The sequence below is a fragment of the Roseivirga spongicola genome (assembly GCF_001592965.1).
GTDB classification, from domain to species: domain Bacteria; phylum Bacteroidota; class Bacteroidia; order Cytophagales; family Cyclobacteriaceae; genus Roseivirga; species Roseivirga spongicola.
Genome location: NZ_LRPC01000001.1, coordinates 173,015 through 230,685, shown reverse-complemented (window position 1 = coordinate 230,685; position 57,671 = coordinate 173,015). Strand labels below are relative to the sequence as shown.

Below are 57,671 nucleotides of genomic sequence, written 5' to 3'. Positions count from 1 at the left end.
GAAATCTATATAGACCAAGATTCTTATGCAATAGTAAAGCTAGCTTACCGAGTAGAGCAAGACTATAGAAGGCATATTTGCAATCTTGGTGACATGAATATTCAACACTATGGCTATGAGGTAAATGTAGACTATAAAAGGAACCTTGACTCTAGGTGGCAAGTAGACCGTATTTTCAGAAAAGATGAGTTTATTTTTAAAGACACGGTTAGTCAACAAACTACTCCTTATGCTACTATTGCCGAAATGTATGTAACAGAGTCAAACTCTGCTATCCAATCCATTCTGCCCACAGAAAGTTTTCTTAATCATGATGCCAATTCGCTTTACGATTATGCCGTTGAGTACAATCCTGAATTCTGGAAGACTTACGAGCGAACCAACCCCATTGCAGCTATTGACTCGGAAATAAGAAGCCACATGGAAATGACGGACTCTCTTGAAAAGCAATTTGCAATAAAGCATATGAGAGATGAAAGCCTTAAGCCTCCTGTGGCTGAAGTTATACCAACTCAAATCACTTTGCATGGGAAGAACCTAGTAGATAATTATTCTTGGTTAAAGGATCGTAACCCAAAATCCAATTCAAAAATCATGGATTATATAAAAGCGGAGAATGTCTATACCGATAATTATTTGATTCCACTTAGAAAGAATATTAGGGAATTGTCGAATGAGATATTCAATAAAATGGATGTAGAGAGTAAAACAGATTCTGTCTTAGACTATGGGTATTGGTACTGGTCACTATATGAAGGATATAATGATCATAGAACCATTTATAGGAGAAAGAATGAATCTGGGGCTCCAAAAGAGGTGCTTTTGAATCTTACTTCAATAGCAGATAGTGCTGATTACTTTCAGTTCGGTTTTTATGATGTAAGCCCGAATAATCAATACTTGGCTTATGCAATAGATACGGTAGGCAATGGTTCACTTACTACATATATTACGGATTTGACTTCAGGTGAAGTTCTACAAGATTCTAGCAGCAATAGCTCTGATTTTATGTGGTCTGAAGATTCAAAAGGTTTTTTTTATTCAAGCAAAGACAAGAGTACTAATCGAAAACACTCCATTTTATATCATCGAATTGGAGATCAATTCTCTCAAGACACGACTTTTTTTCATGAGCCAGACCCAGCTAGGAATGTAGCGATATGGAAATCATTCAATAAGGAGTTCTTATTTGTATCAAGTAGATCTGCTACTAGTAGAGATTTATATATGGCTAGGAATAAAGTACCATATGATTTCAAACTAATTAGTGCTACAAAGGGGCGGGAAGTGCATTCTATTTCTCCTGTGGAGGATAAAATGTATGTGCTTACAAACCAAAATGCGCCAAACGGAAAGCTAATGGTTGCAGATACCACAAGCTTTAGCATTAAACACCTAATAGATGTTGAAGAGCCAGCGGAAGGGGTTGTTCTAGAAGACTATGCCGTGTTTCGCAACTTTTTTGTTTTTCTTAAGAGAGAACAGATGCATCAATATATTGAGGTTAGAAACAGGTTTACTGGCGATAAGTACAGAATAGAGTCAGACCATGATAAGCTTCGGGCCTATGCTCTGGGAAGAAATGTAAACATAGATACAGACACTCTTCGGTATTTTGAAACGGCTCCGAACTACAGTACTCAGCGCGTTCTGTTCAATATGAATAATAAAAAAAGTAAGAGCGAGACAGTTTCGAAAAGAAAGGGTTATGATTTGAGTAGTTTCTTTAGGGTGAAATTACTTTGGGTTCAAGCCAGAGATGGAGCTCAAATACCTGTCTCTATTGTCTATTTTGGATCAGATAAAATGAAGAATCTTGAAAATAGACCAGTTTTTATTGATGCCTACGGTGCGTATGGTTTAGGAAACCGCCTCACACATAATGCGTCTATTGAGCCCTTGATAGAAGAAGGGTTTATTTATGCATATGTTCATGTACGTGGTGGTGATGAGTTGGGGGATGACTGGTATGTACAAGGTAAGCAATTCAATAAAATGAACTCTTTCTATGATCTTATTGATGCTGTAGATTTTATGAAATACACGGGTATTGGGCACTCTCAGAGGTTTTTTGCCAATGGAGGAAGTGCAGGAGGACTATTGATGGCAGCTGTAATTAATGAGCGTCCTGAAATGTTTGCAGGTGCTTTTTTGGACGTTCCATTTCTCGATGTAATTAATACAATGCTCGATGAGTCACTGCCTTTAACAGTAGATGAGTTTGACGAATGGGGGAATCCTAGGAGAAAGAAAGATTTTAATTACATGCTCCAATACTCTCCTTATGAGAATATTAAGCCACAAGCTTATCCTAAACTTATGTTTCAAATAGGTTTAGAAGATAAAAATGTGGGGTTTTGGGAAGCAGCTAAAATGGTTGCAAAGCTACGTGCTACTAAAACTGACGATAATGTGTTACTCCTACAAACCAAACTTAGTGAAGGTCACAGTTTGTCAAGTTCTAGAATGCAAGGGGTACAAGCTTTAGCTCAAAAGTATTCCGTACTCTTCGAATGGCTTAGAGAAGTGAATTATGAAATCGCTAAAGAGCAAGAGCAACAAAAAAAGCGACCTTAAAGTCGCTTTTTTGTTAAATCTTTAGCAGATTCTTAATTAGAATCTCTCGAATTGGCTGAAGAAGAAGTTGCCCTCAATTTGAGCATTCTCATCTGAATCAGAACCGTGAACTGCGTTTTCACCAATAGATTTAGCATACAGTTTTCTGATGGTTCCTTCAGCTGCTTCTGCAGGGTTAGTAGCACCAATCAAAGTTCTGAAATCTGCAACGGCATTGTCTTTTTCAAGAATTGCAGCCACAATAGAACCAGATGACATGTACTCTACTAACTCACCATAAAATGGTCTTTCTTTATGTACTTCGTAAAACTTACCAGCCAAATCAGCAGAAAGTCTAGTGTACTTCATAGAAATGATTTTGAAGCCTGCATCTTCAATCATTTTCAAAATTGCTCCCATGTTGCCATCAGCTACAGCATCAGGCTTAATCATTGTAAATGTTCTGTTTCCTGCCATTTTTCTTTATTTAAAGTCGTTGCGTTTCAAAATTCGGTCGCAAAAATAGAAGATAATTTCGATTTACACTGTTCGCCTCCATTTCTTTTAAATTCTTAATAATCAGATAATCAAGGACTAGCATTGTTTAGTAAAACAATTCTTGTCAACTTTGCCCCTTCTTTCAAAGACCCGCAGGGTTGCTGATTGCATGCAAGAGATAGAACTACTTAAAGAAAAACTCGCTAAACCCTCCAGAATCGTCATTACTACTCACGATAAGCCAGATGCCGATGCATTAGGTTCGTCTTTAGGAATGGCCAATTTGCTTAAGAAGCTGGGACATGATATTACGGTTATTACTCCTTCTGATTATCCTGGTTTTTTACATTGGATGAAAGGCAATGATGAGGTAAAGATTTTTACAGATGAAACCCCACAAGATTGTCAGCAATGGGTAAATGATGCAGATATCATTTTCGCGTTAGACTTTTCTGTGCTAAGCAGAATTAATGAATTAGGAGAGATGGTTCGCCAAGCACCTGGCTACAAGGTAAATGTAGACCATCACCTAGACCCAGAAGACTTTGCCGATTTCCGTTATTGGAGTACCGAGGCGGCAGCTACTTGTGAGCTTTGCTATGAACTACTGGTAAGCCTTGGCTATGAAGAGCTCATAGATAAAGATATTGCCGAATGCCTGTACGCTGGTATTATGACAGATACTGGTGGATTCAGGCACCCCAATACCACAAAGAATGTGCATGAAGTGGTTGCTCAGTTAATCGAGAAAGGCGCAGATAACAGTCGGGTTTCCAAGAATATTTACGACAAAAACTCTCTAAACCGATTAAGGTTTATTGGCTATGCTTTGAGCGAAAATCTTAAAATCATACCTGAATATCAGGTGGCTTACTTTGCCATTACAGAAGAAGAGCTTGCTAGGTTTGAGTCAAAAACCGGAGACACGGAAGGACTCGTGAATTATGCACTTTCTATAGAAGGTGTAACACTAGCAGGGTTATTTAAAGAGTCTGAAGACAAGGTTAAGATCTCTCTGCGTTCTATTGGAGAGTTCCCTGCAAACGAGGTGGCTGCCAGATTTTTCAATGGCGGAGGTCATAGAAATGCAGCAGGAGGAAGAGTAGAAATGTCTCTAGAAGAGACTATGAAATTATTTAAAAGCATACTTCCTGAGTATGCCCAACAACTAGAAGAAGAATCAAAAAAAGTATGAGAAAAGTAAAAAGTGTAATGTTAGCTGGAGCGCTTCTGGCAACTGTTTTTGCCTGTGATTCCACTCCTGAATTCACTGAGCTAGAGTCTGGATTAAAGTACAGAAAGCTTAATGAAGGTAGCGATAAAAGAGCTGAAGAAGGAGAAATCATGAATGTGGTAATGACACACACCTTGGAAGATTCAGTGCTCTATGATTCTGGCAACGAACCTGGCTATTTTCTAAACCCTGCTTCGAGCTTACCTCCAAACCTTTCTGAGGTGTTTAAGCTTTGTGGCCCTGGAGATAGCGTTCAAATTAAAATGCCATTTGCAGAGTATGCTCAACTTACTGGTTTTCCTGTTACTGCAGAAGACAGCTCGAAAGTAGTAATGTGGAATTTCAAAGTTAATGAAATAGCTACTGAGCAGGCTTTTGTTGAAAAGTTTCAGGCTGAGCAGAAAGAGATAGATAAAGGTATTATAGAAGAGTACCTTGTTAACAATAATTTAGAAGCTAACTACACTGAAGAGGGTATTGCCGTTGTAACTTTGGAGTCTGGAAACGGTGAGTATCCTGAAAACGGTGACCTAGTTAAGGTAGATTACGCAGTAAGATTGTTAGATGGCACCTTGGTAGATACAAGTAATGAGCAATTAGCTCAAGAAAATAACGTGTATAATGCTCAAAGAGAATACAAGCCATACGAGTTTACTTTAGGTAACAGAGAAGTAATTCAAGGTTGGGATTTAGGAGTGCCGAAAGTAGATAAAGGAGGAAAAGCTAAGCTTTTAATACCTTCTCAGTATGCATACGGTGCTAGAAATACTGGTGGTCCCATCCCTCCAAACGCTGTGTTGGTATTTGATATTGAAGTAGTTGATTTTGAATAATGAATAAGATTAAGTTTTTGTTGGTGATAGTTCTCGCGGCTTTCATGGCCTGCGATTCCGAAGAGGTGTTTGATGAGCAAGAGCAGTTGGCCATCGACAGGCAACTTATTACCGAGTATTTAGCAGATAATAATATCACTGCCGAGCAGATTGGTGAGACAGGTATCTATTACGCTATTAGCCAGTCTGGTACTGGCGATAATGCGGAGTTTGCAAGCTCAGTGTATGCTGACTACCGAGGCTATCTTTTAGATGGAACTGAATTCGACTCTGGAACTATTGACTTTGTTGTGGGAGCAGGATCGGTAATTCAGGGATGGGAGCTTGGTTTTCAAGAGCTGAATAAAGGAGCTAGTGCTACGCTTTTTATTCCATCGAAATACGGGTACGGAAGCTCGCGCCAAGGGACGACAATACCAGCTAATTCAGTATTGTTGTTTGACGTTACTGTGGTAGATATTAGATAAGCTATTTTGGAATGAAGATTTGCTTCACCACAAACAACGCCCATAAACTTCAAGAAGTAAAGGAAATATTAGGGGATAGCATTGAGTTGCTATCCCTTTCTGATATTGGCTTTGAAGGAGATATTCCCGAAACTCATGAGACACTAGAGGAGAACTCTTTGGAGAAAGCGCAATACATCTTCCAGAAATATAGAATTCCTGTGTTTTCTGACGACTCTGGTTTGGAAGTAGTCGCACTAAATGGTAAGCCAGGCGTTCATACGGCTCATTATGCAGGCAGCAGAGATGCGGTCGCTAATATGTCTAAAGTACTTTCCGAACTCGAGGGACAGACTAACAATAGAGAGGCGAGATTCAGAGCCGTTATCACTTACATTGATTTGGAGGGTAAAGAACAACAGTTCGAAGGCATTGTAGACGGTCAAATAGCTCCTGAGATGTCTGGCGCAGAAGGTTTTGGCTACGACCCAATTTTTATCCCTCTAGGTTATGAAAAAACATTTGCCGAACTCTCTTCAGAAGTGAAGAATACTATTAGCCACAGAAAAAGAGCATTAGAAAAGCTCGTTCAATTCTTAAAAAGCACTACATAATTCATTTGCCTTTCTAAATTTGCACGATGGAAAAACCATACATCATTGGTATTACTGGTGGAAGCGGTTCGGGTAAAACCCTTTTTCTAAGCCAACTCAAGAAGAATTTTGATGCAAAGTCGGTTACTTGTCTAGCTCAAGACGATTACTATATGCCGCGCGAGTATCAACTGGTAGATAAAAATGGCCAGCACAATTTCGATAGACCTGAGTCTATAGATTACGAACATTTTGCGAGTGACCTGAAGGCGCTAAGCGAGGGTAAAGAAATTGAAAAGGAAGAATATACCTTCAATAATCCTAATGTGGAGCCTAAGAGAATCATCAGAAGACCTGCGCCAGTGATTTTAGTAGAGGGGATTTTCATTTTCCATTACAAAAAAATAGCGGAGCTGATAGATCTTAAGATTTTCATTGATGCTAAAGATTATATTAAGCTGCAGCGAAGGTTAAAGAGAGATAGAGAGGAGCGTGGCTATGATGCGGACGATGTGCTCTACAAATATGAAAACCACATTATGCCATCTTTTCAGAAGTATATTGCTCCGTATAAAGAAACGGCAGACCTTATTGTACCAAATAATACCAACTTTGATAGTGCTTTGAATGTGATTAAGGCACTCATTACATCGAAAATACCAGTGAAGAGCTGATTTTTTCACATCAATTGCTACATTTGTTGCGCATTATGAGAACCGAAAACAACCTAAAGAAGCTAAAACAAGGACTGGTGTTCTTGCTAGGGCTTTTTGTGGCTGTTTTTGTTGTTTCTCAGGAGGTTGTAAACGTGCATTGTGAGGAGATTGCAGATAAGCAAGAGCAATCAGATGCTGATAGTGATTCTTCTCAAGAAGACATAGTTTACGAATATACCTGCAACGCCCTACTACCTATAAGTGGTATTTCTATTGAGCCTTTTCAGGCAATTCTTTTAGCAGAAATAGAGTATGAGTCGCCAGAGGAGGTGCATCCGGTAACAGATGTGCCACTTAGTGATTCCCATTACTATAAGACCTTATTCCGTCAAATCATATCGCCTAACGCGCCCTAGTTAGCACCTTGTTTCGGAAACTGAGAACATAGGTTCTCCTCTATTTACTACCCTAATTATTGCTAAAAACACAATTACTAATATGAAAAATAAGAATACCATTGTCTTTTTGACAGTCATAATCACGGTTTTGTGCGTGTATTATTTGTCAATTACCTTCTTCTCTAGAGGTATTCAGGCCGATGCCATTGAATACGCTAAAGACGAAGCTGGAATTATTGACCAACAAAAGAAACAAGCTTATCTAGATTCTATCTGGATGGAGCCAGTACTTAACCTTTTAGGTGCTGAATTTACTTACAAAGACATCAAAGAGCAGGAGTTAAACCTTGGGCTTGACCTTCAAGGTGGAATGCATGTTACTTTGGAAGTTTCTCCAGTTGAGATCATCAAAGGTCTTTCTGGCAACAGCCAAAATGCCGATTTCCAAAGGGCTTTAGAACTTGCATCTGAGCGTCAGAGAAATAGCCAAGCTTCATACACTCAATTGTTTGAAGAGGCATGGAACGAAGTGGCTCCAGAGGGCAGGTTGAGCAGAGTGTTTGCTAATGCTGCCAACAGAGGTAGAATCAGCTTCGAGTCTTCTAACTCAGATGTAATGGAGCTTATCAACGAAGAAGTTGATCAAGCTATTGACAGAGCATTTCAAATCTTGAGAACTAGGGTAGACCGTTTCGGTACTTCTCAACCTAACATTCAGAGAATTCAGGGAACTGGTAGAATTCAAATTGAGCTTCCAGGGGTAGATAACCCTGCAAGGGTAAGAAAGCTTTTACAAGGAGTTGCAAAGCTCGAGTTTTGGGAGGTTTATTCTCCATCTGAAGTTAACCCAACGTTATCTGCAATCAATGATGAGCTATTAAGAATTGAAAGAGAGCAAAAAGGTACTAGCCTTAATACTGAGGCCACAGCTAACCCAAGCAATGATGAGTCTTCTAACTCATTGGAGGCTCAGATGTCTCAAAATGACAGTACGGCTTCAGATACTAATAGCTTAGATTCAGACTCAGGAGTTTCAAGCTTCTTCAGCCTAATGAGATCAGGGCCATACGAGGGTTTTTACTATAATTTAGCTGATACAGGTACTATCAACCGCGCGTTAAAGCATGAGAGAATTAAAAGGTTGATACCTGCGAATGTGTCTTTTAAGTGGTCTGTTAAGCCAGTTAAAGACACTGAGTTACTTCAGATGTATGCAATTAAGGCTACTAGAGGAGAGGCTCCTTTAACTGGTGAGGTTGTTACAGATGCTAGAGTGTCTTTAGATGACAGAGCACAACCTGCAGTAAGCATGAACATGAATACAGTAGGTGCAAAAAAATGGAAAAACCTTACTGCTCAGAATATTGGTAGAAGTGTGGCAGTTGTTTTGGATAACTACGTTTACACTGCTCCAACCGTACAGGTAGAAATTGCGAATGGTAGCTCTCAAATTTCAGGTAATTTTACTCAAGAAGAGGCTGACGATTTAGCGAATATCTTGAAGGCAGGTTCACTTCCTGCTCCAACCAGAATTGTAGAAGAAGCTGTTGTAGGTCCAACTCTAGGTAAAGAGGCACAAGCGCAGGGTGTTACTTCAATTGTAGCAGGTCTATTGATTGTAGTAGTGTTTATGATTTTCTACTACTCTAAAGGTGGTTTAGTAGCTAACGTTGCACTATTGTTCAACATCTTCTTCATTCTTGGAATTTTGGCTAACATTGGTTCAGCACTTACACTTCCTGGTATTGCTGGTATTGTATTGACCATTGGTATGTCGATTGATGCTAACGTACTAATCTTCGAAAGAATTAGAGAAGAGTTAAGAAACGGTGTTCCATTGCTTCAGGCTATTAATTCTGGTTATCAGAAAGCTTACAGCTCAATCATTGATGCTAACGTAACTACTTTATTAACAGGTATTATCTTGTTCTGGTTAGGTCAAGGCCCAATCAAAGGTTTCGCTATTACCCTAATCATCGGTATTATCTGTTCATTCTTCTCTGCAGTATTCATTACCAGAGTAATTGTTACTTGGATGACTAGAAAGGGTAACGAGAGCAATATTTCGTTCGAAACTCCTCTTTCTAAAGGTATGCTGAGCAATATTAACCTAGATTTCTTGGGTAAGAGAAGAATGGCTTACATGATCTCTTCTGTGATTATTGTAGTAGGTATTGCTGCACTTCTAACAAGCGGATTGAGACTTGGTGTAGACTTCAAGGGAGGTCGTTCTTATGTTGTTCAGTTCGATGAGCCAATGACTGCTTCTGATGTTAAAACTTCTCTTTCTAGTGGAGTATTTACTGATGATGGTGTTGAGGTGAAAACTTACGATGCAAGTAACATTTTGAAGATTACTACTTCATACAGAGTAGATGAAGAGTCTACCGAGGCAGATCAGGATGTTAAAGACGCATTAACAACTGGTTTGGCTGATGCTACAGGTAAACAGTTTATCGATGGAACGGTAGACTTACAAGATGGTCAGTTTACCATTATAGCATCTTCTAAAGTAGGAGCTACTATTGCCGATGATATTAAGAAATCTTCTTTCGAAGCCTTCGGTTTATCTATTCTTGCAATCTTCGTTTACATCCTCATCAGATTTAGAAGATGGCAGTTCTCACTGGGTGCCATTGTTGCCCTAATTCACGATGCAATCATCGTAATGTCAGCATTTGCCATTGCAGGTTGGTTCGGAATTTCATTTGAGATAGATCAGGTATTTATAGCAGCACTGTTAACCATTATTGGTTACTCGATAAACGATACCGTGGTTGTGTTTGACCGTATTCGTGAAACACTTCAGTTGAAAGGCTCTAAAGACCTTATCAATACCTTCAATATTTCAATTAACTCAACTGTTAGCCGTACGTTGATTACGTCTGCTACCACAATGATTGTAGTGTTGATTCTATTGATCTTTGGTGGTGAAGTATTGAGAGGTTTCTCATTCGCTTTGTTGATCGGTATTTTGGTGGGTACTTACTCATCTGTATTTATTGCTACTCCAACTGTAGTTGACTTAACTAAGAAGTCGCTTGGAGCTGCTGCCGATAAAGAGCAAGCTGCTGCAAGAGCTAAGGCTGCTGCAAAGGCAGAAGCATCTGCTCAGCAGGGATAATAGATTTCAGAGGCTAGACGTCAAATAGACACTAGATTTTAGAAAATAGAAAGGCCACTTCGCAAGGAGTGGCCTTTTCGTTTTTGTGTGATTGTCATTCCCGCGATCCCGATGGTCATTGGGAGAAATCTCCCTGATCTATTTCCTTCCGAACTTTCTAAAGGCTTGAATGATTTGATAGATAATAGTGACTATTAAGACTTTAGAGAAAAGAAGTAGGAGTTTTACTCCCCAGCGGACTTCCCCACCTTCTAACTCATAAATAAAATCCCATCTTTTCCAGATATAAGAAGTTGGATTAATAAAGTCGAAATATTGAGTGGCATAAAGCCCAAAGTCTTCTGAGTTCATTTGCCAAGGCCAAACAGCTACTACACCTTTTGTAGACCAGAGCAGAAGTACAAACAAAGGAATGGTGGTGACCAATAGTGCTAAGAATCCTCTTGTCCAACTTGTACCAAAGTTAGTGGTGTTTTTGTTGAACCAGAGTGTGAGTTTGTCCCAAAAGTTCTTATTCCAGTTGAGAATTGTATAATGTGCATTGAGTTCTTTGGCTTGATATATTATGGACTCTGTTTTGTTTCCTTGACGATTATATATCGTCTTAACTTGTTCGAAGAAGAGTTTTTTTTGAACATGGCTTTCCTTTAAACTCGCACGGCTATTTTGTGATATAGAGGTAGATGCAACAGAATTGGGGAATGAGGTTTGTGAGAGGAAGCAGGAAGTAATGTCAGAATTCTTAAAAACCAGTCTATCAAAAGTATCTAAAGAGTTATCGATTAGCTCAAGTTTGGAAAATGTACAGTTTTGAAACTCAATCTCTTTTTTGCCCTGATAGTCTCCGTTCGCTCTTAGTCTGGATATTTGAATTATTGAATTGACATGAAAGTCAATAAATCTAATTTGACCTATTAATATATCTTGAATAAGGAACTTGAGTGGAAAGCTGGTGCCTGAGTTCCTGAGCAACGCTGAGTTTGAAGTCCATTTGTGAAACTTTATGTAGTTTTCAATTTTACCTCCTTCAAAGATTATTTCTGTTACTTCTGGGTTTTCTGTTATTTCGAATACATTGAGTATAGCCTTTTCCGAAAGTGTAAATTCAGATATTTTGGAGTCGCCCTTAAGGTCGAGATCATACACAATAGAGTTTTCACCTATGTTAACTTCATCACAAGATGCAAATTCATTAATTTCTATGTTTTTCACTTTGGCCGTTTCATAGATGTCAACATCTCCAATTGTGCAATTACCTAAAAAGCATAAGTTGTTTACTTTCGCGCTTCCAGAAATACCAATCCATGAAATTTGCGCATTGTTATGAACTCTAACCTCTTCAATTAAAGATTTACCAGATATATCGATGTCCTCTATAGAAACGTTTTCGGTAAATATTAACTTATCTATTTGGGCATTACTCATAGTCGTTACTGAAATAGCTCTCGTTTTATCTTGAAAGACTAACCCTGTGATTTTTGCCTGACCTTCAATAAAAATGTAGTCAAACTGACTCTCTCCTGTAAAGTAAATAGGTAGGTCATAGTTAGTATTGAGAATTAAAACACGTTCAATAACTAGGTCATTGATTTGTATATAAAACCCTCCCTGTGAACTTTCTCTTAAGAAGGATAAGCTCTGCTTTTTTTCATCCTTTACTGTTTCTCCTTGTAATAAGAGGTCTATTTTTTCGGGGGAGAGTTTTGTCAGGTTCATGTGGTTGGTAGTGTGTAATTAGAAAGATAATCAATATGCCTGTTATATTGAATTGAATCGATCTAAAGACAAAAAGCCTGTCAGCTATTCAAGAGCTGACAGGCTTAATATTTTGAGATTCCCAGTCAAACTGGAAATGAGTGCTAAAGATTACCTGCTATAGTTAGGAGCTTCTCTTGTGATAAACACATCGTGTGGATGGCTTTCTCTTACGCCAGCTCCAGTGATTTTCACAAACTTGGCCTGTTGCATAGCTTCTATATCTGCAGCACCACAGTAACCCATACCAGCTTGTAGTCCACCAACTATTTGGTAAAGCACTTCTTGAACTAGACCTTTGTAAGGTACTCGGCCCACAATGCCCTCAGGTACTAACTTCTTAATGTCGTCTTCAGCATCTTGGAAGTAGCGGTCTTTAGATCCGTCTTCCATTGCTTCTACAGAACCCATGCCTCTGTAAGACTTGAATTTTCTGCCTTCGTAAAGAATTACTTCGCCAGGAGCTTCTTCAGTTCCAGCTAACAACGAACCAATCATGATGGTGCTAGCACCAGCAGCAATTGCTTTTACCACATCTCCAGAGTAGCGTATGCCACCATCGGCAATAATTGGAACACCGCTACCAGCAATAGCCTTAGCCGACTCATAAACTGCAGAAAGCTGCGGCATACCAACACCCGCAATAACTCTTGTTGTACAAATACTACCAGGGCCAACACCTACTTTAATAGCATCTGCACCAGCTTCTACTAGCGCTTTCGCAGCCTCAGCTGTAGCAATGTTTCCTACAATAACATCAAGGTCACCATAGGCTTTTTTAATACGCTTAGCAGTCTCGATAACTCCTTTAGAGTGGCCATGAGCGGTATCAATACTCACTACATCTACACCTGCATTTACTAAGGCTTGAATTCTGTCATCTATATCTGGAGTAACACCAACTGCGGCACCCACTCTTAGCCTGCCATAGCTGTCTTTACAAGCATTTGGTCTATTTCTGTTTTTAAGGATATCCTTATAAGTAATCAGGCCTGTAAGCTTTCCTTTATCATCAACAATAGGAAGCTTCTCAATTTTGTATTCTTCAAGTACACCTTCTGCTTCATCTAGGCTAATGCCCATTTTTGCAGTTACAAGGTTGTCTTTACTCATTATTTGACGAACCGGAGTAGTCATGTCTTTGATAAAGCGCATGTCTCTATTGGTTACAATGCCCACAAGGTTTTTGTCGCCATCAACCACAGGAATACCACCAATTTTGTTCTCACGCATAATCAGCTCAGCCTCACGTGCAGTGCTGTCTACATGAAGAGTGATTGGGTCTAAGATCATTCCGCTCTGCGAACGCTTTACCTTTCTTACTTGAAGGGCCTGTTGTTCTACAGTCATGTTTTTATGAATGAACCCAAGACCACCTTCAAGAGCCATAGCAATGGCCAGCTTGTATTCAGTAACAGTATCCATAGCTGCTGAAACCAATGGAATATTGAGCTGAATATTTCGCGTTAGCTGCGTTTTGGTGACTGTATTTCTTGGTAAAACTTCGGAGTAACCCGGCAGAAGAAGCACATCGTCATAGGTTAGCGCTTCAAAGAGGAATTTGTCAGTATCGAGTGGCATAGCAAATAAATACTTGGTTTTATTTGCGGGACAAAAGTACAGAGATTGAAGGATTGAAAAAAATATGTTCAACAAATAAATTTCAATCCCTCAAATTAAGTGATTTAAGCGGGTCTACTTACTTTAAAACACTCAGTTAATCTTCGTAAATCTGCTTTTCCATTATACAAATGCGGAGAAACACGTATTGAATTTCCTCGAATGGAAACGAAGATTCTTTCAGCATCAAATCGTTTTTTCACGTCTTCCATTACCATGTGCTCAGGAAGTCTCAAGCCAAGCAAATGTTCCGCTCTGTAGGCTTCATCTTCTACAATAATGCCAATGTTTTGCAATTCATTCAGGAAAGGTGCCGTAAGGTTTTTACAGTAAGCTTGAATATTCTCTGGCTTCCATTCATTTATTTGTTGAATAGCGCGAGTGAGCATAGGTGTTAGAATAAAATTGGCGCTTTCTCCAACCTCATAGCGGATGGCACCGGGCTGATATTCGTCTTGATAGTTGATTAGGTTTCGGAAATCTTCGCTATTCAGGCGATTCATCCAGTTATTTTCTATTGGCCTTCCATCTCTGAAATATTCACCAAAGTAGGCTACGCCTGAAGAATAAGGCCCCATCAACCATTTATAGCCTGATGCAACAACAGCATCGGGTCTAAATTTCTGTACATCGAAGGGGAGTGCTCCAATAGATTGAGTTCCGTCAATCACAAGAATAGCGCCCACTTCATCCGCTCTTTCTCTAATGGCGCTTAAGTTGAATTTAGTGCCATCGGCCCAATGCACGTGGCCAGTAGCTACCATCTTGGTATTCGAATCAATGGTTTCTAGGATTCGTTCATTCCAAAGTTTGCCTCTGCCTTCTTTTACATTTGGTGCGCTAACATATTTTAGCTCAATGCCTTTTTCTCTTTCTAGCTCCTTCCAAGCATAAACATTGCTGGGAAATTGCTCATCGGCAATTACAATGTTATTTCCATGGCCAGCCTTTAAGTTTTTAGCCACATTGGCCAAGGCATACGACACTGATGGCACTATAGCACAGTCGTTACCAGACTTTGCATTAATGAGTTTAGCAAACTCAGCTCTGAGAGCAGAGATGTTTTTAAAGAAGTCTTCTGGCTTTACAGAGGTTGGATCTTCCTTACCATAAAGTGCTCTGACTCCTACTTCGGCCACACTCTTTAGCATTGGAGACATGTAGCTGCAATTGAGGTAAGTTATGTCGTCTGGTAGGTTAAAGAGGTCTTTTTGGTTGTTCAGCATTATTGATTAAAAATTAACTCCATAGAATGCTCGAAAGATATTTCAGGTTCTTCTAAAATTCTGGCTATTTCTTCTCCATCTCTCAAAAAAATGATGGTCGGAGTTTTTCTTACATCCCAGCCCTTTTCTTCTTCTAGCTGGCTTGTTTTATTTACATCAACCCCATAGAGTTCTAAATTTTCATAGATGCCGAGCTCTTCGCAAACTCTCATCAATCTTGGTATTTCACGGTTGCTATCGTGACACCAAGTGCCCATAAAGGCTTTTATAGTCACTCCTTTTAGATTTCTTTTCTTAATGTTTTTGAGAGTCTCAGTATCTACCAAATAGGTTTTATAATTGGTGTTGAACCAGATTTTATATGGCATTTGCTGAAGCCCCTCTTTGGTAATTGGGCCGTTCAATATTTTTTCTACATACTCAGAAACACTTTCTGTTTCTACATTATACTTACGCTCTTGAGCCGATGTCATTAAAGGAAAAATCCATAGAATAATGATCAGGGCGGCTATTACTTTGTACATCTCCATAAATACTTTTTCAACCAACGAAATATACCAATTAATCATATCTTTGGCGACATGGAGCTCAGCCAGATTTGGCAAGACATTGTTGCCAATGTTCAAGCATTCGATTTTTGGGGCTTAGTTGCTTTTATCTCAGGAATACTTGCCGTTGTCTATTTAATACGGGAAAGCATCTGGACTTGGCCATTCGGCATACTCTACACAATTATTTCGCTATTTGTATTCTACGAGTCGAGGCTCTATGGCGATCTGTTTCTTCATGTTTTTTTCTTAGTGCTTAATATTTATGGTTGGGTACATTGGATAAAAGGAAAAGACAAAAAGGAAGATGATTTACCGGTAACACGGCTTTCTGTAAAGCAAGCAGGGGTATATTTACTTGCGTCAGCGGTAGGTATTTATCTGTTTGCTCAGTTTTTAATAATGCTGCCTTCTTGGTTTGAGGGGATAGATGAACCGAGTTTGCCGTATTGGGATAGCACTACATCTATTCTGAGTGTAACAGCTATGTGGCTAACAGCCAGAAAGAAAATAGACAACTGGTATTACTGGTTTGCCATAGATATTCTGGCTACAGGAATTTACTTCTACAAAGAACTTTATTTCTACTCAATACTTTATTTGATATACATTGTTATGGCTGTTATGGGCTACTTGGCCTGGAAGAAAAGCCTTAACCTCAACCGCGCTTAAATGATAACTGTCGGAATTGTGGGGCCGGAAAGCACCGGTAAAACAACATTGGCGAAAGGTTTGGCAGAACACTTCAATACGCTATGGGTGCCAGAATATGCACGAGAATTCCTCTCGGATCTTGATAGACCTTATGAGAAAAAAGATTTGGTGGCCATTGCTAAAGGGCAGCTAGAGTCTGAGCGGCATTACAGAAAGAAGGCTAAAGACATTCTCTTCTTAGATACCGATCTTTTTGTAATTAAAATCTGGAGTGAGTTCAAATATGGAGAATGCGACCCTTGGATTCTTCAGCAGCTGGGAATGAATAAGGCGAGTGTTTATTTGCTGACACACTTCGATATGCCTTATGAACCCGACCCATTGAGAGAAAACCCTAGTCAGAGACCTGAACTCTTCGATTTGTACGAAAAGGCTCTGAAAGAAGCGGGTGTTTTATATGCTGTTATTCAGGGTAATAAGCACAAGCGCATGGATACAGCAATCCAAAAGATTAATTCAATTATCTAGTTAGGCTGGTTTTATAATTTTTCATCGCTACTTTTGCGCCACAATTAAGGGGTGCCCTTTTCCGAATAATCGGAATGAAATACGGGCTGAGATTATACCCATTGAACCTGATGCAGGTAATGCTGTCGCAGGGATATGGTGGTCTAACGTTTAGGTAGGCTTCCCCTAGCCTCCATTGTTGAACCATTTTAAAATTAAAAATGAGAAAAGTTTACTTATTGGCAGTCTTAGTACTGACAATGGCGCAAGCATTGGCGCAAAATGTTGTAAAAGGTAAAGTGGTAGATGACGCTACTGGTGAGCCTGTTTATGGAGCAAGTGTAATGCTAACTCCAAGTAACAAAGGTACTACAACCAACAGGTTGGGAGAGTTCTCTTTGGAGAATGTGAGTACTGGTAACTATGTATTAAAGGTCTCTATGATCGGTTTTGCGAGTCTTGAAAGGAGTATCTCCGTTCAGGGTAATCAAAACATTAGTTTGAGACTGACCCAGAGAGCTCAAAACCTGCAAGACGTTATTGTTACTGGTACAAGAGCTACTGAAAAAACACCTACTACTTTCACTAACGTGAGTGCCGAAGAAATTGAGAAGCAAAATCTTGGTCAAGACTTGCCGTTTTTGCTCAACTGGACTCCTTCGGTAGTTACTGCTTCAGATGCTGGAGCTGGTGTGGGATACACCGGAATTAGAATCAGAGGGAGTGACGGTGCTAGAATAAACGTGACCATCAACGGTATTCCTATTAACGATTCAGAGTCTCAAGGTACTTTCTGGGTGAATATGCCAGACATCGCCTCTTCTACTTCTTCCATTCAGGTACAAAGAGGAGTTGGTACTTCAACCAACGGAGCGGGAGCATTTGGTGCTTCCCTGAACATCTTAACCAATGGAGTTAGCACAGAACCAAAGGCTCAGCTAAATACTAGCTACGGTTCATTCAATACACAAAAGTATAATGCAATCTACAGTACTGGTCTGTTAGAAAATAACTGGGCTTTTGAGGGTAGGTTATCTAAGATTTCTTCTGACGGGTATATTGACCGGGCTTCTTCAGATCTTACTTCATACTATATCTCTGGAGGATATTTTGGCGAAAAGACTAGTTTTCAACTGATTCACTTTGGTGGCGATGAGAAAACCTACCAAAGCTGGTGGGGTACACCAGAGGCTAAATTGAACAATGATGCGGCTGGTATAGAAGAGGTGATTGCTAATAATGGTTACGATCAAGAGCAGGCAGAAAACCTTAGAAACTCAGGCAGAACTTTCAATTACTACTTGTACGATAATCAGGTAGATGATTATGGTCAAGATCACTACCAATTTCACTTTAGTCAGGAATTGGCTGCCGAGTGGAATGTGAACGCTGCACTACACTATACTAAAGGTGCCGGATTCTATGAGGAGTTTAGGAGAGATGATGACCTAGCGGACTACGGGCTTCAAGATGTTACCCTTGGTGGGGTAACTATTTCTTCAACTGACCTTATAAGAAGAAGGTGGTTAGATAATGATTTCTACGGAGTTACTTATGATTTGAACTACGAGAATTCTAATGTTCAAGCTACGCTAGGTGGCGCATACAACGAATATGATGGTCTACATTTTGGAGAGGTTATTTGGGCACAATATGCCAGTAACGGAAGCATAAGAGAAAGGTATTATGAAAGCCGTTCAGATAAGTCAGACTTCAACACTTATGCTAAGGTGAATTATCAGGTAACAGAAGGGCTTAACTTGTTTGGCGACTTGCAGTTGAGAAGAATTACTTACTCAGGCTTTGGGGTAGATAACGACCAACGTGTTATTGACTTCGACACAGACTTCACTTTCGTCAACCCTAAATTTGGTGCTACCTATAACTTGACGGAGGGTAGTAGTATTTACGGTTCATTTGCTGTAGGAAATAAAGAGCCAAATAGATCTGATATTATTGATGCTACTCCAGGCACAGAGCCAAAGCACGAAACGCTAAATAACATTGAGGTTGGTTATAGAAAAAGAACAGGTAGAACGGTTTTTGAAGCAAACTACTACCTTATGGACTATAAGAACCAATTGGTGCTTACTGGCGAGGTAAATGATGTAGGAGGAAGCATTAGAACAAATGTGCCTGATAGTTATAGAATGGGTGTTGAGCTTGTTGGCGGAATGCAGCTAAACTCTTGGTTTGGTTTTCAAGCAAACCTTGCTTTGAGTAGAAACAAAATTAAGTCTTTCCAGGAGGTGATTTTTGACTACGGAGCAAACTTTGATGAGTATAACGAAGTGAGAACGGAATTTGAAGATACTGATATTAGTTTCTCTCCTTCAGTAGTGGCTGGTAGCCAAATTACTTTCACGCCAGTTTCAAACTTGGAATTAGCCATTCTTTCTAAGTATGTAGGCGACCAGTATTTGGATAATACCTCTAACGAAAATAGAAAGATTGACGCCTTCTTTGTCAATGATTTAAGAATCAATTATGGCTTCAATACCAAGTTTATTAAGAGAGTAAACTTGAGCCTATTGGTGAATAACCTGCTAAACGAGAAGTATGAAACCAATGGTTATACCTTCGGTTATTTTGGTGGTCCAGATTATGAAGTGAGAGAGAATTACTTCTATCCGCAAGCTGGCACTAACTTTTTGTTTTCCGTAGGACTAGACTTTTAATCATAGAAAATTGAATCCCTCCGAGCCCCTGAGCTTGGAGGGATTTTTTTATGCAATCGTTTACTTAAAAACTATTGACTAAGCTCCTGCTTATCAATTCCTAATCCTCATATTGTACTAATTTTGATATGCTGTAGCCGTAGATCGATAATTTCGATTACTTCGCAGGCAGTATTGATCGTTATGAAAAAGTGATGTCATGAGAGAGACGGCCATTGGGATAGATATTGGCGGAACTTTCACAAAATTCGGACTTACCGATGTGGAAGGTAATGTGTTGATGGAAGGTTCAATTCCTACCTATACACATAAAGAGATAAAATCTTTTCTGGATGCTTTAAGTCAGGCTATTAATGAAAGCCTCGATGAGCTCAATGAGCCTATCGAGATTTTGGGAGTAGGTATTGGAGCGCCTAATGGCAATTACTACAAAGGTACTATTGAGCATGCCCCCAATTTGCATTGGAAGGGCATCGTGCCATTTATAGATATGTTCAAAGAGTACTTTGACCTACCTATGGTGCTCACTAATGACGCTAATGCAGCAGCTATTGGAGAAAAGGTCTTTGGTGGAGCTAAAGACATGGATGACTTTATTGTTATCACCTTGGGAACTGGCCTGGGCTCAGGCTTAGTAACCAGAGGAAAGCTCATATATGGTCACGATGGTTTGGCTGGCGAATTGGGGCACACAAATGTTTACCCTGATGGCAGAGAGTGTAATTGCGGTAAGAGAGGGTGCTTGGAAACCTATGCTTCGGCTTCAGGAATTAAGAGAACCGTTTTCAAATTACTCGCTACCAATAATGTAGATACTCCGCTCAGAACTTACACTTACGAATCTCTCACCTCAAAGAAAATTACCGAAATGGCTTTGGAGGGCGACCCGATTGCACTTGAAGCTTACACCTATACGTCAGATATATTGGGGTTAAAGCTTGCCGATGCAGCCGCTGTTACAAGCCCACAGGCAATATTTCTATTCGGAGGTTTGGCAAAAGCAGGAGATATTCTTGTAGAAGCCACCAAAAAATCTTTCAACGAGTATTTGTATCCAGGATATAAGGGTAAGATTGAGATTAGATTATCTGACTTAATGGATAGAAATGCAGCTGTTTTGGGAGCAAGTGCTTTGGTGTGGAGCGAAATTGCCCATAGCGAAAGCATAAGAGTACCCCAGCAGGCCAGGGTTGTGTAGCTGTTTCTTTGAATAGTCTTCCTGAAACTTTTTGAGTAGAAAACTGAGGAGAACCTCGATAGCCAGAGGTTCTGTTTTTAATTTCGCGTATGTCTTCACATCATATTGTAAGAGACGAACAAGAACCTGCTTTGCTGGTTGATGATGCTTCTGTACTCAGCTTCGAGTTTGTAGAGCTTCTGCTTGAGTGGTCGCCAAAACTAATGGTCACCTCTAATGCCGTAGACGCAGTCCTTAAGTGGGGCGTAAAGGTTGATGCTGTAGTTGCCAGGCCTGAGCAATTGGAGGAGCTTAAGCCTAAACTGAAGCCGCAATCACCAGTAGAGGTGTTGCTGTTTGAAACTAGTGATCTTCTCAATTCAGCTTATATAGTTTTGCAAGACCAAGGTCATAAGGCAGTGAATGTTTTGGCCGATACTTTCAATAGCTCTTGCTTAGATACCATCAGAGATTATGCTGAGGCCATGGAATCTGTACTTTACTACAATGATCAGAAATGGGTTTATGAGTCTAGAGGAGCCTTTCAGAAATGGGTGAATATTGGCGATGTCTTTGGCGTTCATCCGATAGTACAAGGTACATTCTTTAAAACTGAAGGCTTTTACTCCAACTTAGACAATGAGATGTATCTAGAACCTTTTGAGCTAACCTCGGAGGTAGAAGGAAAAGTAAGAGTCCAGTCTAATCAAAAGCCATTCTGGCTGATAGAGACCTTAAAAACAGATTTATATTTGTGATTGATCTCTGAGTTATCGATTTAGGGTAGTTAGCATTTCAAGCGCTAAATGCCCCAGACATAATTAATTTTTAGGCTTTACAATCATTACTATCGGGTTGTCTTCTGGGTCGATGTTCTTAAACCGCTTTAAATGTTCAGGGAGCTTGTTAGCCTTTGATTTATTGGACTGAAACCAGGTGTAGACATCTTCTGCGCTTATTGTTCCCACCAAATAGCCTTCTTGAGTTCGGAAGCTTGGTATGAAGGGAACAAAGTTGTCTAAGTCGTTATAGAACCCGTTTAAGTCGTCTGACTCTGGGTCAGAAATTAGCGTTTGATTGGTCTTTTTGTTGAATAGGCCAACTCTGTATTGTTGTTGATGATGCAATTCGAAATAAACAAAATGTGAGTCTTCTTGAAGAAGCTTGATGAACATTAGCCTGTTACTTTCATCATCTGTCAGAAAGTCTTGCCTCTTGTAGGGAGGGCTATACTTTCCGTTGTTGAATACGTATTTAGGCTGAATTTTTTGTGAGTTGAATTGAAAAGTAGTATCTGAGAAATACTCTTTATGATATCCGGCATTGTCGAATTCATAATAGGAGTTAGACTGCACTTTCATGTGCTTTGGATCCTTTTTCTCAAAAGTCTGTTTGTTTTCAAAGAACTTTATAATCTGGCCGTCACGGCTGAAGAGGACTACTTTGATCGGGTCTTTACCTGAAAGATTTGTTACTAAGCCAACAAAGTATCCTTGCTCTGACCAGTAGTTCATGTTGATTTGAGTGTCTGTATATGCGCCACTTGTAAAAGTAGTTCGAACCCCACCAATCTCCATTAAATCGGGAACATTGGTTTCATGTACAATTCTATCTGTTGCTAAAGAGTATTCAATTATCTTACGATAGCCATAAACAAATACATTTCCATTATCAGTATTAAAGCCCAAAGGGCCAGGTCTTTGATAACTATCGGGGTCTTGCCCTATGTGTCCTATATCTCGAATGAATGAACCTGTCTTTCTGTTAAAAATCGAAGTTCGGTTCATGGATTTAACTAGAATGATGGAGTCGCCTTGGATTCCCCGTACGGTAGGGTAAGAGTATAGTGTCTCATCACTGGTTTCCAATCGAATATATTCAATGGATTCTGCAAAAGTGCTGAGATTGATGCGGTATCTGTCTTTGTAAGCTTCAGCTACTTCAATGGTTTTTAGGTCTTGGGCGGGCAGCTCGTATGCCAATAAAAAGAGGAGGGAAGTGACTAGTATTCTGTGCATTTCCGAATATAATAATTTCGCCTATTTGTTTAGTTAAAAAAATAGGGCTGTCAACAACTAAGTTAACAGCCATTCAACCTTAACTAAATCAAAACTCCTACAACATATACTTTGTAGGAATTGAAATCTTCATTCTAACCAATACCTCTTTACCATCTTTGATGCCGCGCTTCCAAGGGTAAATGGCTGCAATTTTGCCACGGAGATGATCATGGACTTGTCCAAAAAAGAGATAGTATGGTTTATTCTTCTTTTCTGAGCCTTTTAATTCATTTAGAAGATTTAGATGCGAGATTGTCTGGCCTCCTTCAACAACGAACTCAAAGTCGATTGATTCTGGTAACTGAGACTTTTCAATGTTTGCAGGGATTTTAACGTCTAAAGCAATGGCTTTGGCTAACTTTTCAATTCCCCCCATAACTTCTGGAAGTTGGTCTACCTCGTCAGGTTCATATATTTTTTCCGTTATGTGGTTGAGTCCTTCTCCTGTTCGGCTATAAATCATTATATAGTTCATAGTCAAATCAATTGTCTCTTCCATATTAGGGAAAGCCTCCTGGTAGGTTATTTCTCTATATTTAGTGAGGTCATTACGGTCATATATTCTTTCCGGCTGGGGGTCTTCAAGATGAAGTTTTTTCAATTCAGCCTTTTGTTCCTTTGATAGGTGGCCTATATAAAGAGGGTTGTATCCAGGTTTGAAAGAGTCAAAGTATGGTTTGAAATTGGCTTCAGAATAATATGAATAGAAAATGTCAATTTCGGGGTTTTCATTTTTTAGTAACTCTAAGATTCTTTGGTGATCAGTGGTTAGTTTCTGTCTCAAGAAAGTTCTTCTAATTTCACCTGATTGAGTGCCCAAATCTATTGAAAGAGATGCGTTAAAAGATGAGTCAGGTTCTTTCTCCTGCCCCTTCAAAGAGCTCCATCCAATAATTCCGAATGAGAAAAGGGAAATAGCCACAATGGACAATAGAGTGGTTTTGAGTTTTGTTCTGTGTGTTTTCATAAGTTTTAACCTTTTAGAGAACGATGAAATAACTGCGAAGGAGTGGGCTACTGGTAATTGATAGCCAGGTAAACTCACTTGCATTAGTGTTTGGGCATAAGCACTAAACCCGATGTTTTTCAATACTTCTTCATCGGCCTGTGCTTCGTGAACTGTTCGCAAGTCTTTTTGCAATAAATAGATGATTGGGTTGAACCAAAAGAGTGACTGTAATAAGCGAGCGAACAGTAGATCTAAACTGTGTCTTTTGTCTATATGAGCTTGTTCATGGATGGAAATGGTTTTCCAAGTAGCACCTGAAAAGTCATGGTTCTTAGGAATGAAAATTGTTTTGTTGAACGAGAAAGGAGAAGTAATCGAGCTATGAGCTATTACATTTCTGCCCATCTCAGGTGCTCGGCTTCCTGTGAATTTTAAATAGACTACTTTCCCCAACTCGAATAGAAGAAGCGCTAGAGAAACCGAAATACCAATGAGATAAGCATACAGAATCATCGCTCTCCAGTCGATGGTTTTTGCCTGCTCCTCTGGTAGTGAGTGTGGTTGAATCCCTGTTTCTTTTGTTGGAGTGAGCTTAATTTGGCCTATTGTACTAGACCTCAGTTGAGCGGCTTGTTGAATAATTACGGGTTGTTCTTCCTGAGGAACCTGAATCTCGAATAATGGGGCCAAACAGCTAAGCCCAAGAATGAGTAACAGAAGGGTTCGCCTTAGTTTAAAAACGGTATTGTTTCTAAAAAGAAAGTAGTAGCAGGCAAATACTATTGCTAGTATCGCACTACTTTTTAGACTCCAGATTAGTAATGCTTCCACTAGAATGACGATTTAGGAATTTCTAATCGGTAGTTCGTAGCTACTCTCTTATCCGCTTTTTTGGCACTGTTCCATCCATACAGATTGGAAAGGTTAAGTATCTGCTTATTGATGGCTCCAAGTGCTTCAAATTTTTTGTCTTGAGTAGCTTCATCACCAATTACTTCAGTAGCTAATTCTAAATTACTGATCGCTCCATTTATTCCCACTACTAGGTTAAAGGCAACGTCTTCATCTAGAACAGAAAGGTCTACAGAGGAGGAGGCTTCCTTAAGAATATTGGTTAAGAAGCGTTCAAGGCCACCTTTGGGGCTTGGAAGTTGATCTACTTCACTAACCTGAAGTACTCTCTCGTCTGAATTGAATGGAAATTGTTCATCGTCAGGAGAGAGAATGATCATATACTTATACTTAATAAACTCAGGCTCTGAGATGAACTTTTGCTCTGGATATATAGGTCTTACATAATTGTTGAACCAGTTTTTAGAAAGGTCGTACATGGCCACTAGCTCGTCTGTGGTCAACTCAAATTGTGTATGCACCTTGTTGTTAATACTAATAATTGGAGATTCTAGTAACTCTGTGGCTTCTCTTGTTTTTGATAGCTTTAAAAGGGTGCTTTGAAGGAAAAGTTCATCGTCTTGTTGACTTGATATTGCTGTAATTATATCGGCTCTTTTTTTAGTCAATATAATTGGGATATACTGTGATGCAGCATAGTTCTGAATCCAACCATCCGCGTTTTTTTCAAATCGATCTTTAATCTTAATAGTTGAGAAAGTAGAACCATCGTCACCACCAGTTGTAAAGAATAATGTTCCATTACGAAACATATCTTCTTTTTTGGGCTCTTTATCTTGTCCATAGATATTAGCCTGTAGAAAAGCCAAGGTTCCTATAAGAGAGAATGCTATTACATTTCTAACTGTCTTCATGGTATTTGTTTTTTGTGTTTTCATTAAAATCAATCGTGCAGAAAGAGAAGACTTGAGTGCCATATAATGGCCAAGGGGTCTTTCTGGTTGAGCAAGGCTGATGTTGAGAAGTGTTTGGGTGTAGGTTTTAAGGCTTATGCTTTTCAGTGTTTCTGAATCGGCAAGGGCTTCATGGTTTAACTTGATGTTTCTGCTTAGCCAGTAGCAGAAGGGATTGTACCAACAGAAAATCAGTAGAATTCTCGAAATCAATAGATCAGCTGTGTGCCATTGGTGGATGTGTGCTTCTTCGTGTGTTTTGATGGCCTTCCACGTATCGGAATTGTAATTGGCGCCATCGGGTAGAAAAATCCATTTCATAAAGGAGAAAGGAGAATGTATTCTCCTATGAAAGATCACCTTTCGGTTTAGTATTGATCCCTTTGTTCCAGATTTCTTCAGCCTGAATAATCTGTATATTTCTAATGCTAGCAGCGTGGTTGATACCAAAATACCAGCTAGGTAAAGGTTCATAGCCAATTTCCACCAGCTGAATGAAGGTTCTGCAATGGTTGGTTCTACCTGAGCCTCCTCTAATCTTAATTTGTCTACTGTTAATTCAGTGCTTTCTGAGTCAAGAGCAGGGATTATTTGAGTAAGCTGAGGTCTGAAAGAATCTAGTTTCAATTCTACCCGAATAAGTGGGAAGGAGACTGTGCAGAGTAGGATGATGAGCAGAATGCCTCTCTTCAATTGGGCTCTTGAGTTGTTCCTAAACAATAGCCAATAGGCTAAAAATAAGAAGCTGCATATAATGCTGGCTTTTAAGCTCCAGATTAGTAACTGTTCCATTATTCCTCTTCTTTTTTGCTTTCTAGAATCTTAATGATCTCATCGAGCTCGTTGATGTCTATCTTCTTACGGTCGGCAAAGAACGAGACGAGTCTGGTGAGTGAACCTTCGAAGTACTTGCCCATTACATTACTCATGGCAAAGTCAGAGTATTTCGATTTGCTGATAAGTGGGTAATACTGTTTGCTGTTTCCAAGCATTTTATGAGCAACAAAGCCCTTTTGCTCGAGAACAGTAAGTACGGTAGCTACTGTGGTGTAGCTTGGCTTTTCTTTTTTGAATTGCTCTAATACCTCGCGAGTGAATGCTTTCTCAAGATCCCAGACAATCTGCATTACACGCTCTTCTGCCTTTGTTAATTCTTTCATGGATTCTAATCTACTATAAAAATAGTAGATAAACTATGTAAATAGTAAAACTTCGATAAAAATAGTAATGAGTGTGCTGTTAGGGAGGGAGTTCCTATAGCTGGTTATTAAAGAAAACTCACATTAGTATCAAAGAAAATAAGAAGATTGATGTCAGGCTTGCTTCGAATAAAAAGCCCTCACCATTCGGTCCTTTCCCTGTAAATCTTGCTTGATGGTTATGTCCGAATAACCTTCTGACTCTAGTAAGGCTTTAGTGGCATCACCATAAGCTTCGTGGATTTCAAAATAGAGCTGACCATTCTTAGAAAGAGCTGTTTTGGCCTTTTGTGCTATGGTTCTGTAAAACAGAAGCGGATCGTTATTCGGCACAAATAACGCAAGTTCTGGTTCGTACTCTAGCACATTGCTGTGCATTTGAGCTTTGTCAGACTCAGGTATATATGGAGGGTTGCTGACTATAATATCGAAACTTCCTTCAATCTCTTCCTTCAAAATGTCTAACTGATGGAAAGTTGTATTGGCTTTCAACTGTTCTGCATTTTTACTGGCTAAGCTCAAAGCTCCTTCAGATATATCTATCCCTTGTGTTTGGATTTTTGGTGCCTCAAGTCCAAGCGTTATTGGAATACAACCAGTCCCCGTTCCTATATCTAAAACACTAATTTCCCAGTTTCCCAGTTCCCCAATTCCCTGTATTATCCAATCTACAAGCTCCTCCGTTTCAGGTCGAGGAATTAATGCTTCTGGTCCGCATTTAAATCTACGGCCGTAGAATTCGCGAAAGCCTACCACATACTGAAGAGGGGTAGCCGCTCGGAGCAGTCTAAGATCGTGAAGCATCAGCTTTTCATCGAAGTGAATAGGGCTATTCATGGCTAACTTCATAGAGTCAACATGAAATCGATCGTGTAAATAATGTCTGGCTAGGGCCGATACTTCACGCTCTTCATACAAGTTTGCCAATTCATTAATAACTTGGCGCAGCAAATCCTTCGCGGGCTTTTCTGACATGGTACAAAGTAAAGGAAATATCGAATCAAAGAATTTCAATGAAGCCGATATTCGCTATATGCGAAGGGCCTTAGAGCTTGCTGCCTTGGGAAGAGGTTTTGTAAGCCCTAACCCAATGGTGGGCTGCGTAATTGTTCATGAAGGAAGAATTATTGGCGAAGGTTGGCACAGAAAATATGGCGAGGGCCATGCTGAAGTTAACGCCATCCACTCAGTTGAAGATGAGTCATTACTAAGCGAAGCGACTTGTTATGTTACGCTGGAACCTTGTGCTCACCATGGTAAAACTCCACCTTGTGCTGATCTACTTATTTCAAAAAAGGTGAAAAGGGTAGTGATTGCCGCTTTTGACTCCAATCCATTGGTTGGAGGGCAAGGTATTGAAAGAATGAAAGCAGCGGGAATTCAAGTGGAAACCGGTTGTCTAGAGCAAGAGGCTTTAGCTCAGAATGTGCGCTTTTTCACCCTCATCGAAAAGAAACGACCGTACATCATACTCAAGTGGGCAGAAACGGCCGATGGTTTTGTAGCCAGAGGTAACTTCGACTCTAAGTGGATCAGTAATGCATATTCGCGAAGCATGGTACATCAATGGCGGGCCGAAGAAGATGCTATTTTGGTGGGACGAAATACAGCGCTTTATGATAACCCTACACTTAATGTACGAAGCTGGGTGGGAAATGACCCTCTAAGGATACTCGTAGATAGAAAGCTTCAGTTGGTTGATGACCTGAACCTCCACAAGGGGGATATTCCTACCTTGGTCTTCAATTATAGTAAGTCAGAGCAGTCTAATAACCTCGAGTTTATAGCTATAGAACCTTCTAATTTCATGGAAGACTTGGTTTTAGAATTAGGAAAAAGAAAGGTGCAGTCGCTTATTATTGAAGGTGGAGCGGCTACCTTAAATGCTTTCATTGAACAAGGCCTTTGGGATGAAGCTAAAGTGTTTAGCTCGAGGGGTAATTTTGGAGAAGGAATTAAGGCTCCTCAGTTGAAAGGACAATTGATCTCAGAAACTGATCTGATGGGGGATAGGCTTCGGGTTTACCAGAAATAGTTTACAATTATCAGCAAGGAGTTCAAACGTAATCCCAAAGGATTACACTAACCTTCCACCTCCGCCTGTCGGCACCTCCGCCAGCGGAGGACATTAACCGATGCTGTACTGTTTTATGCGGATAGAAGTAGTTATGAAACTGATTCACTTGCTTGTAGTATTAAGGTTTAGGCCTTAGCTGTCCCCCGCTGGCGGGGGGGGTAGGGGGTGGATACCTGTTTTTTATCTACATGAGATACTATATCTGAATATGCTCAGGAGCTTCAATGATCAACTTCCCCAAGGGAAGGCGGGAGATGTGAGTTAAAAACTTCAACCTTAGAGAGAACCGAATTTCCGTTCTCTCGGTTACCTTTGCATTCCAAAATCAAGAGTTATGGCAGAAGAGCTAATCGTAAACAATACCGCTACTAAAGAAGAAAAATATCAAAGCTTGATTCCTCAGATTGAAGCTTTGGTAACTGGTGAACCAGACTTGACTGCTAACCTAGCTAATATTGCTTCGGCTCTTAAATATGGTATGGGCTTCTTTTGGGTAGGTTTCTACTTGGTAAAAGACGATGAATTGGTGCTTGGACCATTTCAAGGGCCAATTGCTTGTACGAGAATCAGGAAAGGAAAAGGTGTTTGCGGAACTAGCTGGGAAAAAGCTGAAACACTCTTAGTGTCCAATGTAGATGAGTTTCCAGGACACATTGCTTGTAGCTCAGATTCTAAATCGGAGATTGTTTTGCCAGCTATGAAAGATGAAGAAGTGGCTCTAATTCTTGATGTAGATTCAGACCAACTTAATGACTTTGATTCAGTAGATCAGGAGCATCTAGAAAAACTTATGAGAGTTGTTGAAGGGCTGCTGTAATGCCCTTGTTGGTGTTTTTACCGACAAGTAAGTCGTTATTCGTTGGTCACAAGGCTAATGTCCTTGTTGGTGTGTTTTCACGAACGAGATAGTTGGTGTACTTACTTTGGTTACAAGGCCAACAAAGGCAGTCAACGCTAAGAAAATGGCAAGAGAGGAGTTAAAGAGATTACTTTAACTCCGCAATTACAGTTTGGCCACCTTTGGTAATTTGGCCATTGGTAACTTTAACTTCAGCATCTAGTGGTAAGAATAAATCTACCCTGGAGCCAAATTTGATAAAACCGAATTCTCTTCCCTGAATAACGCTGTTGCCTTCTTCTATATACCATTTTATTCTTCTTGCGGCAGCTCCTGCTACTTGACGTATCAGGATTTCTACGTTTTTATGAAGTTGGTATACTATGGTAGTTCTTTCATTTTCAGTGCTCGACTTAGGGTGCCAAGCCACCAAGTACTTACCTGGGTGATATTTGAAGTACTTAATGAGCCCAGTTACAGGGTTTCTATTTACGTGCACATTTACTGGCGACATAAATATTGAAACCTGAATACGCTCTTTGCCCTTAAAGTACTCGTCTTCGGTGGTAGTTTCAATCACCACAACTTTTCCGTCTGCAGGAGCTAAAACGTACTTTTCATTGAGCTCAATTTTTCTGGTAGGATTTCTGAAAAACTGAAGAAAGAAAAGAAAAACCGCTAGCGATACTCCTCCAACAATATATTTGATGAGTTCGGGGATTGGTGCCAGATAAATGATTCCGGCATTTAACACTATTAAAACAAAGAAGAGGATTGTTAAGAATCCTCTTCCTTCATGATGTACTTTCATAAGATTAAAAACCTCCTCTAAACTTGTAGGTTTCAGCCACTTTCTCAATTGCTACAACATAAGCTGCAATACGCATAGGTATGTCGTACTTCTGAGAGGCATTGTATACTTTATCGAAGGCATCTTTCATAATTCTGTCAGATCTTCTGTTTACCCTTTCACGAGTCCATTTATAACCTAAACGGTTTTGTACCCATTCAAAGTATGAAACAGTTACACCACCAGCGTTGGCCAGAATGTCTGGTACTGCCATAATGCCTTTTTCATTTATAATTTTATCAGCTTCGGCAGAAGTTGGGCCATTGGCACCCTCTACAATAAGCTTAGCTTTTACTTGATCTACGTTGCCAAGGTGAATTACATCTTCAACGGCTGCAGGCACTAAAACATCTACATCAAGAGTAAGGAGGTCTTCAGGCTTGTCCATTAAGGTGGCTCCAGTAAAACCTTCTAAAGTTCCTTTATTGCCATCTCTGTATTCAATGGCTTTCTTAATGTCTATTCCTTTTTCGTTGTAATACGCGCCAGAAATGTCGCTTATAGAAACTACAGTACAGCCTCTTTCTTCTAAAAGAAGAGCAGCAAATGAACCTACGTTTCCAAATCCTTGAACTGCAATAGTAGCGTGGTAAGGATTGATTTTAAGTTTTTCCATGGCTGCTAAAGCAGAAACCATAACGCCTCTACCAGTAGCCTCTACGCGGCCTAAAGAGCCACCAAGTACCAAAGGCTTACCCGTTACAACAGCATTGACCGTGGTTCCCATAGAGCGTGAGTACTCATCCATCAGCCAGGCCATTTCTCTTGGGCCAGTTCCCATATCTGGTGCAGGTATGTCTCTATCAGGACCAAAAACGCCAGTCATTGCTTGTGTATAAGCACGGGTTAATCTTTCGATTTCTCCAGCAGACATGGCTCTTGGGTTACATCTAATGCCACCCTTTGCACCACCATACGGAATGTCCACAACGGCACATTTCCATGTCATCCACGCAGCAAGTGCTTTTACCTCGTCCAAGTGAACATCCATTGCATAGCGAACACCACCTTTAGATGGCCCCAAAATGTTGGAGTGAATCACACGGTGACCTTCGAACACTTGAATGGAACCATCGTCCATAGTGATAGGCAGTGAAACAGATACTTGCTTTGAGGGTGACTTTAAAACATTATAAACTTGTTCGTCCAGTCCCAGCACCTCGGCTGCAATATTGAACCTGGACATCATTGACTCGAAAGGATTTGATTTGTCCTTAATCGGAGCCGGTTCTATGTAACCCATAGGGAATATTTTGTTTAAGACGGGTCAAAATTAAGGAAAATTTAAGCGAATATGTCCAAGACCAAGGCGCTAATTTTCCCGATTAAAGTATCAAGTGCAGATAGGCTGTTGTGAATGGTAAACTTAACAGTAAACCATCGAATCTATCTAGAAAACCTCCATGCCCTGGCAAGATGCTTCCTGAGTCTTTTATAGCCAATGTTCGCTTAAAAAGAGACTCGGTTAAATCGCCCAATGTGCCAAATATGGCCGTGATTGCTCCCAATCCCAGCCACTCCATTAAGCCGATTTCACCAAATAGCTCGTAAAAACCGTAAGCAATTACCAAAGACAGTAAAAAACCCCCAATGCTACCTTCCCAAGTTTTGTTTGGAGAAACGCGTTCGAAAAGCTTTCGCTTTCCAAAAGTCTTGCCTGCAAAGTAAGCCCCAGTATCGTTTGCCCACTGAAGAAAAAGAATACCCAAAATGAGCACATAGCTGTAAGTTCCTCCTAGAAAGCCAATACTATGTAGTAATGAGAATGGAATGGCAATGTATACCACACCAAAGGTTGAAAGAGCCGTACAGTTAATGGCATGCGACTTTTTTATAGCTTGAAGCGGATAAATTAGTACTGTTGCAAATAGAGCTGGAAGTAGCCAAAACAGTTTAGTGGAAAGCTCTAGCTGAAAATAACAGAACATGAGGGCGTACAGAATAAGGGAAAAGGTTAAGCCCCAAACCTCGTACGGATGGTTGCCTGAGTTTTTCTCTAGTCCGTAAAACTCCTTTAGTGTGAGTAACATAATTAGGGCGAAGACTATAGCAAAGGCCCATGGAGATAGAACGGTTGCAGCAATTATAGCGCCTACGCCAATAAGAGCTGTAACAATTCTCAATGCCAGATTATTCATTATTGAAGCTGATCTGTTCGTTGATGATTTTTAGAGCACGCATAACACTATCCGGATTAACCTTTACCTCTAGCTGACCAAACTTGTATGAATGGTCTTGAAGGTTGAAGACAATAGCCGCAAACCCTTCATTGATTAATACGTCTTTTACGATTTCCGCCTGATGCGGGACAGATGTTGTATAAACGGTTTGCCAGCTACTCACTCTAAAGATTTTCGCCTAAGATACAGATTTCTGAAAATAACCATGATAGCAACAAAGGCTACTGCAGCTACTATTTGGCCAACTACTGGTACGGCTTCCGTATCGTCTAAATTGACACCGTTTTCGGAGAATTGAGCAGAATAGGCAATTGTGACTCCAATTCCATTATTGATGGCATGTGCAATTATAGGATACCAAATATTTCCAGACCAAACATATAGATAGCCAAAAACGGCTCCTAACATCATTCTTGGAACTAGGCCAAAGAACTGCATGTGAATAGCTCCAAAAATAAAAGCACTTACCCAAATGGCTATATGAGGGTTTTTAGTCCACCTCTGGAAGCTGTTTTGCAGCACTCCTCTAAACATTAGCTCCTCGCCAATGCCCGGAAGAATAGAGATAACGAGCATAGCGAAGAGGTACTCACCAACATTGCTAAAAGACGTAAAGTATTTAGTGGCTTCTGCTAACTGCTCTTCTGTAGTTCTGGCCCACTCTTCAAAACCAGCCATAAATTCTGGAAATTGTATCCCCTCATTCCATTCAATAAAATAAGAGTTGACAATCATAAAGGCGAAGGTGCCAGCTGCGGTCAGAATTAATGGAAGCGGTTCTATTTTTTTATTCGGACTTAATGAGCCCAGTTTCTTGTTGGCTACAACCTTTAAATAGAACCAAGGGGTAAAAAATGTAAAGAACAGGGTGTATAGCATTTGAGAAGACAAGGCTTCTGTAAGACTCATATAAGAGTAAAGGCTATTGGGGTTGTTCAAGATGTCGCCAAGTTCTGCTCCATTGGCAGCCGCTAAGCCTATGGCTACTGCGCCAGCAATAAACTGCCCAACAAAAAAGCCAACTAGCATAAAGCCAATTACTATCAACAGGTTTTGGCCAGCAGCTATCTCTCTGGTTTTCTTCCTTACGGCTACTTTCTCCTTTGCATCGCTCATAGAAGCTAAATCGATGCTTGCCTCTATTTTCTCGTTATCATTTCTCACCATAATGGCGTAAATTTACGCTAAAATTTGAATAGCACTTGGTACGAATAGGAAACATAGAGGTTGGTGAATTCCCGTTGCTGTTGGCTCCCATGGAAGATGTGAGCGACCCACCGTTTAGAGCGGTGTGTAAAGAAAACGGGGCAGATTTGATGTACACCGAGTTTATCTCTTCAGAAGGACTCATTAGAAATGCTGAAAAGAGTGTTCAAAAGCTCGATATATACGACTATGAGCGCCCAATTGGTATTCAGATTTTTGGCGATAAAATCGAATCTATGCGCCAAGCAGCTGCCATTGCTGAAGAAGCGCAGCCAGAATTGGTAGATATTAATTACGGTTGCCCAGTTAAGAAAGTAGCATGCAAGGGGGCTGGGGCTGGAATTCTGCTAGATATTCCCAAAATGCAGAAGATGACCGAGGAGATTGTAAAGCAGGTGAGCCTTCCAGTTACTGTGAAAACGCGCCTTGGTTGGGATGACAGTACCATTAAAATTGTAGAAGTTGCCAAGCGACTGCAAGATGTTGGAATCAAAGCTTTGACCATTCATGGCAGAACCCGAGTGCAGATGTACAAAGGCATAGCCGATTGGACTAAAATAGCTGAGGTTAAGAACCATCCAGATATTCACATTCCAATTTTTGGTAATGGAGATATTGATTCACCCGAAAAGGCACTAGAGTATAAAAACAAGTTTGAAGTAGATGGTATTATGATTGGCCGTGCGTCTATCGGTTATCCGTGGATCTTCAATGAAATTAAGCATTTCATGAAAACAGGTGAACTGCTCGCGCCACCTTCTATGGATGAGAGAGTCAGAACTGCCAAAAAGCACCTAGAGTTTTCTCTGGAATGGAAAGGGGAGAAGCAGGGTATTTACGAAATGAGAAGGCATTACACTAACTACTTTAGAGGTATTCCTAACTTCAAGCCTTATAGAACTCGATTGGTTGAATCTGAAAATCCGGAAGAGCTATTCGGAATTTTAGATGAGGTGGGAGGCATATTTGAAGATGCCTATTCAATGGCCTAATTTCTCTTCGGAACGTTCACTAATTATTCTACATTTGGGCTTCTTTTAGAAGCATGAAAAATACCAACGTTTTAGCCTGGGGTATTCTGGTAATTCTTTCTTTGGTGTGGGGAACCAGCTTTATTCTAATCAAAAGAGGTTTAGAGGTTTATGATGCCGGTGAGGTAGGAGCCATCAGAATTTTGGCAGCTTGTCTTTTCTTGGTGCCAGTGAGCATTCCTAGAGTAAGGAAACTAACTAGTAAGCAGGTTAAACTTCTGTTCCTGATTGGTATGGTTGGTACTTTTGGCCCAGCATTCTTTTTTGCTATTGGTCAAACCCGTTTAGATAGTGGTATTACTGGTGTACTCAACGGCCTTACTCCCATTTTCACCCTTGTAATTGGAGCACTTTTCTTTAAGCAGAAGTTTAATAAGGCCAATTATTTAGGGATAGTGCTGGCTTTTATTGGGACCGTTGTTCTGCTTACTGCCGGAAGCGGAGGTAAATTCAGTGAGTTTAACTTCTATGCTTTTTTTGTAGTGCTGGCCACGGCTTGTTATGGAACCAATCTTAATGTGATTAAGTATTATCTGGCCGACTTGAGTCCGTTGGTAATTACTAGTGTTAGCATATTGTTAGTGGGGCCTTTAGCTGGACTTTACTTGGTGTTTGGAACCGATTTTTCGGTAACATTGGCCACTCAACCAGGAGCGGTAAAAGCCTTAGGCTATGTAAGTTTATTAGGTATTATGAGTACGTCTTTGGCTCTAATACTTTTCAACAAGCTGGTACAGCTTACTACTCCAATATTTAGTAGTACGGTTACTTATCTTATCCCTATAGTGGCTTTAACATGGGGCGTGTTAGACGGAGAAGTTGTGTTGATAGGGCATATTATTGGAGTATTAGCTATTTTACTTGGAGTATTTATTAATAATAGACGCAAAGCAAAAGCCGCTAATGTTAAAGTCTAAAAAGGAGCTTCTAAGTATCTATATATTTTCTGCCATAGGCTTAGCCTCTCTATTGATCATCTTGTTTTCTGACCAGGATAGTTGGGCAAAAGGATTTTTCATCGGAGTTATGGTCTCAACTATTCTCGGACTACCTTATTTTATCTATTCCTATTTCAGAGAGAAGAAGAGAGAAAATCAGTCTAGTTGAAAGAAAAGTTTGCGACAATAGGATAGTGGTCAGAAGGGTAGAAATATTTGTTCTTCCATCTATCTATCTCAAAACTATTCAAGCTTAAGCCTTCTGATTTTTGATAGAAAATATAGTCTATTCTATCGCAATGGCTGCCTCCGTTCCAGTTGTGATAAGTACAGCCTTCCAGTTCATCTCCAGAATAGGTATCAGTAAAGTATTCTTTTATTCGTTGAATGTTTTCACCTTCAGGCGTTTCGTTCAGGTCGCCTAAAAGTATAGTGGGCATTGGCTCCACTTCTGTCATTAATTTTCTAAGAATCAATTCAACACTTCTTTCTCTGCTATAGTCCGACCGATGGTCTAAATGAGCATTAAGCAGCCGAAGTTTCTTGCCACTGCTTTTGTGTTCAAGAACAACGATAGTAGCAATTCTAGGTAGTGTATTGCCCCAGCTTTTGGTTGCTGGTTCGTTTGGGGTGTCGGAAAACCAAAATGTTTCATCATTGACAACTTTCCAGGTTTTCTTGTTGTAGAATACCGCATTAGACTCCCCCTTCTTTTCTTCTAAGGTTCTAGACCTAAAGACGACATCGAGTTGAGAGACTTCATCCAAAATTTGATCTATTTGTAAAGGCAAGGCCTCTTGGGTGGCAATTATTCCATCTCTGTATTTCTTGAAGATGGTCATTACTCTGTCCCTTCTACTTTTCCATTTATTTTCTCCATCACCTGGAGTGCCATAGCGGATGTTGAAGGAAGTTACCTCAAATTCTTGCGCCATGGAGGGAACTTCAAGTAGAGACAGTAAAATAATGCATGTGGTAAGGGTGAAGCGCATGTTCAAAGCTGCAAAATCCTGATTTAACATTCAAATAATTGTAGTTCTTACCATAACCCGATAAGCTGCAACCTTGCTATATTTTTTTGGTCATTATGAATATGTTTCTCAATTCGTTTAATTGAGAGTTGTTAAAACTCAAACCAACGGTCATGTTTAAAAATTACTTTAAAGTTGCGCTCAGAAATCTTCTGAAGCACAAAGGATTCTCATTTATCAATATTTTAGGTCTTTCTGTAGGCCTTACCTGCTGCTTACTCATCGGTCTTTACATCAATGAGGAAATGAGTTATGATACGTTTCATGAGAATGCTGACGAAACCTACCGATTCACTCGCGAATTCATGAGTCAAGATGGAACCACTTCTTTACATCTTTCACGGTTAGCCCCTCCATTTGGTCATTATTTGAAAGATTATTATGAAGGTGACATAGAGAAAATTGGTCGTTTTCTCACTACTTCTGGCACCATCGAATACGGTGAGAAGCTTTTCAATGAAACTGATTTAGCTTTTGCCGATCCTGAAATTGTGGACATTCTTACTTTCGAAACTCTTCAGGGGAATCTGAAGGAAGCCTTGCAGAAACCAGGATCAGTGGTGCTTTCTGAAAGCCTCGCCAAGAAATATTTCGGTAACGAAGACCCAATGGGGAAGTCTATCCGTGTGTTCGATCAAGCGGAATTATTAGTGCAAGGAGTCTATAAAGATTGGCCAGACAATTCCAGTTTTGAGCTGAATATGTTGGGTGATTTCTCAGTGATAGAACAATTCTATGGAGGAAGAGAAAACCTCTTAGGCGCGTGGGGAAGCAATAACTTCACTACGCTTTTTACATTGACAGAAACAGGGTCTATCGATGGAATTATGGATAGAATGGAAGAGTTTCTTACCATTCAACTGGGAGAAAATGCCAATAGCTGGACTAGGCTACACGTTCAGAAGTTGACAGATATTCACTTACATTCTAATCTTTCTGATGAATTAGGAGAGAATTCAGATATTACTTACGTCTACATCTTTACTTCAATCGCGGTACTGATTCTGCTAATTGCCTGTATTAACTACATGAATTTGGCCACGGCCAGATCGGCCAGAAGAGCCAAAGAAGTAGGAATGAGAAAGGTATTCGGTGCCGGAAAAGGGAACCTTATCAATCAGTTTTTGACTGAATCTGTTGTACTTACCCTTTGTGCTTTGTTGCTCTCTGTTGGGCTCACTTCAGTGATTCTGCCATTCTTTAGAGATTTTACTTCACTGAATTTAGAGTTCAACCTAGTACAAAATGCGGGTCTAATCGCAATTATTTTTGGAGCTGCCTTGTTGGTGGGTGTTTTGGCAGGGAGCTATCCTGCATTCTACCTTTCTGCATTTAAGCCGCTAGAAGTAATGAGAGGCAGTAAGGGTTCTGCACCAGGGAAGTCGGGATTATTAAGGAGAGTGCTTGTAGTGGCTCAGTTCTCAATTTCTGTGGTTTTGATTATCTCTACGGTTGTGGTAGTTCAGCAGCTAAATTATATGCAGAACAAGAATCTTGGCTATGACAAAGACCAAATGATGATCTTGAATGTGAGTCAAGAAATTGGCAACAACTTCCAGACTTTTAAGAATGAGCTTAAAAATATTGCTGGGGTGAAATCTGCCGGAGGTTCTAGTCGTGTGCCTTCTGGTCAGTTGCTCGATTCTCAAGGTGCGCAAGCCGAGGTGGATGGCCAAATGCAGCCTACTCAGGTGGTAATTAAGCAGCTGCAGGTAGACCCTGATTTTGTTTCGAATTACCAGATGGAAGTAGTAGCTGGTAGAAACTTCACCGATGACTGGCAAAGAGATTCAGCCAACTTTATTCTAAATGAGAAGTCGGTAGAGATTATAGGTTGGTCTAGCCCTGAAGATGCTATTGGCAAACGCATGAATTATGGTGGTGTTGCTGGAAGAGTAATTGGTGTGGTTGAAGACTTTCACTTCGAGTCGCTTCAGAGTGAGATTGTGCCGGTAATTATGGCGAACAATAGAAGTAATATGCGTTTCCTTTCCATCAAAATTGAAGGTCAAAATTTGAGAAGCTCAGTCGCAGAAATTGAGCAGAAGTATGCAGAGTTTTCGCCTAATTCACCGATTCAGTACAACTTCTTAAATGAGCGGTTCGATACTCTTTATGAGTCTGAATCTCAGCGAAGCGAGTTGTTCACTATCTTCTCAGGTTTGGCAATTTTCCTTGCTTGTCTTGGTCTGTTTGGCTTGGCATCATTTACGGTAGCTCAAAGGGGTAAAGAAATTAGCATTAGAAAAGTGCTTGGAGCGTCTATTAATCAGATCGTTTCAACCTTGAGTAAGGAGTTTATCATTTTGGTGGGAATAGCCATGTTACTGGCTGCTCCGATTGGCTGGTACTTTATGAGCGATTGGCTCGATGGCTACGCATACAGAATTGGTTTAGGAGCCTTGCCATTTATTATTGCTGGCGGAATTGCGCTACTCATTGCTTTTGTAACCATTAGTATGCAAACCTTTAAAGCAGCATTTTCTAACCCTGCAACAAGGTTGAGAGAGGATTAGGGATAGATAGTTAAGAGAATGACGTAAGGGCTAGTTTTTGCTAGTCCTTATTTTTTTGCCTATTAATAAATTCAAACCCGAAGCCCATAGCAATACCTACTCCAACGCCAATGGCTAGATTATCCATAGCAACGCCTATTCCTACTCCAATGGCAATTCCGGTTCCTATTCCCCTACCACGCGGTCGTCTGCTGGAGCCAGTGTTCTTCTCATCCTTCATTACTTGAAGGTAACGAATAGATATAGGTTTAGACTACCGCAGCTTTGATTCTTTTGAGCTGGAGAACGTGCCTGTCGAGATGACCTAGCAGAAAGCGAAAGGCATCGCCTAGTCTGAGTTTCACCAAAGGACCTAGGGCGGTGGGCACTTTCACTTTGTTTAGGCTGTAGTTTTTGGACTTTCGGATTAGTTCAGCTAGCTCTCGGTGAGTGGAGAAAAACTCTTCTATGGTTTCAGTAGCGTTAAGGGCATTTGCGGGATCCATAGACTTCATTGTCTTCATACTATTCTTTACTTCGCCTGTGTCTTTAGGGGAGATCATTTTGGTGAAGTAATCGCCCTTCCAGTGAGAAGAATAGGTTTCTTCTGGCTCTTGAGGATATTTCTGATGTGCCTTTTTAATATTCTCAACATAGATTTTGTTAGCAATGCTTAAATGCTTTAAGCACTGAAGGATACTCCATTTTCCATCGGCTTCCTGAGTGTTTAGTGTATTGTCATCGAGACCAGCGATGAGTTGCTCTACTTCGGCCAAGGCTTTTTCGCATTGTTCTACGGAGTTCTGAATGTGGGTTGTTGCTTTGAGTTTCATTTTTTGCGATAAAGTAAGTGAGTCGCTACAAGTTTCGTCTTGATATAGATCAAGTTAAGTCGCCCATTTCTTTCTCATTCGGGAAAAAGTTTCGGGAGTCATTCCTAAATATGAAGCTAAGTGTTTCTGCGGAACAATCTGAATAATGTGTGGACTCTGAGTCATCAGTCGTTCAAACTTCTCTTCCGCAGAATCGGCCAATAAGCTCCTTATAAATATGCCCAGTCCAAACATTACTTGCTGGTTGAACTTGAACAGCCATTCCTTGATTACTGGAAATCTCTCTTGCAACTCTACCAATTGGTTATGGTGAAGTTTGAGCCCAACGGTGTCTTCCAAGGCTTCCACATTCCAGTCAGATGGTTTCTGAAAAATTAGTGAGTCATAAACTCCACTGAACTCGCCATTGTAGGAAAAGCCCATGTTGTACTCTTGGCCATTCTTCTCGAAATAGCCTCTGAGTAGTCCATTGTCTATGTAATAGAAATACTTTTCTACTTCACCCATGCTAGTTACGGGTTCGTTTTTGTGGAAGGAGAAGCTTTTCCAAGCGAAGCGAATTTCCTCCCATTCCTCATCTTTTAGGGTCACGAATTTTTCAATGCTCTTCCGAAGACCATGATGCATTTCTTCCATGTTGGAAAATATTAAAAGGGAATCATTTTTGATAGCTTTAAGTATGGCCAAGGAGGTGAAGTTTCATAAAAATCATGACGAAGCTGAACGCTATGTTTTAGAACAGGGCTTTGAAAGGACACCCAAGGAACGGATTCTTTGGTTGCTCAAGCATGTCAAAACAATGCACAAGTTTAATTCGGTGCAGAAGGAACCCAAGGGCTTACTATTGAAGAAGAAAGATGATTTCTATTTGAAAGTAATTGACGCCTTCAATCAGGAGGAAGTGGAGTACATGGTAGTCGGTGGCTTTGCAGTCAACTTCCATGGTTACAATCGGTCTACGGGAGACCTGGATTTATGGGTGTCGAAGGAGAGCAACAACCTTCAGAGTATTCAGAGGGCAATTGAAAGCTTAGGTTTTGAATTTCCTGTTGAGGCAATTACTGAGCTTAAAGAGGAAAGAATAGTTTCTTTTTCTGACTCAGGTTTTTTGGTTGAACTGATGACCAGATTGAATATCAGCAATGAAGTCACCTTTCAAGAAGCTTATGATAATTCAGTCATTAGATTGGTGGATGGAATAAGTATTTCGGTGATTTCCATAAACGAACTCAAGCAAGAGAAAGCAAAATCCAAACGATATAAGGATCTGGACGATCTTTCTAAGCTAGAAGAAGCTGAAGCTTATTATGCTCGCAAAGGTAAGACATGAGTTTTTAACTCTTAAAAACCTTATTGTGCTTCAATTAGCTGCTTGGTAGATCCCTCGGTTCCTCGGGATGGAAAAGGGCGAAATGTGTAACCCTAATAAGCTCACGCAGTTTTATTCTATTCGACTTCTACCCAAAGAACAATTTAATGGCAAATGCGATGGCTGTAACCATCACAAAGTAGCGGATGTACTTTTCGTTTACCTTGGTGCTCCATCGGCTGGTTAGCCAACCTCCGGCACCATTTCCAGCCGCCAAAGCAAGCCCTAATTCCCAGTTAATCAGTCCCGAATAGATGAAAACTCCTAAGGCAGAAAGGGTGTAGATTAGTACTGTCAACGACTTAATCATGTTGATTTTTACCATGCCATAGTTGTGGATGAAAGACATGGACGCAATGATTAGGTAGCCTACTCCGGCCTGAATAAACCCACCGTAAATACCAATAAAAAAGAAGGTAATGAGCCCAATGATTTTCGACTTCTTGGTGGTTTTAACTTGGTATCCAGATTTTAGTCTTTTGCCAAAAACCATATAGGCTACAATAAACACAATGATTGCCGCCAAGATTCTATTGAAGGTTTCTCCTTTGATGTCTACCGCTACATAAGACCCTAAAATGGCTCCAATAAAAGAAGTAGCACCCAGCCAGAGATCATATTTCTCGGCTTTTACTCCTTTGGAGTGGTAGCCACCCCAAGACATCAGTCCATTGAAGAAGACACCGATTCTGTTGGTGGCATTGGCAATGTTGGGAGGTAGGCCAAGGAAAATAAGTGCGGGCAAAGTGAGCAATGAACCTCCTCCTGCCAAAGTGTTAATAACACCGGCAATTAAACCGACACCAAAAAGCAGGAGGATGTTCGTTATGTCCATTTCTAAAAACTAGAGATTAATCTTCCCATCTCCAGTCTCCACCAATCTGAAGCTTTAGCTTAAGGTTGTGACCTTCTAGAAATGCCTTTGTTTCAGCATCATTGAGCTTTTGGGCTGGAAGCTGGTCTGCATCGGCTAAAGCGTAAAGCATCATTGAGCTAAACCTTACATTATTCACCATGTGCTCCTTGTTCACTAAATCGAAATCGTCACAATCTGCATGGTAGCAGCCATAAATGGCTCTATCTAATCTAGAGGCTGGAGAAGTATAAGGTATGCCCTGAAGCATAAACGGCTGATGGTCGCTGTGGAGGCCTGCGCCATTAGAAACAACATTTTTGTATGTAGTAGAATCAATGGCCATGATTTCTTTTCCTACTTCTTTGAAGAAAGCTTCCGCTTCAGGTCTTCCTCCAGTTCCAAATCCGGCAGGGTTACCAGACATGTCTTGGTTCATGATATATTTAATCTGGTTGATGGTGCCATTCTCAATGGCTTGATCAACCATGTATCTTGAACCAAGCAATCCTTCTTCTTCACCCATAAACATTACAAACTGAATAGTTCTCTTTGGCTGTAAATCTAGTGCAGCAAAAGTTCTGGCCATGTCAATAATTGCAAAGGAGCCAATACCATTATCTATTGCTCCAGTGGCTAAATCCCATGAGTCTAGGTGGCCGCCAACAATAACTTTTTCTTCAGGTAACTCACTGCCTTTGATTGTGGCAATTACATTGCGAGCGTTGATCAAACCAGATTCGTTCGTCATTTTGATAGAAGCATATTGCTTAGTCTTCTTCAAGGTTTCTTTTAGCTCCATGCCATTTTCTTTGCCTATGCAAACAGCAGGGATGGTAATGAGGCTACCAGTAACTGAAGCGGTACCTGTCAGAAGAACGCCACCATCTACTTGATTAATAATAATGATGCCAATAGCACCATACTTGGTTGCTAGAGCAGTTTTTTCAGATCTGTGAAGTCCGGGAGTTCCTTCTGGGCTATTCGGAAGTGTGCCAATATAGACTAGCGCAATTTTACCTTTCACGGCATCAGGGTTGGCTTCATAGTCAGCATCTACACCGTTGCCCATGTCCACTATTTCTGCTGTGATATCTGCTTCAACAGGAGAGTGAGCAAGGGTTACTGCAGGCATTTCTTCTTGCTTATTTTTAGAGCCAATCTGAACTTCAATCTCACCTCTAGACCAAGACTCTACCTCAAAGGGTTGGTATTCCACTTCAAGCCCATAGCTTTTAAATAAGTTGTAGGTGAATTCTTCAGCTTTGGCGCCTTCTGGTGACCCTGTCAGTCTGTGGCCAATGGTTTTAGTAGCTTCTTCTAGGTTTTCATAGGCCGCAGAATTGGCTAAAGCTTCCTCGTTAATTTTCTTAAAAATGGTGGCTTGGTCGTCTTTCTTAGGTGTACACCCAAAGACAAGCACCAATACAAAAAATAAAATAGTTGTCTTTTTCATTAGTATTAGAGTTGTGTGGTGAAGATAAAAATAAAAAGCAGCGGTTAAGCTGCTTTTTAAATGATTGGTTTATGCTGTGAGTGCAGGATCGTCTTTGTCTTTAACAAACCGTAGTGTAAAAGCTGCCAGTATCATAAAAACGCCAGAGGTGATAATGGCGAACATTGGGTTGCCTCCGTACAGGCTTTTTACTATCGGCCCTCCTATAATGGCATTGATAATTTGAGGTAGAACAATAAAGAAATTAAATAGTCCCATATATATCCCCATTTTCTTAAGCGGAATAGAACCTGCTAGAATAGCGTATGGCATGGCCAGAATGCTTGCCCAAGCTATTCCAACCCCGAACATAGAGCCTATGAGCCAATACTTGTTTGGGGCGAAGTACATGGATATTAGCCCTAAGCCTCCAATAATTAATGAAACTGCATGTGTGCTCTTTCTACCAATTTTAGCAGCAATTGATGGTAGTAAAAATGCATAGATGGCAGAAACTAAATTGTAAAAGCCGAATATGATTCCTACCCAATCACCTGCATCTTGATAGGCTTGGCTTGAGGTGTCATCAATAGGGAGCTTCCAAATATGATGGGCAATTGCTGGTGTGGTGTAAACCCACATTCCGAATAAAGCAAACCATGAAAAGAACTGAACTAGACCCAACTGCTTCATGGTGGTTGGCATGGCAGCAATGTCTTCTAGAACTTGGCCAAAGCCCTTTCTTTTTACTGCGCTTTCAACTTCAGTCTCTCTTTCTTCTTCAAAGGCAGCAGTTTCTTCAGGGCTATATTCTTTGGTAGTAAACACTGTAATTAGAATGGTGCCTATAAGTACTACCGCTCCACAGATGAATGAGATAATTAGGCTGGGAGGCACGGTGCCTGGCTCGGCAGTATTAGCAACACCAAACCAGTTGGTGATTGCCCAAGGTAGCCATGAGCCTATTACAGCTCCTATTCCTATAAGAACGGTTTGAATGCTGAAACCTAAAGTGGTTTGATCGCCTGGAAGTTTGTCAGCAACCAGCGCTCTAAAGGGCTCCATGGCAATGTTGAAACTGGCGTCCATGATCATTAAGAACCCTGCTCCAACCCAAAGCGCTGGTAAAAAGGCAATAAACATGTCGGCCTGAGGCATAAGTATTAGCCCAATTGATGCAAGAATGGCCCCTGTAAGAAAATAAGGTCTTCTTCGTCCTAGTTTTGTCCAAGTTCTATCACTGTAATGGCCAATGATAGGCTGAACGATCATTCCTGTTAACGGTGCCACAATCCAGAACCATGATAGTTCCTCTACATTTGCTCCAAAGATTTGTAGTATTCTACTAGCATTGGCGTTTTGCAGGGCAAAGCCCATTTGAATTCCGAGAAAACCGAAACTCATGTTCCATATTTGGCCAAAATTGAGGCGAGGTTTCGTCTGCATATTCTTGTTTATTTCCACGTAATGGTCAGCTCTGAGTCAGAGAAACCAGTTTCAATTACTTTCAGATTTCGGTTAACATAGTTTCGTTTCTCTCTTTGTGGGAGTGGGTCGAACTCTGTAACTGGTTCAATCAGTCTGATGTCTTCCATCTGGTAATTTACAGATTCACCATTTAATTCATAGCTATCTGATTCAAAACCATGTAGATATACCTTTAGAGTCTTGAATTCAGATTCGAAGTTTCCTTCTTTCGCTTCAATGGTTATTGAGTTAGACTCACCATCAAATTGAATCAGTCTTTTATAGAAGCTACCATCTTTGAAATCGTAGGTAGAACCATTGTCTTCGTAATACAGCTGTTCCGTTTTAGTATGGCCGAAATAGACATGCAGTCTAAGCGTTCCATCTGACTTTTCTTGCGTGGTTTGAACAGTGTTTTGCATTGGTATTATTGCACCAGCCTTGGCGTAAACCGGTAAGTCTTCTAAAGTAGTTTCAATTACATGATGACCTGAATTCACCTTTTCCCCGCTAAAGAAATGATACCATTCGCCCTCGGGAAGGTAGATTTTTGCATACTGTTGTTGGCTAGTAGTTGGACAAACCAAGAGCCATTGGCCAAGCGTAAATTCGTCTTGAGCGCTTCCACCATAAATGTTGTGATCATTGTAATAGTCTACTGCTAAAGATCTATTCAATGGAAGGCCAGTAGTGTGGGCCTCATAAGCCAAGGTGTATATGTAAGGCATCAGTTTATACCGTAGGCTGATGTAGTTCCTTGAGATTTCTTCTACCTCTTCGCCATAAGCCCAAGGCTCAGAATCACGAACGTTTACCATGCTGTGGACTCTGAAGAAGGGCGCAAAAGTGGCTATAGCTAACCAACGGGCAAACAAAGCTGGGCCTGACTCTCCAACAAAACCACCTACATCGTATCCTGAAATTGGTACACCGGCCATCCCTAAGCTGTTCACTAGTCGTACTCCGAGTAGCATGTGGTCATCGCCAGCTACATTGTCGCCAGTCCAAACGGCTGAGTACCGCTGAACTCCAGAAAAGCCTGCCCTAGTTAAGGTGAAAGGTCTTTTATTCCCGATGTGTTTTTTTGCTCCTTCAAATGTGGCGCGCACCATCTGAAAACCGTAAACGTTTCTAGCCTTTTTGTGCGATACTTGTTGGCCTTCATAATCGAACTCAATGAGGTTTGGCACATCTTGCCCCCAGCAAGCAGGCTCATTCATATCGTTCCAGAAACCTTCTAGGCCGAGGTCTGTGTAGAATTTTAGTTCTTTAGCCCACCATTCTCTCCCCTTTTCAGAAGTGAAATCAGTGAAGTGGCTATTACCTGGCCAAACGCTCGCCTCATACTTTGTTCCGTCAGGGTATTTCACAAAGACATCTTCTTCCACACCTCTATCATAAGTGCCGTAGCCTGGTTTAGTGGCAATGCCTGGGTCTAGAATAACTACCACTTTAAAGCCTTGAGATTCTAGCTTTTCAATCAGCCCTTTTGGGTCTGGGAATCTTTCATCATTAAAAGTGAAGGCCATGTAGTCCTTCATGTAGTGAATGTCTAGGTAAATGACATCGGCAGGGATTTTCTTATTGCGGAAAGTATCGGCAATATTATACACCTCATGGTCTGGGTAGTAGCTATATCTGCACTGCTGAAAGCCAAGGCTCCATTTGGGAGGAAGCTCGCATGTGCCTGTAAGCTTGGCATATTGCTGAATAACTTGAGCCACAGTATCTCCTTGAATGAAGTAATAGTTCAGATCGCCTGCTTCTGCACTGAAGTAAGTGAACCGCTCATTATTTGAAGCACCAAAGTTGAAATGGCTTTTGTACGTGTTGTCGAAGAATATGCCGTAAGGTTTGCCTTCTCTAACTCCTATATAAAAAGGAGTAGACATGTATAAAGGGTCAGTCCAGTTGTCAAAACCAAACGCATCAGAATTCCAATGGTCGTAAGAAGAGCCTCTACGATTGAGACCACCGCCTTTTTCGCCCATGCCAAGAAACACTTCGTCATTGGCTAATGTCTTATAGTTGGTTACTTCATGGCCAAGCCAGCTAATGCCAAAGGCCGGGTCGTCTTGATTAAGGATAGCGCCTTCGGAATTTTTAAAAGTAAGCCTGAAAGGAGCCTTTTGAATTTCAACCTTGAGGTGTTCAGACTTTAATGAGATTTGCTGATCGTCTTCTTTGCCGTCAATGTTTACTTTTTCTGGCGAAAGAATTACTGAAAAGGGATAGTGTTCGAACTCAGACTGTCTAGAAGCTTGAATTCTGCAGATCTTTTCATTGTAAAAAGTAACAGCGAAGTGCTTATCTCCAGCAGCTCCTATAACGCCTCCATCTTTCCAATTGAAAGTTGAAATTGACCCAATAGACTCGTTTTTGAAATTCATGCGATGCGAAAGTTAAAGGCTAGTTAGCCTATGCTCCATTAGGTGAAAATAGTGCTTTTGCGCTCTTCCTTTAGGAAATCACCTAGGTATTCTCATCACAAACGTTTGCACGAAGTCTAATTTGCGAGCGGTTGTATTACGCCCAATTTGTTAGAAGACTCTCTAACTACTACCTCAGTATCGAGAATTTTAATGGTGCTTTTCTCGATGTTGGTCTTGTTTATTTCTTTGAAAATTAGCTTGCATGCTTCTTTTCCCATCTCATATCCTGGTTGAGAGACGCTAGAAAGTGAAGGGTTTACCAATGAACAAAACTGCCAGTCGCTATAGCCAATCACGGCAATATCTTCTGGTATTTTAAGACCTGCTTTTTTAATAGACTTCAGTGCGCCTAAAGCAGCCATGTCATTGTTTGCAAACACTCCATCTATTTTTTTGCCAGAGGCAAGTAGCTGATCCATGGCTTGCTCGGCTTCTTCTTGAGTTCCGTTTCGACACTCCACAATGAAGTCTTTTTTGATAGGCATCTCATTGTCTTCTAATGCAGAAGTGTAGCCCTCTATTCTTTTACGGCCAATAATTAGGTTTCCTGGCCCTGCCAGATGGGCTATGTCTTTACAGCCTTGTTGGATCAGGTGTTCAACAGCATCGTAAGCCCCTTGGTAATCGTCTACAATCACGGAAGGTGCATTCATGCCTTCTACGAGCCTATCGAAAAAAACCATTGGTACGCCTTCTTCCACTACCTTTTGCAGGTGAGCTAAGTCAGAAGTTTCTCTAGATATATCTACCAAAAGGCCATCTACTCTAGCGCTCATGAGGGCATCAATACTGTCTGCCTCTCTCTCAAAGCTTTCTATAGACTGACAAATCATCACATTGTAGCCCTCTTTCATGGCTTCGTCTTCAATACCGCTAATCACGGTAGAGAAGAAAAAGTGAACCGTTTCGGGAATAATGACACCAATGACATTGGTTCGTTGGTTTCGAAGGCTTAGTGCTACAGCATTGGGCCGATAATTATACTTATCGGCAAGCTCTTTTACTGCTTTGCGGGTATTAGGACTTATGCCTGGGAAGTCTTTTAGGGCTCTGGAAACAGTAGAACATGAGATGTTTAATTCCTTGGCAATGTCCTTAATTGTAACCTGTCCCTTCTTCATTGCTTGCTGCTTGGTAAATTAGCCTGACTTTTGGCTGAAATAAGTTTATATGTTTGGAATAAGCCAGTAAAGACAAAATTTTTTCGAAAAATAAATTCTTCCAAATAGTTAAAATTTGGCTGTTTCAAACGTTTGCATGTCTTTTGAATTGTCAATGTTGCCGCTTGCCAAATTGAAATCTATGGTTTTAATCCCTACTTTTATCTTCTGACACTGTATCTGTGAGATCATTGTCAGTAATTTCCTCCATTTCTATTATAGTTTACTTTACTTATAGCGCAATCCATTGCGCTATAAGTGTTTTAAAGCATTTCCGTTTTCGGTAGAAGGAATTAACTTCACAATTGCTTTCTTTGCAAACACTATCTAAAAACATAATTATTTCGACATGGGAAAATTCAGAAGCGGTGTATTGTACGGTCAAGAATTAAAAGACTGTCTTAGCTACGCGAAAGAAAATGAATTTGCTTTACCTGCGGTAAATGTGGTAGGTACCAACAGCATTAATGCAGTATTAGAGACTGCAGCAAAGGTTAACTCTCCGGTTATTATTCAATTCTCTAACGGAGGAGCCTCTTTCTACGCAGGAAAATCACTTTCTAATGATGGTCAGAATGCAGCCATTCAGGGTGCTATTTCTGGCGCAATGCACGTTCATCAGATGGCAGAGCATTACGGTGTTCCGGTAATTCTTCACACTGACCATGCCGCTAAAAAATTACTTCCTTGGATAGATGGTTTATTAGACGCTGGCGAGAAATTCTACAAAAAGAATGGTCAGCCGTTGTTCAGTACGCACATGCTAGACCTTTCTGAAGAGTCGCTTGAAGAGAACATTGCTATCAGTTCTGAATATTTCAAAAGAATGGTGCCTTTAGAAATGGGTATCGAAATTGAATTGGGTATTACTGGTGGTGAAGAAGACGGTGTAGATAATACTGACGTAGATTCTTCTAGACTTTATACTCAGCCAGAAGAAGTTGCTGAAGCATGGGATGCACTAAGAAAAATTGGTGACATCTTCACAGTTGCTGCATCTTTCGGAAACGTTCATGGTGTTTATAAGCCAGGAAACGTTGAGTTAAGACCTGAGATTTTGAAAAACTCTCAAGAGTATATCAAAGAGAAGTTCGGTACAGAAGATAAGCCGGTTTACTTTGTTTTCCACGGTGGCTCTGGGTCTGAGCCAGAAAAAATTAAGGAGGCTACTTCTTACGGTTCAATCAAAATGAACATCGATACAGATGTTCAGTGGGCCATGTGGGATGGTATCCACTCTTATTACAACGATAAGAAAGACTACCTTCAAGGCCAGATTGGTAACCCTGATGGAGAAGATTCTCCAAACAAAAAATACTACGATCCACGTGTTTGGTTGAGAAAGGGTGAAGAGTCTGTTGTGAAAAGACTCGAAAGAGCTTTCGAAGAGCTTAACGCCATTGGTAGAAACTAAGATTTCACAAATCACCACAAATAGAAAAGGCAGTCTCAACGGACTGCCTTTTTAATGCTTAATAGTGGAATATCTTAAGCCTTAGGATAATCTGTATAACCTTCTGCGCCAGGTGTGTAAAAAGTATCCTGATTAGGCATGGCTAAGCCAATACCATCTTTCATTCTAGTTACTAGGTCTGGGTTAGCAATGAACGGTACACCGAAAGCTACAAGCTCAGCTTTACCTGCTTCAATATCTGCATCAGCTTTTTCAGCATTGTATGATCCGTTAAGTATTATTGTACCACCGAATTTGGCCTGAATAGTCTCTTTGATTTCTGAAGGAACAGGCACTTGAGTCATGGCAGACATATCGGCCAAGTGGATGTATACTAGTCCAATTTTGCCAAGCTCCTCGGCCAATAGAGCATATTGCTCATCAATGCCATCAAATTCTCCCATACCGTTGAATACGCCATATGGCGAGAGTCTGATGCCTACTTTACTTGCTCCAATGGCTTCAACCGCGGCTTTGGCCATTTCTAAGACAAACCTGTTTCGGTTTTCATTTGAACCACCGTATTCATCAGTTCTTTGATTCGATTTTGGGTTCAGGAATTGGTTAGGCAAGTATCCGTTTGCAGCATGTAATTCTACCCCATCAAAACCAGCCTCAACCGCCAACTTAGCAGTGGTAGCAAACTCTTGAATGGTTGATTTAATTTCTTCGGTAGTCATTTCTTGCGGCTGACTTACTTCTAACATGCCCTCACCATCGACATACATTTTGTTGAAAGGTTCTGGAGCTGGTATTGCAGATGGAGCAATTACTTTTCCGCCTTCAGGTAGGTTAGCCTCGTGAGAAACTCTTCCTGAGTGCATTATTTGCAAGAAAATCTTAGATCCTTGAGCATGAACAGCCTCTGTAACTGGCTTCCAACTATCACGCTGAGCTTCGTTGAAAATGCCCGGGATTCTTGGGTAACCCAATCCGTTAGGCGAAGGAGAAACACCTTCTGTAATGATTAGTCCTGCCTCTGAGCGTTGCTCATAATAGGTTTTCATTAGGTCGTTGGCTAGGTTGTCTATAGCTCTAGATCTTGTCATTGGAGCCATAACTACTCTATTCTTCAGAGTAATGTCGCCTAGCTTAAATTCACCAAATAGTTTTGACATATTTTTATGTTTTTGATTTCTTCAAATGCGTATGCTTAACTTACTAGTGGCGCCTAATAGTTCCATGTATGTACATTAATTTAATGTTAATAGTAACTTAGAGACATGTCTAACACTGATTTAATAATTGAAGAACGAAGTAGAGATATAGGCGATTTTTTAGTGGGAAGGCTTATCCCTTTCCGAAAGAAGCGCATGGTAGGGCCTTTTATTTTCATAGATCACATGGGGCCATCTACTATGGGGCCAGGTCGATATTTAGATATTGGTCAGCATCCACACATTGGCCTTTCTACACTTACTTATTTGTTAGAAGGCGAAATAGACCATAGAGATACACTAGGAACTAATCAGCGAGTTCAGCCTGGTGGGGTGGGTTGGATGACTGCCGGAAAAGGTATAGTTCATACAGAAAGAACACCAGAAGACCTTAGAGATGGCAGTGAGTTTACCATGCATGGTTACCAGATTTGGGTGGCTTTGCCTAAGGCTCAGGAGCAAATGGAGTCTCAGTTTTCTTACACAGAGCCCGAGGCTTTACCTACTTGGGTTCAAGATGGGTTGAAGTTCAAGCTGGTTGCAGGCAAAGGCTTTGGCAAAGAATCTCCAGTGCCTGTATTCTCTCATCTTTTTATGGTAGATGTTCAATCTGAGCAAAAGTCTACACTCAATATTTCTGGTCAGTTGAAAGGAGAGATAGGGATCTGCATAGTTGAAGGTTATATAGAAGCCTGCGGAGAGAGAGTTGAGAAGGGAAATATGTTGGTTTCCAAAGAAGAAGATATCTGCTCAATAACTATGGGCGAAGATACTCATGTACTATTGTTTGGGGGAGAAGCATTTCCTGAAGAAAGATTTATCTTCTGGAATTTTGTCTCATCAGATAAAGACTTGATAGAGCAAGCCAAAGAAGATTGGAAAGCTAAACGTTTCGATTTGCTAGAAGGTGACGAAAGTTATATTCCATTACCTTAATCCTTTAAGCTTTGCTATCGGCTATTCCTCTATATAGAACTATTGACGAGTATAATCTTAATATCAATATTCCTTTGCCAAGGTATCCTGACTTTGACGTTCGTGATTTTGAGCAGAACATGGAAACGGTTAGGCTTGAGATGCCTTCTTTTCGCCATAATTTCTATCAGGTAGCTTTGTTAGAATCTGGTGGAGGCACAGTTACTTCTGCCGGTCAAGCTTTCGATTTAGATAATTTTACTATTTTTTTCATTCAGCCAGGCCAGATCAACTACTGGAATATTCCGAAAGATTGGCGCGGTTACTATTTCAGCATTTCCGAATCGTTTTACACCGTGCCGCTAGATGGTTTTAGGAGTCTTAACGATTTTCCATTCTTTCAGAAGTTTACACAAGGCTTTAAACTAAAGAGAGAAGAGGCCAAGGTGATACTAGAGCTGTTTGAAAGAATAAATCAAGAATATCATAGCCCTTCAATGTTTAACCAAGCCATTATAAAGTCATACGTTTGCTCAATTCTTGGCTATTGCATTCGCTTTTATGAGAGGGGTAGAGATGAAGAAAGGGTTGAGAAATTAAAGCTTGGTCTTGTAGATCATTTTCAAAAACTGCTCAGAGATTATGGGCAAGAAGTTGGTTCTGGCTTAATTACAGATCACAAGTCCGTAACAGATTTTGCCAATGAATTGGCTATTAGTTCAAAGCACTTATCTGAAGTGATTAAAAAGTCTACAGGCCAAAGTCCAATAGAGCATATTAATCAAGTTTTAATTGATGAAGCAAAAAAGCTTCTAATTACTACCGATATGGCTATAAAGGAGCTAGGGTATTATTTAGGTTTCTCCAGCCCTTCTTACTTTACAAGATTATTCAAAAAGTATACGGGCTCTTCTCCAGCTCAATTCCGAAAGGCTTAATACACTTCTTTTTTACAGATTCCGAAAATTGTGCAAGACAAGCCGAATTCTGTGAAATTCTTCCATTCCTCAGTTGGCGTCTTTTGTAATGTATTCTGAAAGAAAGAATCATGAAAAGAAAAATAACATCCGTGCTCATAACACTTCTAATGGGCATAGGAAGCTTAAGCGCTCAGAAAATGGAAATGATAGATGTAGTAAAGAACATTTTTGAAAGTACCGATGCTCTCGAATGGCAAAAAGTACAACAGTCTTTTGCCGAAAGGGTAATGTTAGACTATACATCAATGGCTGGAGGAGAGCCCGTTGAACTAACTCCACAAGAAATTACAGATAGTTGGAAAACCATTCTGCCTGGTTTTGATAAGACAAGGCATATGGTGGCACATTTTGAAGTAAAAGAGATTGGTGAAAAGGGATTTGTATCGCACGATGGAACTGCCACACATTACTTAAATGGAAGTAGCTGGACGGTGATCGGAAATTATGATTATCAACTGATCAAGGAAGGTGGATTGTGGAAAGTTAGTGCCATGACATTCAATTTGGAATTCGTGGACGGCAATACGGACTTGCCTCGCTTAGCTAAAGAACGTTTAGAAAATGGATCAATGAAAACTAACAAAGAATTGGTAGATCAGTTTTTTGTGGCACTTGAAACGCAGCAGTTTCATTTGTTGAAGAAGGTGTTTGCTGAAGATGCCAAGCAGCTGAATCCATATATACCCGAAGGGTTTCCGAAAAGCTTTGATGGCAGGGAGGCTATATACCAACAATATAATGGACTCACGGCAAATTTCGGTCAAATGAGATTCCCAAGGGAGATATTCTCTACTGAAGATCCCAATACCATTTTTGTGAAGTTCAGAGGAGAGATCGAAATAAAAGCTGGTGGAAAGTATGTCAATGATTATTTCGGGATTTTCCGCATAAAGGATGGTCAGGTTGTAGAATATCAAGAGTATTTCAACCCTATAGTTATGGCTAAAGCATTCAATATTGACCTAAAATAACAATGAAAAACGTAATCAAGATTTTAATGGTCATAACTGTTGTGGCCTGTTCAAATGTAAAAAGTGAAAATTCAACAAATATGGAAGAGCATAAATTTAAAGCAGGTAAAAACCAAGTAAGTTTTAAGAGTAACGGCAATCTATTAATGGGGCATCTTTATTTGCCTGCCGACTATGAGCATGGAAAAGAATACCCAGCTATAGTTGTGGGTGGATCTTGGACAACTGTTAAGGAGCAAATGGCTGGTCTTTATGCTCAAAAACTCAGTGAAAACGGCTTTGTAGCTTTAGCATTCGATCATACTAATTACGGTGAGAGTGAAGGTATAAAGAGGTTTTTTGAAGACCCTAAAGTGAAATCGGTAGATTTTGTAAATGCAATGAGCTACTTAAACTCATTACCAATGGTGTCATCATCTAAGACCGGAGGAATGGGAGTTTGTGCAAGTGGAGGCTATATGGCCGAGGCTGTAGGGCAAACAGATCAGTTTAAATCTTTTGCGGCAGTGGTTCCTTGGTTCAATACAGATGAGGTTGTTAATGCTTTTTATGGTGGAGAATCTGGAATTAAAGAACGAATTGAGAAAAGCAGAGCTGCAGTCAATAAATTTCAGGAAACTGGAGAAATGGAGTATCAGCTTACTATTTCAGATAGTGACCCAACAGCAGCAATGTATGGCCCTTTTGAATACTACCTAAACCCAAATATTGGACAGGTAGCGAATTGGTCGCACGATAAGTTTGCGGTAATGAGTTGGGAACCATGGCTAACTTACCGACCAGTTGGAGCAGCAAAATCCATCGATATACCTACACTAATCATTACTTCCGAAGGGGCCGCAACTCCAAAGGCCGATCAAGAGTTTTTCGAACTTTTACAAGGAGAAAAAGAGTTGGTGTGGCTAGAAGGTGGTCAGTTAGATTTCTACTACAAAGATGAGCAAGTGAATGCTTCTGTTGAGAAATTGGTTGAGCATTTTAGAAGAACACTTTAATGAAGAAATTAGCATTGGTCACAGGCTCTTACAGAGGCCTTGGACTTGAAACTGTAAAGCAATTACTCGAACTAGAGTATGAAGTAATTTTAACCAGTAGGTCTAAGGTTAAGGCTAAAGAAGCTTTAGCTTCACTCGAGCATTTTGGTAAGTACTTACACTTTCATGAGTTAGATGTTGCAGATCAAGCTAGTGTTGATGCATGTTTTGCTTGGGTGCAATCGTCTTTTGGAAGGTTAGATGTCCTTGTTAATAATGCGGGTATAAACTATGATACTTGGCATAATGCGATAGATGCCGATTTGCAAGAGGTGGCTCAAACGATGGATGCCAACTTTATGGGGGCTTGGCGAACAGCTAAAGCCGCCATACCTTTAATGAAGGCATACGGCTATGGCAGAATTGTGAATGTATCGAGTGGAGCGGGAGCTATTACAGAAATGGCTGGGGGAACGCCTGGATACAGTGCGTCTAAAGCTGCTATGAACGTGCTGACTATCAAGCTAGCTACCGACTTATCTGGCACGGGTATTTTGGTGAATTCTGTTTGCCCTGGTTGGGTAAGAACAGACATGGGAGGAGATGCAGCACCTAGGTCTGTAGAAGAGGGTGCCCAAGGAATTGTCTGGGCAGCTACGCTGCCTGATAGTAGCCCTTCTGGTGGTTTCTTTAGAGACGGGAATAGAGTAGAATGGTGAAGAATCCTTTTAAGCCAACCTGTCCCCTCTAATCATATATTAGTGGTAGCTGAGTAAATTGTGTCGCTATTATTGAATATGGAAGACTTCAAGATTGTATCGGAAGAGCTAAAGAAAAGGGCAGAGGTAGAAGAAAGTAAAGGAAATAAGACCTTAAGAAAACGCTTAAACTATACTGCCAATATTTATATAGCACTAGACGATAAGGGAGTGAAGCCAGCTGACCTTAACGACCAATTAAAAGAACTGAGAACGCTGCTTGATCGGCCCCTCCTAAAACCATCTGAAGTTACTCGCTATTACACCAAGCTTTTATCGGCAGTACAGAAGCAATTCGGATATGTTCCAGAAAAGTACCATCAGAATCAATGGATGGCCATAGGGATGGCAGCATTCGGAATGCCATTTGGAATTTTGTTTGGCTTCGCGCTAGATAATATGGCTTTTTTAGGAATAGGGCTACCGATAGGAATGCCGATCGGGATGGCAATTGGTATGCAAAAAGATAAGCAAGCCAAGGAGCAAGGGCTCCAGCTTCAGATCAGTTGTGACTTCTAACTAGCTGATAAATGTCAGTTAATATGTTTGGGGCAGTCTGTAAATTGGAACTGATTTCAATTCAGCCATGTCGAGTTTAAGAATAAGACCCAGATTCCGCGAGGAGCTTCCGTTGAGTATTTCTGAATACAAACTTCAATTGAGTAAGGCACTAGATGAAAGCTCGGAGTTCAGTGGTTTGGTTTCGGAACGATATGCAGTTATAAAGATTCCCCCGGCAGAAAGGCATTACTGGTCTCCGCAGTTGGCTTTGACCATTGAGCCCTATGAAGATAAAGAAGGTATCTTCATTAGGGGCTTGTACGGTCCTAAGCCCAGTGTTTGGGCAGTGTTTTTCATGTCATACGCAGCATTGGGGGTGCTGTCTCTCTTTGTGGGTGTTTTTGGCCTGTCGCAATTATTGTTGGAGAAGCCTGCGCCAATTTTATGGTTAATTCCGCTTTTTGCTCTAATAGCACTTTTACTCTACCTTGTTGCTCAGGCTGGTCAGAAAGTAGGCGCTGAACAAATGTTTAGAATACATCACTTTTATGAAGGGCTGTTTAGAGATAAGGTCAGAATTAGTTAGAAAGAAAAAAGCCCCTTGCGGGGCTTCTTACTTACCTTTTCGGTAATGATCCACAAGTATATCTCTCACTGAAACGCGCTGGTGATTGAAACTTTGTGAACTTCTCTCGTGAGATATGCCTGAACTAGTTTTAACCTTTTCATTTTGTGACATATCCACTTGATTAGACTTTAATGTCTCCATCTAGTTTACTTTACTAATAACCAAAATTCGCCTGCTAAGGCTTAACTCCATTTCTGCATCAAAACTATGCAATCGTTTGCACATACCAAAGCAACTCCAAGAAATTTAGAAAATTCAATCAGAAATTCTTGGGTTTATATATTCAGTACTCATAATGTTTGGACTACCCTACCTCTTCATAAGGTTTCTCCTGTTAATGGTGTTCTTGTCCAAAGCTAATTCTGAGGTGTTTAGCTGCTTTTAGGTACAAACTTCTGTTTTGTATTAAATTATCTCTAAATCTCTAACTGATACGCTGTTGCGAGCAATGTTTTAGAAAACGTTTGACGCTTTTTTAATTGCCTTGAGGTAGCTGTCTGAAGTAAGCCATAATAATATCTCTTACGTCATTTTTCACTTCCTTAAAACTGTCTGGGTTTTGAGATTGATTTTGATAATTCTTGAGAAATTCCAAATTCGCTTCACCTCCGCCCATTACAAAC

At 40.5% G+C, this 57,671-nt stretch carries 53 protein-coding genes and 1 riboswitch (2 of these 54 running past the window's edge); of the genes, 27 read left to right on the top strand and 26 right to left on the bottom strand.

Going from position 1 to position 57,671, the window contains the following annotated elements; all coding sequences use genetic code 11:
* Positions 1-2,577: the 3' portion of a prolyl oligopeptidase family serine peptidase gene (locus tag AWW68_RS01025; protein ID WP_157717471.1), read on the top strand. It extends 969 nt beyond the left edge of the window; 2,577 of the gene's 3,546 nt are visible here — the last part of the coding sequence; the start codon falls outside the window, past its left edge; it ends in the stop codon at positions 2,575-2,577.
* 36 nt (positions 2,578-2,613) lie between these two features.
* Here the strand turns inward: AWW68_RS01025 and AWW68_RS01020 are convergent, their stop codons facing one another.
* Complete coding sequence (locus AWW68_RS01020; protein WP_068215652.1) at positions 2,614-3,033, bottom strand: nucleoside-diphosphate kinase; 420 nt, start codon at positions 3,031-3,033, stop codon at positions 2,614-2,616.
* A 190-nt stretch (positions 3,034-3,223) separates the two neighbouring features.
* On the opposite strand from AWW68_RS01020, the gene AWW68_RS01015 reads away from it, so the two are divergent.
* From AWW68_RS01015 to secDF, 7 genes are all read left to right on the top strand, one after another.
* A complete protein-coding gene (locus AWW68_RS01015) occupies positions 3,224-4,249 on the top strand; it encodes a DHH family phosphoesterase (protein WP_068215650.1) in 1,026 nt (341 codons plus the stop codon).
* The gene (locus AWW68_RS01010; protein WP_068215648.1) at positions 4,246-5,121 is read left to right on the top strand and encodes an FKBP-type peptidyl-prolyl cis-trans isomerase; all 876 of its coding nucleotides are present in this window, start codon (positions 4,246-4,248) and stop codon (positions 5,119-5,121) included. Before AWW68_RS01015 ends, AWW68_RS01010 begins: the two co-directional genes overlap by 4 nt.
* On the top strand, positions 5,121-5,588 hold the full coding sequence (locus AWW68_RS01005; protein ID WP_068215646.1) for an FKBP-type peptidyl-prolyl cis-trans isomerase: 468 nt from the start codon (positions 5,121-5,123) through the stop codon (positions 5,586-5,588). The genes AWW68_RS01010 and AWW68_RS01005 overlap by 1 nt, the downstream gene beginning before the upstream one ends.
* Before the next feature lie 11 nt (positions 5,589-5,599).
* On the top strand, positions 5,600-6,181 hold the full coding sequence (gene rdgB, locus AWW68_RS01000) for an RdgB/HAM1 family non-canonical purine NTP pyrophosphatase (protein WP_068215644.1): 582 nt from the start codon (positions 5,600-5,602) through the stop codon (positions 6,179-6,181).
* Positions 6,182-6,207: 26 nt separating this feature from the next.
* Positions 6,208-6,834 (top strand): uridine kinase, encoded by a 627-nt coding sequence (gene udk / locus AWW68_RS00995; protein ID WP_068215642.1) that lies wholly within the window; start codon positions 6,208-6,210, stop codon positions 6,832-6,834.
* 35 nt (positions 6,835-6,869) lie between these two features.
* The gene (locus AWW68_RS00990; protein WP_068215640.1) at positions 6,870-7,232 is read left to right on the top strand and encodes a hypothetical protein; all 363 of its coding nucleotides are present in this window, start codon (positions 6,870-6,872) and stop codon (positions 7,230-7,232) included.
* An 82-nt stretch (positions 7,233-7,314) separates the two neighbouring features.
* Positions 7,315-10,338 carry a protein translocase subunit SecDF gene (gene secDF, locus AWW68_RS00985; protein ID WP_068215638.1) on the top strand — a complete coding sequence of 1,008 codons (3,024 nt, stop codon included), beginning with the start codon at positions 7,315-7,317 and terminating at the stop codon, positions 10,336-10,338.
* Positions 10,339-10,476: 138 nt separating this feature from the next.
* On the opposite strand, the gene AWW68_RS00980 is transcribed toward secDF, so the two are convergent.
* The 4 genes from AWW68_RS00980 to AWW68_RS00965 all read right to left on the bottom strand — a co-directional run bounded on the left by AWW68_RS00980 (position 10,477) and on the right by AWW68_RS00965 (position 15,508).
* Positions 10,477-12,054 (bottom strand): hypothetical protein, encoded by a 1,578-nt coding sequence (locus AWW68_RS00980; protein WP_068215636.1) that lies wholly within the window; start codon positions 12,052-12,054, stop codon positions 10,477-10,479.
* 150 nt (positions 12,055-12,204) lie between these two features.
* The gene (gene guaB / locus AWW68_RS00975; protein ID WP_068215634.1) at positions 12,205-13,674 is read right to left on the bottom strand and encodes an IMP dehydrogenase; all 1,470 of its coding nucleotides are present in this window, start codon (positions 13,672-13,674) and stop codon (positions 12,205-12,207) included.
* 104 nt (positions 13,675-13,778) lie between these two features.
* Entirely contained in the window at positions 13,779-14,939 is a 1,161-nt protein-coding gene (locus tag AWW68_RS00970) for an aminotransferase class V-fold PLP-dependent enzyme (protein WP_068215633.1), read from the bottom strand.
* Positions 14,939-15,508: a thioredoxin family protein gene (locus tag AWW68_RS00965; protein WP_068215632.1), complete on the bottom strand. Its 570-nt coding sequence runs from the start codon at positions 15,506-15,508 to the stop codon at positions 14,939-14,941. The genes AWW68_RS00970 and AWW68_RS00965 overlap by 1 nt, the downstream gene beginning before the upstream one ends.
* A 12-nt stretch (positions 15,509-15,520) precedes the next feature.
* Here AWW68_RS00965 and pnuC point away from each other — a divergent pair, with 12 nt between their 5' ends.
* From pnuC to AWW68_RS00940, 5 genes are all read left to right on the top strand, one after another.
* Positions 15,521-16,159 carry a nicotinamide riboside transporter PnuC gene (gene pnuC / locus AWW68_RS00960; protein ID WP_068215631.1) on the top strand — a complete coding sequence of 213 codons (639 nt, stop codon included), beginning with the start codon at positions 15,521-15,523 and terminating at the stop codon, positions 16,157-16,159.
* Entirely contained in the window at positions 16,160-16,669 is a 510-nt protein-coding gene (locus tag AWW68_RS00955) for an AAA family ATPase (RefSeq protein WP_068215630.1), read from the top strand.
* Positions 16,670-16,706: 37 nt separating this feature from the next.
* Positions 16,707-16,820: riboswitch (TPP riboswitch) on the top strand.
* A gap of 49 nt (positions 16,821-16,869) precedes the next feature.
* Positions 16,870-19,326: a TonB-dependent receptor gene (locus AWW68_RS00950; protein WP_068215628.1), complete on the top strand. Its 2,457-nt coding sequence runs from the start codon at positions 16,870-16,872 to the stop codon at positions 19,324-19,326.
* Between the two features lie 199 nt (positions 19,327-19,525).
* Positions 19,526-20,524: an ROK family protein gene (locus tag AWW68_RS00945; protein WP_068215625.1), complete on the top strand. Its 999-nt coding sequence runs from the start codon at positions 19,526-19,528 to the stop codon at positions 20,522-20,524.
* A gap of 89 nt (positions 20,525-20,613) precedes the next feature.
* Positions 20,614-21,261: a hypothetical protein gene (locus AWW68_RS00940; RefSeq protein WP_068215624.1), complete on the top strand. Its 648-nt coding sequence runs from the start codon at positions 20,614-20,616 to the stop codon at positions 21,259-21,261.
* A gap of 63 nt (positions 21,262-21,324) precedes the next feature.
* Here AWW68_RS00940 and AWW68_RS00935 read toward each other — a convergent pair whose 3' ends face one another.
* From AWW68_RS00935 to prmC, 5 genes are all read right to left on the bottom strand, one after another.
* Positions 21,325-22,521, bottom strand: coding sequence for a 6-bladed beta-propeller (locus AWW68_RS00935; RefSeq protein ID WP_068215621.1), 1,197 nt, complete (start codon positions 22,519-22,521; stop codon positions 21,325-21,327).
* A gap of 97 nt (positions 22,522-22,618) precedes the next feature.
* Complete coding sequence (locus tag AWW68_RS00930; RefSeq protein ID WP_157717470.1) at positions 22,619-24,343, bottom strand: M56 family metallopeptidase; 1,725 nt, start codon at positions 24,341-24,343, stop codon at positions 22,619-22,621.
* A complete protein-coding gene (locus tag AWW68_RS00925; RefSeq protein ID WP_068215617.1) occupies positions 24,343-26,109 on the bottom strand; it encodes a M56 family metallopeptidase in 1,767 nt (588 codons plus the stop codon). The genes AWW68_RS00930 and AWW68_RS00925 overlap by 1 nt, the downstream gene beginning before the upstream one ends.
* A complete protein-coding gene (locus AWW68_RS00920) occupies positions 26,109-26,477 on the bottom strand; it encodes a BlaI/MecI/CopY family transcriptional regulator (RefSeq protein WP_068215615.1) in 369 nt (122 codons plus the stop codon). Before AWW68_RS00920 ends, AWW68_RS00925 begins: the two co-directional genes overlap by 1 nt.
* A gap of 153 nt (positions 26,478-26,630) precedes the next feature.
* Positions 26,631-27,491, bottom strand: a complete 861-nt coding sequence (prmC, locus tag AWW68_RS00915; protein WP_068215613.1) for a peptide chain release factor N(5)-glutamine methyltransferase — start codon at positions 27,489-27,491, stop codon at positions 26,631-26,633.
* On the opposite strand from prmC, the gene ribD reads away from it, so the two are divergent.
* Both ribD and AWW68_RS00905 read left to right on the top strand, forming a co-directional pair.
* Positions 27,490-28,551 carry a bifunctional diaminohydroxyphosphoribosylaminopyrimidine deaminase/5-amino-6-(5-phosphoribosylamino)uracil reductase RibD gene (ribD, locus tag AWW68_RS00910; RefSeq protein WP_068215611.1) on the top strand — a complete coding sequence of 354 codons (1,062 nt, stop codon included), beginning with the start codon at positions 27,490-27,492 and terminating at the stop codon, positions 28,549-28,551. The genes prmC and ribD overlap by 2 nt on opposite strands.
* Before the next feature lie 376 nt (positions 28,552-28,927).
* Positions 28,928-29,410, top strand: a complete 483-nt coding sequence (locus AWW68_RS00905; RefSeq protein WP_068215610.1) for a GAF domain-containing protein — start codon at positions 28,928-28,930, stop codon at positions 29,408-29,410.
* Positions 29,411-29,579: 169 nt separating this feature from the next.
* Here AWW68_RS00905 and AWW68_RS00900 read toward each other — a convergent pair whose 3' ends face one another.
* From AWW68_RS00900 to AWW68_RS00880, 5 genes are all read right to left on the bottom strand, one after another.
* A complete protein-coding gene (locus AWW68_RS00900; protein ID WP_068215609.1) occupies positions 29,580-30,242 on the bottom strand; it encodes a phosphatidylserine decarboxylase family protein in 663 nt (220 codons plus the stop codon).
* Between the two features lie 4 nt (positions 30,243-30,246).
* Entirely contained in the window at positions 30,247-31,524 is a 1,278-nt protein-coding gene (locus AWW68_RS00895) for a Glu/Leu/Phe/Val family dehydrogenase (RefSeq protein WP_068215607.1), read from the bottom strand.
* An 82-nt stretch (positions 31,525-31,606) separates the two neighbouring features.
* Complete coding sequence (locus tag AWW68_RS00890) at positions 31,607-32,419, bottom strand: phosphatidate cytidylyltransferase (RefSeq protein ID WP_068215604.1); 813 nt, start codon at positions 32,417-32,419, stop codon at positions 31,607-31,609.
* Positions 32,412-32,624, bottom strand: a complete 213-nt coding sequence (locus tag AWW68_RS00885) for a putative signal transducing protein (RefSeq protein WP_068215602.1) — start codon at positions 32,622-32,624, stop codon at positions 32,412-32,414. The genes AWW68_RS00890 and AWW68_RS00885 overlap by 8 nt, the downstream gene beginning before the upstream one ends.
* Entirely contained in the window at positions 32,621-33,628 is a 1,008-nt protein-coding gene (locus tag AWW68_RS00880; RefSeq protein ID WP_068215598.1) for a CPBP family intramembrane glutamic endopeptidase, read from the bottom strand. Before AWW68_RS00880 ends, AWW68_RS00885 begins: the two co-directional genes overlap by 4 nt.
* A 35-nt stretch (positions 33,629-33,663) precedes the next feature.
* Between AWW68_RS00880 and dusB the strand changes: the two genes are divergently transcribed.
* Entirely contained in the window at positions 33,664-34,659 is a 996-nt protein-coding gene (dusB, locus tag AWW68_RS00875) for a tRNA dihydrouridine synthase DusB (RefSeq protein WP_068215597.1), read from the top strand.
* Between the two features lie 53 nt (positions 34,660-34,712).
* Positions 34,713-35,615 carry a DMT family transporter gene (locus tag AWW68_RS00870; protein WP_068215596.1) on the top strand — a complete coding sequence of 301 codons (903 nt, stop codon included), beginning with the start codon at positions 34,713-34,715 and terminating at the stop codon, positions 35,613-35,615.
* A gap of 182 nt (positions 35,616-35,797) precedes the next feature.
* Here the strand turns inward: AWW68_RS00870 and AWW68_RS00860 are convergent, their stop codons facing one another.
* Complete coding sequence (locus AWW68_RS00860; RefSeq protein ID WP_068215590.1) at positions 35,798-36,658, bottom strand: endonuclease/exonuclease/phosphatase family protein; 861 nt, start codon at positions 36,656-36,658, stop codon at positions 35,798-35,800.
* A gap of 122 nt (positions 36,659-36,780) precedes the next feature.
* Between AWW68_RS00860 and AWW68_RS00855 the strand changes: the two genes are divergently transcribed.
* Entirely contained in the window at positions 36,781-39,183 is a 2,403-nt protein-coding gene (locus AWW68_RS00855) for an ABC transporter permease (RefSeq protein ID WP_068215587.1), read from the top strand.
* 40 nt (positions 39,184-39,223) lie between these two features.
* On the opposite strand, the gene AWW68_RS00850 is transcribed toward AWW68_RS00855, so the two are convergent.
* The 3 genes from AWW68_RS00850 to AWW68_RS00840 are packed head-to-tail and all read right to left on the bottom strand — an operon-like array spanning position 39,224 to position 40,682.
* Positions 39,224-39,403: a hypothetical protein gene (locus AWW68_RS00850; protein WP_068215585.1), complete on the bottom strand. Its 180-nt coding sequence runs from the start codon at positions 39,401-39,403 to the stop codon at positions 39,224-39,226.
* Between the two features lie 28 nt (positions 39,404-39,431).
* Positions 39,432-39,995: a DinB family protein gene (locus AWW68_RS00845; protein ID WP_068215583.1), complete on the bottom strand. Its 564-nt coding sequence runs from the start codon at positions 39,993-39,995 to the stop codon at positions 39,432-39,434.
* Between the two features lie 54 nt (positions 39,996-40,049).
* Positions 40,050-40,682 carry a Crp/Fnr family transcriptional regulator gene (locus AWW68_RS00840; protein WP_157717469.1) on the bottom strand — a complete coding sequence of 211 codons (633 nt, stop codon included), beginning with the start codon at positions 40,680-40,682 and terminating at the stop codon, positions 40,050-40,052.
* Between the two features lie 112 nt (positions 40,683-40,794).
* Here AWW68_RS00840 and AWW68_RS00835 point away from each other — a divergent pair, with 112 nt between their 5' ends.
* Complete coding sequence (locus AWW68_RS00835; RefSeq protein ID WP_157717468.1) at positions 40,795-41,325, top strand: nucleotidyltransferase; 531 nt, start codon at positions 40,795-40,797, stop codon at positions 41,323-41,325.
* Positions 41,326-41,452: 127 nt separating this feature from the next.
* Here the strand turns inward: AWW68_RS00835 and AWW68_RS00830 are convergent, their stop codons facing one another.
* From AWW68_RS00830 to AWW68_RS00810, 5 genes are all read right to left on the bottom strand, one after another.
* Entirely contained in the window at positions 41,453-42,199 is a 747-nt protein-coding gene (locus AWW68_RS00830) for a sulfite exporter TauE/SafE family protein (RefSeq protein ID WP_068215578.1), read from the bottom strand.
* 16 nt (positions 42,200-42,215) lie between these two features.
* Positions 42,216-43,673 (bottom strand): M28 family peptidase, encoded by a 1,458-nt coding sequence (locus AWW68_RS00825; RefSeq protein WP_068215577.1) that lies wholly within the window; start codon positions 43,671-43,673, stop codon positions 42,216-42,218.
* Positions 43,674-43,742: 69 nt separating this feature from the next.
* The gene (locus AWW68_RS00820; protein WP_068218383.1) at positions 43,743-45,098 is read right to left on the bottom strand and encodes an MFS transporter; all 1,356 of its coding nucleotides are present in this window, start codon (positions 45,096-45,098) and stop codon (positions 43,743-43,745) included.
* An 8-nt stretch (positions 45,099-45,106) separates the two neighbouring features.
* A complete protein-coding gene (locus AWW68_RS00815) occupies positions 45,107-47,509 on the bottom strand; it encodes a glycoside hydrolase family 31 protein (RefSeq protein ID WP_068215575.1) in 2,403 nt (800 codons plus the stop codon).
* A gap of 116 nt (positions 47,510-47,625) precedes the next feature.
* Complete coding sequence (locus AWW68_RS00810; protein ID WP_068215573.1) at positions 47,626-48,672, bottom strand: LacI family DNA-binding transcriptional regulator; 1,047 nt, start codon at positions 48,670-48,672, stop codon at positions 47,626-47,628.
* Between the two features lie 388 nt (positions 48,673-49,060).
* On the opposite strand from AWW68_RS00810, the gene fbaA reads away from it, so the two are divergent.
* The gene (gene fbaA, locus AWW68_RS00805; protein WP_068215571.1) at positions 49,061-50,125 is read left to right on the top strand and encodes a class II fructose-bisphosphate aldolase; all 1,065 of its coding nucleotides are present in this window, start codon (positions 49,061-49,063) and stop codon (positions 50,123-50,125) included.
* Positions 50,126-50,199: 74 nt separating this feature from the next.
* Here the strand turns inward: fbaA and AWW68_RS00800 are convergent, their stop codons facing one another.
* A complete protein-coding gene (locus AWW68_RS00800; RefSeq protein ID WP_068215569.1) occupies positions 50,200-51,282 on the bottom strand; it encodes an alkene reductase in 1,083 nt (360 codons plus the stop codon).
* Between the two features lie 105 nt (positions 51,283-51,387).
* On the opposite strand from AWW68_RS00800, the gene AWW68_RS00795 reads away from it, so the two are divergent.
* From AWW68_RS00795 to AWW68_RS00765, 7 genes are all read left to right on the top strand, one after another.
* Entirely contained in the window at positions 51,388-52,257 is an 870-nt protein-coding gene (locus AWW68_RS00795) for a pirin family protein (protein WP_068215567.1), read from the top strand.
* 11 nt (positions 52,258-52,268) lie between these two features.
* On the top strand, positions 52,269-53,174 hold the full coding sequence (locus AWW68_RS00790; protein ID WP_157717467.1) for an AraC family transcriptional regulator: 906 nt from the start codon (positions 52,269-52,271) through the stop codon (positions 53,172-53,174).
* Between the two features lie 110 nt (positions 53,175-53,284).
* Positions 53,285-54,187 carry a nuclear transport factor 2 family protein gene (locus AWW68_RS00785; protein WP_068215564.1) on the top strand — a complete coding sequence of 301 codons (903 nt, stop codon included), beginning with the start codon at positions 53,285-53,287 and terminating at the stop codon, positions 54,185-54,187.
* Between the two features lie 2 nt (positions 54,188-54,189).
* Positions 54,190-55,182, top strand: a complete 993-nt coding sequence (locus tag AWW68_RS00780; RefSeq protein ID WP_068215563.1) for an alpha/beta hydrolase — start codon at positions 54,190-54,192, stop codon at positions 55,180-55,182.
* The gene (locus AWW68_RS00775) at positions 55,182-55,880 is read left to right on the top strand and encodes an SDR family oxidoreductase (protein ID WP_068215559.1); all 699 of its coding nucleotides are present in this window, start codon (positions 55,182-55,184) and stop codon (positions 55,878-55,880) included. Before AWW68_RS00780 ends, AWW68_RS00775 begins: the two co-directional genes overlap by 1 nt.
* A gap of 78 nt (positions 55,881-55,958) precedes the next feature.
* Positions 55,959-56,438, top strand: a complete 480-nt coding sequence (locus AWW68_RS00770; protein WP_068215557.1) for a hypothetical protein — start codon at positions 55,959-55,961, stop codon at positions 56,436-56,438.
* 67 nt (positions 56,439-56,505) lie between these two features.
* Positions 56,506-57,006 (top strand): hypothetical protein, encoded by a 501-nt coding sequence (locus AWW68_RS00765; protein WP_068215556.1) that lies wholly within the window; start codon positions 56,506-56,508, stop codon positions 57,004-57,006.
* A 517-nt stretch (positions 57,007-57,523) separates the two neighbouring features.
* On the opposite strand, the gene AWW68_RS00760 is transcribed toward AWW68_RS00765, so the two are convergent.
* Positions 57,524-57,671: the end of a bifunctional metallophosphatase/5'-nucleotidase gene (locus AWW68_RS00760; RefSeq protein ID WP_084375527.1), read on the bottom strand. Its footprint extends 1,337 nt past the window's final position; only the last 148 of its 1,485 coding nucleotides appear in the window; its start codon lies off the right edge, out of view; the stop codon is at positions 57,524-57,526.

Bases quoted from the DNA above. Each gene is read 5' to 3' on its own strand.
- AWW68_RS01020 (WP_068215652.1), bottom strand. From the start codon at position 3,033: ATGGCAGGAAACAGAACATTTACAATGATTAAGCCTGATGCTGTAGCT.
- AWW68_RS01015 (WP_068215650.1), top strand. From the start codon at position 3,224: ATGCAAGAGATAGAACTACTTAAAGAAAAACTCGCTAAACCCTCCAGA.
- AWW68_RS01010 (WP_068215648.1), top strand. From the start codon at position 4,246: ATGAGAAAAGTAAAAAGTGTAATGTTAGCTGGAGCGCTTCTGGCAACT.
- AWW68_RS01005 (WP_068215646.1), top strand. From the start codon at position 5,121: ATGAATAAGATTAAGTTTTTGTTGGTGATAGTTCTCGCGGCTTTCATG.
- rdgB (WP_068215644.1), top strand. From the start codon at position 5,600: ATGAAGATTTGCTTCACCACAAACAACGCCCATAAACTTCAAGAAGTA.
- udk (WP_068215642.1), top strand. From the start codon at position 6,208: ATGGAAAAACCATACATCATTGGTATTACTGGTGGAAGCGGTTCGGGT.
- AWW68_RS00990 (WP_068215640.1), top strand. From the start codon at position 6,870: ATGAGAACCGAAAACAACCTAAAGAAGCTAAAACAAGGACTGGTGTTC.
- secDF (WP_068215638.1), top strand. From the start codon at position 7,315: ATGAAAAATAAGAATACCATTGTCTTTTTGACAGTCATAATCACGGTT.
- AWW68_RS00980 (WP_068215636.1), bottom strand. From the start codon at position 12,054: ATGAACCTGACAAAACTCTCCCCCGAAAAAATAGACCTCTTATTACAA.
- guaB (WP_068215634.1), bottom strand. From the start codon at position 13,674: ATGCCACTCGATACTGACAAATTCCTCTTTGAAGCGCTAACCTATGAC.
- AWW68_RS00970 (WP_068215633.1), bottom strand. From the start codon at position 14,939: ATGCTGAACAACCAAAAAGACCTCTTTAACCTACCAGACGACATAACT.
- AWW68_RS00965 (WP_068215632.1), bottom strand. From the start codon at position 15,508: ATGATTAATTGGTATATTTCGTTGGTTGAAAAAGTATTTATGGAGATG.
- pnuC (WP_068215631.1), top strand. From the start codon at position 15,521: ATGGAGCTCAGCCAGATTTGGCAAGACATTGTTGCCAATGTTCAAGCA.
- AWW68_RS00955 (WP_068215630.1), top strand. From the start codon at position 16,160: ATGATAACTGTCGGAATTGTGGGGCCGGAAAGCACCGGTAAAACAACA.
- AWW68_RS00950 (WP_068215628.1), top strand. From the start codon at position 16,870: ATGAGAAAAGTTTACTTATTGGCAGTCTTAGTACTGACAATGGCGCAA.
- AWW68_RS00945 (WP_068215625.1), top strand. From the start codon at position 19,526: ATGAGAGAGACGGCCATTGGGATAGATATTGGCGGAACTTTCACAAAA.
- AWW68_RS00940 (WP_068215624.1), top strand. From the start codon at position 20,614: ATGTCTTCACATCATATTGTAAGAGACGAACAAGAACCTGCTTTGCTG.
- AWW68_RS00935 (WP_068215621.1), bottom strand. From the start codon at position 22,521: ATGCACAGAATACTAGTCACTTCCCTCCTCTTTTTATTGGCATACGAG.
- AWW68_RS00925 (WP_068215617.1), bottom strand. From the start codon at position 26,109: ATGGAACAGTTACTAATCTGGAGCTTAAAAGCCAGCATTATATGCAGC.
- AWW68_RS00920 (WP_068215615.1), bottom strand. From the start codon at position 26,477: ATGAAAGAATTAACAAAGGCAGAAGAGCGTGTAATGCAGATTGTCTGG.
- ribD (WP_068215611.1), top strand. From the start codon at position 27,490: ATGGTACAAAGTAAAGGAAATATCGAATCAAAGAATTTCAATGAAGCC.
- prmC (WP_068215613.1), bottom strand. From the start codon at position 27,491: ATGTCAGAAAAGCCCGCGAAGGATTTGCTGCGCCAAGTTATTAATGAA.
- AWW68_RS00905 (WP_068215610.1), top strand. From the start codon at position 28,928: ATGGCAGAAGAGCTAATCGTAAACAATACCGCTACTAAAGAAGAAAAA.
- AWW68_RS00900 (WP_068215609.1), bottom strand. From the start codon at position 30,242: ATGAAAGTACATCATGAAGGAAGAGGATTCTTAACAATCCTCTTCTTT.
- AWW68_RS00895 (WP_068215607.1), bottom strand. From the start codon at position 31,524: ATGGGTTACATAGAACCGGCTCCGATTAAGGACAAATCAAATCCTTTC.
- AWW68_RS00890 (WP_068215604.1), bottom strand. From the start codon at position 32,419: ATGAATAATCTGGCATTGAGAATTGTTACAGCTCTTATTGGCGTAGGC.
- AWW68_RS00880 (WP_068215598.1), bottom strand. From the start codon at position 33,628: ATGGTGAGAAATGATAACGAGAAAATAGAGGCAAGCATCGATTTAGCT.
- AWW68_RS00870 (WP_068215596.1), top strand. From the start codon at position 34,713: ATGAAAAATACCAACGTTTTAGCCTGGGGTATTCTGGTAATTCTTTCT.
- AWW68_RS00860 (WP_068215590.1), bottom strand. From the start codon at position 36,658: ATGTTAAATCAGGATTTTGCAGCTTTGAACATGCGCTTCACCCTTACC.
- AWW68_RS00855 (WP_068215587.1), top strand. From the start codon at position 36,781: ATGTTTAAAAATTACTTTAAAGTTGCGCTCAGAAATCTTCTGAAGCAC.
- AWW68_RS00850 (WP_068215585.1), bottom strand. From the start codon at position 39,403: ATGAAGGATGAGAAGAACACTGGCTCCAGCAGACGACCGCGTGGTAGG.
- AWW68_RS00845 (WP_068215583.1), bottom strand. From the start codon at position 39,995: ATGAAACTCAAAGCAACAACCCACATTCAGAACTCCGTAGAACAATGC.
- AWW68_RS00835 (WP_157717468.1), top strand. From the start codon at position 40,795: ATGCACAAGTTTAATTCGGTGCAGAAGGAACCCAAGGGCTTACTATTG.
- AWW68_RS00830 (WP_068215578.1), bottom strand. From the start codon at position 42,199: ATGGACATAACGAACATCCTCCTGCTTTTTGGTGTCGGTTTAATTGCC.
- AWW68_RS00825 (WP_068215577.1), bottom strand. From the start codon at position 43,673: ATGAAAAAGACAACTATTTTATTTTTTGTATTGGTGCTTGTCTTTGGG.
- AWW68_RS00820 (WP_068218383.1), bottom strand. From the start codon at position 45,098: ATGCAGACGAAACCTCGCCTCAATTTTGGCCAAATATGGAACATGAGT.
- AWW68_RS00815 (WP_068215575.1), bottom strand. From the start codon at position 47,509: ATGAATTTCAAAAACGAGTCTATTGGGTCAATTTCAACTTTCAATTGG.
- AWW68_RS00810 (WP_068215573.1), bottom strand. From the start codon at position 48,672: ATGAAGAAGGGACAGGTTACAATTAAGGACATTGCCAAGGAATTAAAC.
- fbaA (WP_068215571.1), top strand. From the start codon at position 49,061: ATGGGAAAATTCAGAAGCGGTGTATTGTACGGTCAAGAATTAAAAGAC.
- AWW68_RS00800 (WP_068215569.1), bottom strand. From the start codon at position 51,282: ATGTCAAAACTATTTGGTGAATTTAAGCTAGGCGACATTACTCTGAAG.
- AWW68_RS00795 (WP_068215567.1), top strand. From the start codon at position 51,388: ATGTCTAACACTGATTTAATAATTGAAGAACGAAGTAGAGATATAGGC.
- AWW68_RS00785 (WP_068215564.1), top strand. From the start codon at position 53,285: ATGAAAAGAAAAATAACATCCGTGCTCATAACACTTCTAATGGGCATA.
- AWW68_RS00780 (WP_068215563.1), top strand. From the start codon at position 54,190: ATGAAAAACGTAATCAAGATTTTAATGGTCATAACTGTTGTGGCCTGT.
- AWW68_RS00775 (WP_068215559.1), top strand. From the start codon at position 55,182: ATGAAGAAATTAGCATTGGTCACAGGCTCTTACAGAGGCCTTGGACTT.
- AWW68_RS00770 (WP_068215557.1), top strand. From the start codon at position 55,959: ATGGAAGACTTCAAGATTGTATCGGAAGAGCTAAAGAAAAGGGCAGAG.
- AWW68_RS00765 (WP_068215556.1), top strand. From the start codon at position 56,506: ATGTCGAGTTTAAGAATAAGACCCAGATTCCGCGAGGAGCTTCCGTTG.